General features: G+C 68.3%; 62 protein-coding genes and 1 pseudogene (2 of these 63 only partly in view). 31 read left to right on the forward strand and 32 right to left on the reverse strand.

What is annotated here, in order from left to right; translation table 11 throughout:
* From RYH79_RS12595 to RYH79_RS12610, 4 genes are all read right to left on the reverse strand, one after another.
* Positions 1-339 carry the start of an aldehyde dehydrogenase family protein gene (locus RYH79_RS12595; protein ID WP_370899648.1) on the reverse strand. The gene continues 1,149 nt to the left of window position 1, outside the view, so 339 of the gene's 1,488 nt are visible here — the first part of the coding sequence; the start codon lies at positions 337-339; its stop codon lies off the left edge, out of view.
* A 44-nt stretch (positions 340-383) separates the two neighbouring features.
* Complete coding sequence (locus RYH79_RS12600; protein WP_370899650.1) at positions 384-689, reverse strand: KEOPS complex subunit Pcc1; 306 nt, start codon at positions 687-689, stop codon at positions 384-386.
* Positions 690-756: 67 nt separating this feature from the next.
* The gene (locus RYH79_RS12605; protein WP_370899652.1) at positions 757-891 is read right to left on the reverse strand and encodes a DNA-directed RNA polymerase subunit P; all 135 of its coding nucleotides are present in this window, start codon (positions 889-891) and stop codon (positions 757-759) included.
* 55 nt (positions 892-946) lie between these two features.
* Positions 947-1,216, reverse strand: a complete 270-nt coding sequence (locus tag RYH79_RS12610) for an eL43 family ribosomal protein (RefSeq protein ID WP_370899654.1) — start codon at positions 1,214-1,216, stop codon at positions 947-949.
* Between the two features lie 131 nt (positions 1,217-1,347).
* On the opposite strand from RYH79_RS12610, the gene RYH79_RS12615 reads away from it, so the two are divergent.
* From RYH79_RS12615 to RYH79_RS12625, 3 genes are read left to right on the forward strand one after another with little or no spacing between them, the layout of a single operon-like run.
* Positions 1,348-1,779, forward strand: coding sequence for a histone (locus RYH79_RS12615; protein WP_370899656.1), 432 nt, complete (start codon positions 1,348-1,350; stop codon positions 1,777-1,779).
* 1 nt (position 1,780) lies between these two features.
* Complete coding sequence (locus RYH79_RS12620) at positions 1,781-2,815, forward strand: histone deacetylase family protein (RefSeq protein WP_370899658.1); 1,035 nt, start codon at positions 1,781-1,783, stop codon at positions 2,813-2,815.
* A 39-nt stretch (positions 2,816-2,854) separates the two neighbouring features.
* Positions 2,855-3,103 (forward strand): hypothetical protein, encoded by a 249-nt coding sequence (locus RYH79_RS12625; RefSeq protein ID WP_370899660.1) that lies wholly within the window; start codon positions 2,855-2,857, stop codon positions 3,101-3,103.
* Positions 3,104-3,311: 208 nt separating this feature from the next.
* Here RYH79_RS12625 and RYH79_RS12630 read toward each other — a convergent pair whose 3' ends face one another.
* Positions 3,312-4,556, reverse strand: a complete 1,245-nt coding sequence (locus RYH79_RS12630; RefSeq protein WP_370899662.1) for an MFS transporter — start codon at positions 4,554-4,556, stop codon at positions 3,312-3,314.
* Between the two features lie 568 nt (positions 4,557-5,124).
* On the opposite strand from RYH79_RS12630, the gene RYH79_RS12635 reads away from it, so the two are divergent.
* Positions 5,125-5,982 (forward strand): TatD family hydrolase, encoded by an 858-nt coding sequence (locus tag RYH79_RS12635; protein ID WP_370899664.1) that lies wholly within the window; start codon positions 5,125-5,127, stop codon positions 5,980-5,982.
* A 12-nt stretch (positions 5,983-5,994) separates the two neighbouring features.
* Here the strand turns inward: RYH79_RS12635 and RYH79_RS12640 are convergent, their stop codons facing one another.
* The gene (locus tag RYH79_RS12640) at positions 5,995-6,738 is read right to left on the reverse strand and encodes a class I SAM-dependent methyltransferase (protein ID WP_370899667.1); all 744 of its coding nucleotides are present in this window, start codon (positions 6,736-6,738) and stop codon (positions 5,995-5,997) included.
* A gap of 145 nt (positions 6,739-6,883) precedes the next feature.
* On the opposite strand from RYH79_RS12640, the gene RYH79_RS12645 reads away from it, so the two are divergent.
* The 4 genes from RYH79_RS12645 (at position 6,884) to RYH79_RS12660 (ending at position 11,854) form a co-directional block, all read left to right on the forward strand.
* The gene (locus RYH79_RS12645) at positions 6,884-7,465 is read left to right on the forward strand and encodes a DUF2150 family protein (protein ID WP_370899669.1); all 582 of its coding nucleotides are present in this window, start codon (positions 6,884-6,886) and stop codon (positions 7,463-7,465) included.
* A 75-nt stretch (positions 7,466-7,540) separates the two neighbouring features.
* Positions 7,541-10,024, forward strand: coding sequence for a hypothetical protein (locus RYH79_RS12650; protein WP_370899671.1), 2,484 nt, complete (start codon positions 7,541-7,543; stop codon positions 10,022-10,024).
* A 95-nt stretch (positions 10,025-10,119) separates the two neighbouring features.
* Positions 10,120-11,454 carry a hydroxymethylglutaryl-CoA synthase gene (gene hmgB / locus RYH79_RS12655; RefSeq protein WP_370899673.1) on the forward strand — a complete coding sequence of 445 codons (1,335 nt, stop codon included), beginning with the start codon at positions 10,120-10,122 and terminating at the stop codon, positions 11,452-11,454.
* 64 nt (positions 11,455-11,518) lie between these two features.
* Complete coding sequence (locus tag RYH79_RS12660; protein WP_370899675.1) at positions 11,519-11,854, forward strand: thioredoxin family protein; 336 nt, start codon at positions 11,519-11,521, stop codon at positions 11,852-11,854.
* Positions 11,855-11,858: 4 nt separating this feature from the next.
* Here RYH79_RS12660 and RYH79_RS12665 read toward each other — a convergent pair whose 3' ends face one another.
* From RYH79_RS12665 to larE, 5 genes are all read right to left on the reverse strand, one after another.
* Positions 11,859-12,587, reverse strand: coding sequence for a helix-turn-helix domain-containing protein (locus RYH79_RS12665; RefSeq protein ID WP_370899677.1), 729 nt, complete (start codon positions 12,585-12,587; stop codon positions 11,859-11,861).
* Between the two features lie 422 nt (positions 12,588-13,009).
* Entirely contained in the window at positions 13,010-13,483 is a 474-nt protein-coding gene (locus RYH79_RS12670) for an Ig-like domain-containing protein (RefSeq protein WP_370899679.1), read from the reverse strand.
* Positions 13,484-13,537: 54 nt separating this feature from the next.
* Positions 13,538-14,278 (reverse strand): Nmad3 family putative nucleotide modification protein, encoded by a 741-nt coding sequence (locus tag RYH79_RS12675; protein WP_370899680.1) that lies wholly within the window; start codon positions 14,276-14,278, stop codon positions 13,538-13,540.
* 70 nt (positions 14,279-14,348) lie between these two features.
* Entirely contained in the window at positions 14,349-14,897 is a 549-nt protein-coding gene (locus RYH79_RS12680; RefSeq protein ID WP_370899682.1) for a 2'-5' RNA ligase family protein, read from the reverse strand.
* Positions 14,890-15,786: an ATP-dependent sacrificial sulfur transferase LarE gene (larE, locus tag RYH79_RS12685; protein ID WP_370899684.1), complete on the reverse strand. Its 897-nt coding sequence runs from the start codon at positions 15,784-15,786 to the stop codon at positions 14,890-14,892. Before larE ends, RYH79_RS12680 begins: the two co-directional genes overlap by 8 nt.
* Positions 15,787-15,891: 105 nt before the next feature.
* On the opposite strand from larE, the gene RYH79_RS12690 reads away from it, so the two are divergent.
* The 5 genes from RYH79_RS12690 (at position 15,892) to RYH79_RS12710 (ending at position 19,037) form a co-directional block, all read left to right on the forward strand.
* Positions 15,892-16,050: a hypothetical protein gene (locus RYH79_RS12690; protein WP_370899686.1), complete on the forward strand. Its 159-nt coding sequence runs from the start codon at positions 15,892-15,894 to the stop codon at positions 16,048-16,050.
* Between the two features lie 125 nt (positions 16,051-16,175).
* On the forward strand, positions 16,176-17,453 hold the full coding sequence (locus tag RYH79_RS12695) for an aminotransferase class V-fold PLP-dependent enzyme (protein WP_370899688.1): 1,278 nt from the start codon (positions 16,176-16,178) through the stop codon (positions 17,451-17,453).
* A 54-nt stretch (positions 17,454-17,507) separates the two neighbouring features.
* Positions 17,508-17,930 (forward strand): Fe-S cluster assembly sulfur transfer protein SufU, encoded by a 423-nt coding sequence (gene sufU, locus RYH79_RS12700; protein ID WP_370900882.1) that lies wholly within the window; start codon positions 17,508-17,510, stop codon positions 17,928-17,930.
* A 140-nt stretch (positions 17,931-18,070) separates the two neighbouring features.
* Positions 18,071-18,748, forward strand: a complete 678-nt coding sequence (locus tag RYH79_RS12705) for a hypothetical protein (RefSeq protein WP_370899690.1) — start codon at positions 18,071-18,073, stop codon at positions 18,746-18,748.
* A 43-nt stretch (positions 18,749-18,791) separates the two neighbouring features.
* A complete protein-coding gene (locus RYH79_RS12710; RefSeq protein ID WP_370899692.1) occupies positions 18,792-19,037 on the forward strand; it encodes a hypothetical protein in 246 nt (81 codons plus the stop codon).
* A 12-nt stretch (positions 19,038-19,049) separates the two neighbouring features.
* On the opposite strand, the gene radA is transcribed toward RYH79_RS12710, so the two are convergent.
* On the reverse strand, positions 19,050-20,081 hold the full coding sequence (gene radA / locus RYH79_RS12715; protein ID WP_370899694.1) for a DNA repair and recombination protein RadA: 1,032 nt from the start codon (positions 20,079-20,081) through the stop codon (positions 19,050-19,052).
* Between the two features lie 170 nt (positions 20,082-20,251).
* Between radA and RYH79_RS12720 the strand changes: the two genes are divergently transcribed.
* Complete coding sequence (locus RYH79_RS12720) at positions 20,252-20,977, forward strand: DUF6663 family protein (RefSeq protein ID WP_370899696.1); 726 nt, start codon at positions 20,252-20,254, stop codon at positions 20,975-20,977.
* Positions 20,978-21,164: 187 nt separating this feature from the next.
* Here the strand turns inward: RYH79_RS12720 and RYH79_RS12725 are convergent, their stop codons facing one another.
* The 8 genes from RYH79_RS12725 to RYH79_RS12760 form a co-directional block, all read right to left on the reverse strand.
* Positions 21,165-21,347, reverse strand: a complete 183-nt coding sequence (locus RYH79_RS12725; protein ID WP_370899698.1) for a hypothetical protein — start codon at positions 21,345-21,347, stop codon at positions 21,165-21,167.
* A gap of 75 nt (positions 21,348-21,422) precedes the next feature.
* Complete coding sequence (locus tag RYH79_RS12730) at positions 21,423-21,875, reverse strand: DUF7313 family protein (RefSeq protein WP_370899700.1); 453 nt, start codon at positions 21,873-21,875, stop codon at positions 21,423-21,425.
* A 52-nt stretch (positions 21,876-21,927) separates the two neighbouring features.
* Positions 21,928-22,677, reverse strand: coding sequence for an NAD(+)/NADH kinase (locus RYH79_RS12735; RefSeq protein WP_370899702.1), 750 nt, complete (start codon positions 22,675-22,677; stop codon positions 21,928-21,930).
* A 51-nt stretch (positions 22,678-22,728) separates the two neighbouring features.
* A complete protein-coding gene (locus tag RYH79_RS12740) occupies positions 22,729-24,012 on the reverse strand; it encodes an amidohydrolase (protein WP_370899704.1) in 1,284 nt (427 codons plus the stop codon).
* A 54-nt stretch (positions 24,013-24,066) separates the two neighbouring features.
* Positions 24,067-25,566, reverse strand: a complete 1,500-nt coding sequence (locus tag RYH79_RS12745; RefSeq protein WP_370899706.1) for a sensor histidine kinase — start codon at positions 25,564-25,566, stop codon at positions 24,067-24,069.
* Between the two features lie 171 nt (positions 25,567-25,737).
* The gene (locus RYH79_RS12750; protein WP_370899708.1) at positions 25,738-26,940 is read right to left on the reverse strand and encodes an amidohydrolase family protein; all 1,203 of its coding nucleotides are present in this window, start codon (positions 26,938-26,940) and stop codon (positions 25,738-25,740) included.
* Between the two features lie 60 nt (positions 26,941-27,000).
* Positions 27,001-27,351: a helix-turn-helix transcriptional regulator gene (locus RYH79_RS12755; protein ID WP_370899710.1), complete on the reverse strand. Its 351-nt coding sequence runs from the start codon at positions 27,349-27,351 to the stop codon at positions 27,001-27,003.
* Between the two features lie 25 nt (positions 27,352-27,376).
* Positions 27,377-28,114, reverse strand: coding sequence for an NRDE family protein (locus tag RYH79_RS12760; protein ID WP_370899712.1), 738 nt, complete (start codon positions 28,112-28,114; stop codon positions 27,377-27,379).
* Between the two features lie 84 nt (positions 28,115-28,198).
* Between RYH79_RS12760 and RYH79_RS12765 the strand changes: the two genes are divergently transcribed.
* Complete coding sequence (locus RYH79_RS12765; protein WP_370899714.1) at positions 28,199-28,552, forward strand: DUF192 domain-containing protein; 354 nt, start codon at positions 28,199-28,201, stop codon at positions 28,550-28,552.
* A gap of 46 nt (positions 28,553-28,598) precedes the next feature.
* Here the strand turns inward: RYH79_RS12765 and RYH79_RS12770 are convergent, their stop codons facing one another.
* Positions 28,599-28,844, reverse strand: coding sequence for a type II toxin-antitoxin system HicA family toxin (locus tag RYH79_RS12770; RefSeq protein ID WP_370900884.1), 246 nt, complete (start codon positions 28,842-28,844; stop codon positions 28,599-28,601).
* Between the two features lie 2 nt (positions 28,845-28,846).
* Positions 28,847-29,050, reverse strand: coding sequence for a type II toxin-antitoxin system HicB family antitoxin (locus tag RYH79_RS12775; protein ID WP_370899716.1), 204 nt, complete (start codon positions 29,048-29,050; stop codon positions 28,847-28,849).
* Positions 29,051-29,141: 91 nt separating this feature from the next.
* Between RYH79_RS12775 and RYH79_RS12780 the strand changes: the two are divergent.
* Positions 29,142-29,440 (forward strand): annotated as a pseudogene (locus tag RYH79_RS12780) (hypothetical protein).
* A gap of 14 nt (positions 29,441-29,454) precedes the next feature.
* Here RYH79_RS12780 and RYH79_RS12785 read toward each other — a convergent pair.
* Positions 29,455-30,090 (reverse strand): DUF7437 domain-containing protein, encoded by a 636-nt coding sequence (locus RYH79_RS12785; protein ID WP_370899718.1) that lies wholly within the window; start codon positions 30,088-30,090, stop codon positions 29,455-29,457.
* A 261-nt stretch (positions 30,091-30,351) separates the two neighbouring features.
* Here RYH79_RS12785 and RYH79_RS12790 point away from each other — a divergent pair, with 261 nt between their 5' ends.
* The 7 genes from RYH79_RS12790 (at position 30,352) to RYH79_RS12820 (ending at position 39,696) form a co-directional block, all read left to right on the forward strand.
* Positions 30,352-32,133 carry a 2-oxoacid:acceptor oxidoreductase subunit alpha gene (locus RYH79_RS12790; RefSeq protein WP_370899720.1) on the forward strand — a complete coding sequence of 594 codons (1,782 nt, stop codon included), beginning with the start codon at positions 30,352-30,354 and terminating at the stop codon, positions 32,131-32,133.
* On the forward strand, positions 32,130-32,993 hold the full coding sequence (locus tag RYH79_RS12795; RefSeq protein ID WP_370899722.1) for a 2-oxoacid:ferredoxin oxidoreductase subunit beta: 864 nt from the start codon (positions 32,130-32,132) through the stop codon (positions 32,991-32,993). Before RYH79_RS12790 ends, RYH79_RS12795 begins: the two co-directional genes overlap by 4 nt.
* 74 nt (positions 32,994-33,067) lie before the next feature.
* Entirely contained in the window at positions 33,068-33,364 is a 297-nt protein-coding gene (locus RYH79_RS12800) for a hypothetical protein (RefSeq protein WP_370899724.1), read from the forward strand.
* Between the two features lie 205 nt (positions 33,365-33,569).
* Entirely contained in the window at positions 33,570-35,453 is a 1,884-nt protein-coding gene (locus RYH79_RS12805) for an ABC transporter ATP-binding protein (RefSeq protein ID WP_370899726.1), read from the forward strand.
* A 48-nt stretch (positions 35,454-35,501) separates the two neighbouring features.
* A complete protein-coding gene (locus tag RYH79_RS12810; protein ID WP_370899728.1) occupies positions 35,502-36,002 on the forward strand; it encodes a hypothetical protein in 501 nt (166 codons plus the stop codon).
* An 80-nt stretch (positions 36,003-36,082) separates the two neighbouring features.
* The gene (locus RYH79_RS12815) at positions 36,083-37,903 is read left to right on the forward strand and encodes an ATP-dependent DNA ligase (RefSeq protein WP_370900886.1); all 1,821 of its coding nucleotides are present in this window, start codon (positions 36,083-36,085) and stop codon (positions 37,901-37,903) included.
* A 725-nt stretch (positions 37,904-38,628) separates the two neighbouring features.
* Complete coding sequence (locus RYH79_RS12820) at positions 38,629-39,696, forward strand: aldo/keto reductase (protein ID WP_370899730.1); 1,068 nt, start codon at positions 38,629-38,631, stop codon at positions 39,694-39,696.
* Between the two features lie 37 nt (positions 39,697-39,733).
* Here RYH79_RS12820 and RYH79_RS12825 read toward each other — a convergent pair whose 3' ends face one another.
* Positions 39,734-41,341 (reverse strand): sensor histidine kinase, encoded by a 1,608-nt coding sequence (locus tag RYH79_RS12825; protein WP_370899732.1) that lies wholly within the window; start codon positions 41,339-41,341, stop codon positions 39,734-39,736.
* A gap of 68 nt (positions 41,342-41,409) precedes the next feature.
* Positions 41,410-42,882 carry a heme-binding protein gene (locus RYH79_RS12830; protein ID WP_370899734.1) on the reverse strand — a complete coding sequence of 491 codons (1,473 nt, stop codon included), beginning with the start codon at positions 42,880-42,882 and terminating at the stop codon, positions 41,410-41,412.
* Between the two features lie 244 nt (positions 42,883-43,126).
* On the opposite strand from RYH79_RS12830, the gene RYH79_RS12835 reads away from it, so the two are divergent.
* The gene (locus RYH79_RS12835) at positions 43,127-43,735 is read left to right on the forward strand and encodes a HalX domain-containing protein (protein WP_370899736.1); all 609 of its coding nucleotides are present in this window, start codon (positions 43,127-43,129) and stop codon (positions 43,733-43,735) included.
* Positions 43,736-43,804: 69 nt separating this feature from the next.
* Here the strand turns inward: RYH79_RS12835 and idsA3 are convergent, their stop codons facing one another.
* From idsA3 to RYH79_RS12855, 4 genes are all read right to left on the reverse strand, one after another.
* On the reverse strand, positions 43,805-44,851 hold the full coding sequence (gene idsA3 / locus RYH79_RS12840) for a geranylfarnesyl diphosphate synthase (protein WP_370899738.1): 1,047 nt from the start codon (positions 44,849-44,851) through the stop codon (positions 43,805-43,807).
* A gap of 10 nt (positions 44,852-44,861) precedes the next feature.
* A complete protein-coding gene (locus RYH79_RS12845) occupies positions 44,862-46,214 on the reverse strand; it encodes an RNase J family beta-CASP ribonuclease (protein WP_370899740.1) in 1,353 nt (450 codons plus the stop codon).
* A 286-nt stretch (positions 46,215-46,500) separates the two neighbouring features.
* On the reverse strand, positions 46,501-47,658 hold the full coding sequence (locus RYH79_RS12850; RefSeq protein WP_370899742.1) for a M24 family metallopeptidase: 1,158 nt from the start codon (positions 47,656-47,658) through the stop codon (positions 46,501-46,503).
* A gap of 70 nt (positions 47,659-47,728) precedes the next feature.
* On the reverse strand, positions 47,729-49,081 hold the full coding sequence (locus RYH79_RS12855; protein WP_370899744.1) for an isochorismate synthase: 1,353 nt from the start codon (positions 49,079-49,081) through the stop codon (positions 47,729-47,731).
* A gap of 90 nt (positions 49,082-49,171) precedes the next feature.
* Between RYH79_RS12855 and RYH79_RS12860 the strand changes: the two genes are divergently transcribed.
* The 5 genes from RYH79_RS12860 to mptA all read left to right on the forward strand — a co-directional run bounded on the left by RYH79_RS12860 (position 49,172) and on the right by mptA (position 52,913).
* On the forward strand, positions 49,172-49,855 hold the full coding sequence (locus tag RYH79_RS12860) for a pentapeptide repeat-containing protein (protein WP_370899746.1): 684 nt from the start codon (positions 49,172-49,174) through the stop codon (positions 49,853-49,855).
* A 60-nt stretch (positions 49,856-49,915) separates the two neighbouring features.
* Positions 49,916-50,647 carry an SDR family NAD(P)-dependent oxidoreductase gene (locus RYH79_RS12865; protein ID WP_370899748.1) on the forward strand — a complete coding sequence of 244 codons (732 nt, stop codon included), beginning with the start codon at positions 49,916-49,918 and terminating at the stop codon, positions 50,645-50,647.
* A gap of 62 nt (positions 50,648-50,709) precedes the next feature.
* Positions 50,710-51,270, forward strand: coding sequence for a hypothetical protein (locus RYH79_RS12870; RefSeq protein ID WP_370899749.1), 561 nt, complete (start codon positions 50,710-50,712; stop codon positions 51,268-51,270).
* 57 nt (positions 51,271-51,327) lie between these two features.
* Positions 51,328-51,867, forward strand: a complete 540-nt coding sequence (locus RYH79_RS12875) for an SRPBCC family protein (RefSeq protein ID WP_370899751.1) — start codon at positions 51,328-51,330, stop codon at positions 51,865-51,867.
* A 59-nt stretch (positions 51,868-51,926) separates the two neighbouring features.
* Positions 51,927-52,913, forward strand: coding sequence for a GTP cyclohydrolase MptA (mptA, locus tag RYH79_RS12880; protein WP_370899753.1), 987 nt, complete (start codon positions 51,927-51,929; stop codon positions 52,911-52,913).
* A gap of 12 nt (positions 52,914-52,925) precedes the next feature.
* On the opposite strand, the gene RYH79_RS12885 is transcribed toward mptA, so the two are convergent.
* Entirely contained in the window at positions 52,926-53,369 is a 444-nt protein-coding gene (locus tag RYH79_RS12885) for a hypothetical protein (RefSeq protein WP_370899755.1), read from the reverse strand.
* Between the two features lie 118 nt (positions 53,370-53,487).
* Here RYH79_RS12885 and RYH79_RS12890 point away from each other — a divergent pair, with 118 nt between their 5' ends.
* Entirely contained in the window at positions 53,488-53,694 is a 207-nt protein-coding gene (locus RYH79_RS12890; RefSeq protein ID WP_370899757.1) for a hypothetical protein, read from the forward strand.
* Here RYH79_RS12890 and RYH79_RS12895 read toward each other — a convergent pair whose 3' ends face one another.
* The gene (locus RYH79_RS12895; RefSeq protein ID WP_370899759.1) at positions 53,695-54,507 is read right to left on the reverse strand and encodes a TrmB family transcriptional regulator; all 813 of its coding nucleotides are present in this window, start codon (positions 54,505-54,507) and stop codon (positions 53,695-53,697) included.
* A gap of 93 nt (positions 54,508-54,600) precedes the next feature.
* A complete protein-coding gene (locus tag RYH79_RS12900) occupies positions 54,601-55,392 on the reverse strand; it encodes a hypothetical protein (protein ID WP_370899761.1) in 792 nt (263 codons plus the stop codon).
* A gap of 90 nt (positions 55,393-55,482) precedes the next feature.
* On the opposite strand from RYH79_RS12900, the gene RYH79_RS12905 reads away from it, so the two are divergent.
* Positions 55,483-55,999, forward strand: the 5' portion of a protein-coding gene (locus RYH79_RS12905; RefSeq protein WP_370899763.1) for a hypothetical protein. The gene runs 44 nt beyond the window's last position; the window shows 517 of its 561 coding nt (coding positions 1-517); it begins with the start codon at positions 55,483-55,485; its stop codon lies beyond the right edge, outside the window.

Here is a 55,999-nt window from a genome sequence, read left to right on the forward strand (position 1 = left end):
GGTGGGTTTGCCGTTGTCCAACGCCTCCAGCTTCAGGAACTCCGTCTTCCGTTCCTCGATCCGGTCGGCGATCTCGTGGAGCAGCTGCTGGCGCTCGCTCGCGCCGGTCGCCCCCCACTCGCCGTCTGCGGCCGCGCTCGCGGCCGCGACGGCGGCGTCGACGTCTTCGGCTCGGCCCGCCGGTACTTCTGCCAGCGTCTCGCCGGTCGTCGGGTCGGTCGTCTCGAAGGTGCCGCCGTCCGCGGCGTCGACGAACTCGCCGTCGACGTACAGCCCTCGCTGCTCGGGGAGCACCTCCGCTGCCGTCTCCGCGTGTCGGTCCGTTATCTCGTCGGACATCGTCCGGGCGTACTCCGGGTGGGTCCAAAAGTCCGACGAGTGGATTACGAAACGGAGTTGTCGCGGGCGGCGCCGACCTGCGACGCCACGTCCAGCAGCCGGGCCCAGGTGTTCAGCCCGGCCCGGAGCGCGGTGTGATCGCGTGCTCGGAGTTCGACGGTGACGGTCGCGTCCGCCCGCGAGACGCTGGCCCGCGAGCGGTCGTCGTCGATCGCGCCCGCCTCGACGGCGACGGCCGCGGCGAGTCGGCGAGCCGCGGGCTCGTCGGTACACGGGAGCGTGAGTGCCGCGGCGTGAGCGTACGCCGTGTCGGCGGCGCCGTCGCCGCGGGTCGAGCCACCGTCGGTCACGCCGTCGTCGGTGGAACCGTGGTGGGTTACGCCGTCGTCGGTGGAACCGTGGCGGGTCACGCCGTCGTCAGACCACGTCGACCGTCTTCACGTCGGCGGCACGCTCCTTCAGGAGGACGCGGTGTCCACAGTAGGGACACCGGACGCCGCCGTACTCGTCGAGCTGTACGTCGCGTTTGCACCGGGAACACTTGTAGGTCATCTGTCTGGGTCTGGGTGTGGTGGTCGCGCCGTCGAGAGACTGTCGGCCGAGATCGTCACTCGTCGTTCGTCTCCAGCGCCGCGCGGATCGACCGCTCGACGCCGCGTCCGCCCGGGGTCTCGGGGCGGTACGCGCCGCCGGTGAACGTCTCGCCCGTCTCCTCGTTGACCCAGATGCCCGTACCGATGCGCTTGACGGAGTCGCCGTCGACTGTCGCCGAGTTCATCTCTGCCTCGATCTCGGAGACGCGCTTGCGGGCGACTCGCCCGTAGCGCGCGCCGAACCGCCCGGCACTCCCGGTAGACTGCGCGTTGTCTTCGGCCATAGTACACGCGGGTTCGCCGTTCGTCGGTAAAAACACTGCGAGTCGGACGCGGCGTTCGACGCCGAGAGCGACGGAGACAGCGCGCGTGACGCGAGGAAAACGTTATACACGCAAGGTTCGGCAGTAGGAGTATGAGCGTCGAGTTGCCGTTCGCGCCGGTCGACGAGGTCATTCGGCGCAACGCCGGGAGCCTCCGGGTGAGCGCCGACGCGGCCGAGGAACTGGCACGCCGGGTGCAGTCACACGGAGCGGCGCTGGCGGTCGACGCCGCCGAGGTGGCGGCCGAAGACGGGCGCAAGACCCTGATGGCCGACGACTTCGGCGTCGGCCAGGTGGTCGGTCGGGAGACGCTGACGCTGCCGGTGGCACCCGTCGACCGGATCGCACGGCTCGACATCGACGACAGCTACCGGGTGTCGATGGACGCCCGCATCGCGCTTGCGGACGTGTTAGAGGGGTACGCCGACAACGTCGCCCGCGGCGCGGTGATCCTCGCACGCCACGCCGACCGCCGGACGGTACAGGCCGAGGACATCGAGACGTACTTCAGGCTGTTCGAGTGAGATGCGGTTCGGCTACAGCGACGACTGTCTGGCCCACGACACCGGCCTCCGCCACCCGGAGACGGCAGACCGACTCCGGGCGATCCGGGAGGGGCTGACTCGACGCCACGGCGTGGAGTACGTCGCCGCGTCGCCCGCCGACCGGGAGACGATCACCGCCGTCCACGACGCCGACTACGTCGACGAGGTGGCAGCGTTCGCCGACGGCGGCGGCGGCAACTGGGACCCGGACACGGTCGTCAGCGAGGAGACGTTCGCCGCCGCGTGCCGCTCGGCCGGGCTCGCAGAGTGGGCCGTCCGCGAGTCACTGACCGGCGAGATCGGCCGCGACACCCCGTTCTCCATCGGCCGGCCGCCGGGGCACCACGCGGTCGGCGACGACGCGATGGGGTTCTGTTTCTTCAACAACGCCGCCGTCGCGGTCCAGGCAGTGTTGGACGACCCGACGACAGACGCCGAGCGGGCGGCGGTGTTCGACTGGGACGTCCACCACGGCAACGGCACCCAGGATCTGTTCTACGACGCCGGCGACGTGTTCTACGCCTCCGTCCACGAGGACGGCATCTACCCCGGGACGGGCGCGGTGACGGAGACCGGCGAGGCCGACGGCGCCGGCACCACACTCAACGCGCCGCTCGCGGCCGGCGCCGACGACGGGGACTACCGCTACGTCGTGGAGGAGGCCGTCGTCCCGGCGCTGTCGGCGTTCGAGCCGGATCTGGTCGTCGTGAGCGCGGGGTTCGACGCCCACCGTCACGACCCCATCTCCCGGATGCGGCTGTCGACGGAGGGGTACGCCGTGTTGGCCGACCGGATGCGGTCGCTGGCCCGACGCCACGACGCCGGGCTCGCGTTCGTCTTGGAGGGAGGGTACGACCTCGACACGCTGTCGGACGGCGTCGGAGTCGTCCACGAGACGTTCGACGGCCGGCCGGTGACCCCCGGTGACGAGGAACCGACGGCGGCGACGCGCGACACCGTCCGGGAGCTGCGCGACCGACTCGACCTCGACGACGCCGACGAGCCGCCCGAGTGACCCGAAGGGATTTGTCGCCGCCCGCAGACAGTCGGGACGATGCCGACGAAAGCCGCCGGCTCGCACACCCTGTCTGCGTTGGTCGCGTTGTTCGCCAGTGCCACCCTCTCGAAGTACGTCTGGCAGGTGCTCCCGTCGCTGGGCGAGGTGTCACAGTCGAGTCTGACGCTGGTCGACCGACTCCCGGTCGTGTCCGTGCCGACGGACGCCGAGGCGGCCGGCGCGCTCCTGGTTATCGTCGTGGTGACGGTCGTGTGGGAGGTGGCGCACTACGCTCGGGGTGGGTAGCTCGGAACGGCACAGTCCGGAGCGACGAGGCCGCGAACGACAGTCACAGACTGACAGGGACGAGCCGGTCGGATCGGCTGTCACTGGCCACCGAGTCGGGTCGTGTCGCTCGAAGCACGCTCCGAGCGTCTCCAGCCGGTGACCGTCCGACTCGACGCGAACGGTCCCGGGGGTCGAGAGTTCGTAGTGTCGGTCGGCGCCGAGTGGGTCAGTCACTGGGTTCACCTCCGGCCCGACTCTGTGTTCGTTCCACGAACGGCTCGCGAGTCGCGTGTATCCCGCCCGCAACGAGCAGGACGACGACGCCGACGCCGGCGAACGTGACGAACACCGAGAACCCGTCACCGACGACGCCCCCGAGGACGCGCGCCGGGACGGTGACGACTCCGAACACCATCGAGACTGCCGAGAGGACCGTCGCACGCCCGACGGACGAGACTCTGTCGTTGATGTACTGTTTACGGAGGGTGCCCGAGAGCTTGTCGACGAACCGGACGCCCGCGATCGCCGGGAGGGCCGCCAACGGGGAGACAGCTGTCACCAGGAGCGGAACCCCGACCAGCAACGGCGCCAGCGTGAACCACCCCCGGACTCCGAGCCGTCGTTCGACCGTCCCGGAGAGCCAGCTCGCGACGGCCGACAACCCAGTGATGGCCGCGTACAGCGGCCCCAGTTGTGCGACCGAGAGCCCGGACGCCAGCGCAGCCGGCTGAATGAACGCACTCACGACCTGGTGTGCGACGTACAGCGCGCCAGTGTACGCGACGAACCATCGGAGCTCCCTCCCAGTCAGGTGCCGACGTGCGGTTCGGATCGCCTGGACGAACTCCAGCGTCTCGGCTCCGGTGCCGTCCGTCTCGTCTGACGCCGGGTGATCGTCGGCCGTCGGGAACGTCCAGAGGACGACCAACCCGAGGCCGGCGAGCGCGGCCGTGCAGACGAACGGGTACAGTGGGTCGATCTCGTACAGTGGAGCCCCGGCGAGCGACCCGGCGGCAGAGACCCCCAAGACGACGCTCCCGCCGCGACCGCGCACTCTGGCGAACTCGTCCGTACTCAGACGTGCTTCGAGGGTGTCGTAGAGCCAGGCGCCGAGACTCCCCGACCGGAAGGTGATACCCACGGACCACACGAGGTACACCACGCCGAACCCGACGACGCCGTCGGCGAACCAGAACCCGAGAATCGCCGCGCCGATCGTCGTCGTCGCGAAGAACAGACTCGTGCGGTGTCCGAACCGGTCGCTCACGTAGCCCGTCGGAACTTCTGCGAGGGTGAGCCCGACCCAGAACAACGCCTGGACGGCACCGACACCGGCGAGCCCGACGCCCTTCGACTGCATGTACACGACTGTTATTGGAGTGATGAACGCGTTCGAGAGGGTGGCCATGTACAGGTAGAACTTGACGACGACGGGGTCCGGGAGCCGTCCGCCGAGACCGTCACTCGGCATCGCTACGGGAGATCGGCGTGTACGTGTCTGCGACGCCGCCCAGCGTCCGGACGGGAGCGTTCGTGCGGTCCGGACGAGACGGCTCCCACAGTCGCTGCGTGTCGGCGAGTCTCACCGGCAGACAGCCAGTCGCCGACTCGGAACTCTGTCGAGTCTTCCGCAGAGAACGAATCAGTCGCCTCTGTTCACCCGTGTCGGGAGTTGGACGATCGTAGCACGGTCCGCTCACGGCAGACATTCGGTACAGCACATCCACTCGACGTTCTACTTTGTGTTTACGGTATCAAAGTATATTGTAGAAAGTTGGTGTGGTCTCCGCAGTGGCCGCGTGGTCCGTCGGAGCGGCCGACGACTGTGACGAGAGCGGACGGGTGCGCACGGATTGGCGAGAGGGGGTGTCTGGCTGGTGGTAGCCAGTGACCGAGGCGAACGTACCCCGGGGTCGACCGTGAGGCCTCACGCTCGGAACCGACAGGCGAACACTGCGAGTGTCTCGTGAGCGCACGGGACGCTCCGATTTTCGGCACACTCCGACACACACACCACTCCGGGGCACCTCCCGTCGCACATGAGCGAGCGACTCGACACCCCGGTGTTGGACGACCACCTCCACCTCGACCCGGAGCGGGGACGTGGGCTGGCGGCCGTCGACGACTTCGCCCGGCTGGGTGGGACACACCTCCTCGTCGTCAACAAGCCCTCGTGGCACCTGTTGGACGACCTGCCCGAGACTGCGGCGGAGTTCGAGCCGGTGTTCGAGACGACCGTCGACACCGTCGAGCGGGCGGGCGAGCGGCTGGCCGGTCGCGCGTGGCCGGTGCTCGGGGTCCACCCGGGACTGGTGTCGCAGTTGGTCGACGCCGGCCACGACCCGGAGACCGCGGGGGAGATCATGCGGGCGGGGCTGTCGCGGGCGGCCGACTACGTCGCCGACGGCGTGGCCCTGGCGCTGAAGTCCGGGCGCCCACACTACGACGTGTCCGACGCCGTCTGGGCGGCCTCGAACGAGACGACGCGACACGCCTTCGCGCTGGGGGCCGACCACGACTGTGCCGTCCAGCTCCACACGGAGGCGAGTCGGTCACAGCCGGAGGTGGCGGCGTGGGCGGAGGAACGCGGACTCGCCCCCCACCGCGTGGTGAAACACTACGCCTACGGGGAGTTGGAGGGCCCGACCCCGAGCGTGATGTGCGAGAAAGAGTACCTCCGGACGGCGGTCGACCGCGGGGAGCCGTTCCTGATGGAGACGGACTTCGTCGACGACCCGGACCGGCCGGGAGCGGTGATGGGGCCGAAGACGGTGCCGCGGCGGGTGCGGTGGCTGTTGGAGGCGGGCCACGACGACGCCGTCCGGCTGGCGCACGTCGAGACCCCGAAGGAGGTGTACGGAATCGACACGGAGGCGACGCTGGACCGGACGGACTGACGGCCGGCCGTCTCAGGCGGGCGTGGCGACGAACACGGTCCGAGCGCCCCCCTCGGGGCCGAAGCCGTCGTGCGTCTCGACGGCGAGTCCGGTCTCGCGGAGCGCGGCGATCACCGTCTCGTCGTCGAACGGAGTCATCGGGCGGCTGTTGACGAACGGCGTCCCCTCCGGCGGGACGACGACGCTGTTCCAGTCGAGCCGGCCGTCGTCGCGGGGCTGCATCTGGACGATCCGGGCGTACTGACCGGTCGGCGCCTCCCCGATGTCGAGGGCCGGGGCGTCGTGACCCGCGGGTGGGAGGTCGGAGGCGTCGAAGATCAGAACCCCGTCGTCTGTCAGCCGGTCGGCCAGCGCCGCGACCGCCGGCCGGAGCGCCTCGGGTGGGAGGTGGCTGACGACTCCGCGGAGCGCGGCGACGACGGGGAACTCGCCGTCGACCGGGAGCTCTGGGAGCCCGCCGACGGCCAGGGCGGCGTCCAGTTCGGGGTACTTCGCCGTGGCGCGGGCGAGCACCGGGCGGGCGGGGTCGACGCCGGTGACCTCGAACCCAGCGGCGGCGAGCCGTCGGGTGTGTTCGCCCGTGCCGCAGCCGACCTCCAAGAGTCGCGGGTCGTCGACGGCACGGCCGTCCACGACCCGGACGGCGTCGTGGCGGTCGGCGGCCGCCAGGAGGAACGACACGTCGCGGTCGTAGTCCCACGCCGACTGGATCGCGTCGTACAGTGCGGGAAACTCCGCGTACAGACGGTCAGTCACGCGGTGACACCCGGGCGGCGACGACCAGAGTCTTGTGGGGTGTCCCACCGGCTGGGACGGCCGGCACCGCCGGCGACACGGCTACACGGGCGCTCAGGCCGGTCGATACGGAGGGCTTATGCCGTCGGCACCGAACCGTGGGTGTATGAGCGACCCGGACGAGACGTTCTACACCGAAGAGCGGTGGCAGAACTGGTTGGACCGCGTGGCGGACCAGGAGTTGGACCCGGAGGAGGAAGACTCCGCGCGACTCCTCCTCAACCTCCAAGACGACGCCGCCATCGCCGTGGCGAAGATCGTCCGCGCGTTCGAGGATGGTCGATTAGACGAAGGAGAGGCGGGCGAGGAGATCGCCAGCGTCCGAGACGTGGTGTTGGCCGAGGTGGACATGGACGACGAGGAGACGGAGATGCTGATCGACGGCGTCCAGACGAGTCTCGTGCCGGTGTTCTACGCGGTCGAGGAGTACGTCGTCGGCGGCACCCCGGAGGAGGGGACCGTGGCGGAGTACGTCCGCGCGGCCGCAGAGGCGGAAGGCGAGGAGGACATCGACGCCGCGCTGGGTTACCTGGTCCAGGCGGGGACGCTGGTGGTCGACGGCGAAGAGCTCCCGATAGAGGTCGCCGAGGAGCTGGAGTACGGCCTCGTCTCGGAGTGGGTCAACGGGCTAGACTCGCTCCAGACGGCGATGGCAGACCCAGAGGTCGTCGAGGAAGACGAGGACTGACGGCCGTCTCGCCGGGTCGTCGGCTCTCCGGGTCGCCCCAGCATCCTTTTCAGTCACCGCCGGGTACGACGTGTCATGTCCTGGGGGGGAGACGACAGAGGCCAGTCCGTCGTCATCGGCGCCGTCATTCTGTTCGGGTTCCTCGTGATCGCGATGTCGACCTACCAGGCGACCGTCGTCCCCCAGCAGAACAGTCAGGCGGAGTTCACCCACGAGCAGACGGTGCGGAACGACCTCGTCGGCGTGCGCGACGCCGTCGTCACGACCGGGACGACCGGCGAGACGATCCCGGCGTCGGTGAAGCTGGGGACGCGGTTCCCCGACCGGACGTTGTTCGTCAACCCGCCGCCGGCGGTCGGCCGGCTGGAGACCCGCGACGGCGGGAACGTGACGCTGAACGTCAGTAGGGCGGACTTCTCCGCCAACGTCCCGGAGCCGAACGAGACGGAGGACGGGTGGCCGACGGCGGCAGCCGAGCGGTTCGGCGAGAACGACACGTTCGGCAACTACACCACGAAGACGCTCGTCTACACCCCGCAGTACCGGGCGTACGGCGGCGGGCCGGCCAACATCACCCTGGAGTCGTCACGCGTCCTCGCCCGGTACGACGACGGGACGACGGTGAACCTCACGCAGAGTCCGTTGCTCGTCTCCGGCGATCAGGTGACGCTGTTCCTGTTGAAGGGGAACCTGAGTGAGGCCGGGGTCGACGACGTGACCCTGGAGCCGACGGCGGTGAGTTCGGTGTCGGACCGCGTGCGAGTCTCGAACTTCGAAGTCACCGTCCCGACGGCGCTGTCGGCCGGGGGGTTCGAGACCGTACTGACGCGCGGCAACCAGGTCGACGACGACGACGTAGTCGTGACGGAGAACACGACCCGCCGGGCGGTCGACGTGCGGTTCCCCGGTGAGTACGAGTTGGCCGTCGCGGCGGTGTCGGTCGGCCGCCACGACGAGGAGCGCACGGCGTCGAGTGTCGAGTTCACCGCCGTCGAACGGAACGTCACGGAGGGGGAGTCGGCACGAGTGGTCGTCAGAGTCCGGGACCAGTACGGTAACGCGATGCCCAGCGCGACCGTCACGGCCAACGCGAGTGCGTTCGACGGCGACGTCCAGCAGACCGACAGCACCGGACGGACGGCCTTCGAGTTCAACACCAGTGGGGTGAGCAGCGAGGTGAGGGTGAACGTCACCGTGAACGAGAGCGTCGCGCCGGCGACCGGGACGGGGCCGTTCGACCAGTCGACCGCCGAGAACGCGACCGCGAACGTGACAGTGGTCTCACCCGAGCCGGGGCCGGGGCCTTCGCCGGGGAACCCAGGCGCGTGGCCACTCAACTGGGACGCGCCGGACGAACTCACGGCCAACTCCGGCGTTGGCTTCTCCGACTGCAGTGACGAGAGTTGTACCGTCGACGCGTGGAACGTCAGTGAACTCGTCGTCGAAGTCGGGACCGGAGGTGAGACCAACGGTGCGGCGGTGACGTTTGCGACGAACAACTCCACCGTTGCGACGATCGACCCGACGACGACGACCACCGACACCGACGGGAACGCAACTGGGACGGTCACGCTGCGGAGGAACGGGACGGCTCAGTTGGTCGCAATCAGCGGAGGGAGGACCGACAACCTCACGCTCCAGGTCACGAATCAGTCGATACGGTACAGACAGGACGCGGTGACGGCCAGGGACGGCGGTGTGCGGTTCAACGTCACGAACTACGGAGGTGCCGATCGGACAGTCACCGACATCCGGCTGGCCCCGGTGGACGACGCCGTCGCCCGGCTCGACGACCCGAGTGGGAACGAAGGGGAGTTCGAGAGTGAGTTCTACGTCGAGGTGGGCGGGCGAGCGAGGACAGCCGACTTCGGCGGTGGTAAGTCGCTGCCGACGACGTTCGACCTGAGTGAAGCCAGTGTACAGGACGACGAGCACACGATCAGAGGCGGCGAGACCGCCGAGTACAGCCTGTACCAGTTCCAAGACAGTGACGGCAACCCGATCGGGATGGACGGCCGACGGACCGTCGTGGAGCTGTTCTTCGAAGACGGGGGGAGTAGGGAGTTCGTCATCGTGCCAGAGCCCGGAGCGAGCGGTGATCGGATTCGGTACAACCGTGATGCGACGACGGTGGGGGATGGGCCGGGGAACTCGGACAAGTCCGGCGTCGAGTTCAGTGTCGAGAACGTCGGGTCGGAGAGTGCCACTGTGACTGACATCCGTATCGAACCGGAAAACAGTGATATCGACGAATTCGGTGACTCGTCCGTCGACGAAGGGAAGTTCGAGAGTGAGTTCTACGTCGAGGTGGGTGGGCGGACGAACACGACCGACTTCGGTGGCACGGCACCACTACCGGGCGACTTCGACCTGAGTGAGGCGAGTAACCAGGACGAGGAACACCTGATTCGGGGCGGGGAAACTGCGACGTACACGCTGTACCAGTTCCGAGAGAGTGGTGGTTTCGGGTCCAGTGAAGCGAATATGCAGAACGAGGACGTCACCGTAACACTGCGCTTCGCAGACGGGAGTAGCGTCACGTTCACCCTGACCCCGTAGTGAGTCGGGGTCGTCGTCTGCCGTCCCGCAGCTATCGACACCCGTCGAACACAGTATCGACAGGTCAATAAGACAGTTTCACCAACACCCCGGCTATGACAAGCGTCGGCATCGACGCGGTCGAGATCTGGACCGGGAAGCTGAAGCTGGACCTCCCGGAGACGTTCGCGCCGGCACAGGGTGACGACCCGGAGAAGTACACGAAGGGACTGGGACTGGAGGCGTCGTCGTTCCCGGACACGTACGAGGACATCGTGACGATGGGCGCGAACGCGGCCAAGCGGCTCATGGATCGGAAGGGGCTCGCGCCCGACGACGTCGGGCGGATCGACGTGGCGACGGAGTCGGCGTTCGACAACTCCAAGCCGGTGTCGACGTACGTCGCCGGCTGTCTGGAGCAGGTGTACGACGGCGACTTCCACCACGCCAACAAGGGCGAACGAAAGTTCGCGTGTATCTCCGGGACACAGGCGTTGGACGACGCCTACAACTGGATCGCGGCCGGGCGGAATCGGGGGCGAGCGGCGCTCGTGATCGCCACGGACACGGCGTTGTACGCCCGCGACTCCAGCGGCGAGGCGACGCAGGGCGCCGGCGCGGTGGCGATGCTGATCGACGAGGACCCGAGCGTGGTCGCCTTGTCCCACGAACAGGGGTACGGCAGCGCCGACGAGACGGACTTCCTGAAGCCACAACAACAGTTCCCCAGCGTCGACGGGAAGCGGTCGATGCAGGTGTACCTCGCGCGGATGCGGGAGGCGCTGGAGGACTTCGAGAGCCAGGCGAGCACCCACCCGGAGGACTTCGCGTACGTTCCGTTCCACACCCCGTTCCCGGGGATGGTGCGGAAGGCCGGGCTCCTGGGCTACCGTCACATCGCCCGGAACACGGATCTGGAGACGGAGATCGCCGAGGAGATCGGTCGCCAGCCCCGCGAAGAGGACTTCGACGACCGCGAGGGGTACGAGGAGGCGATCCAGTCGTACATGGACGACCTGAAGCGGACGGAGCAGTACCAGGACTGGTACGACGCCGCCATCGAGCCGACGCTGTCCATCTCCCGACAGGTCGGCAACTGGTACACCGGCTCCGTCCACATCGCCCGGGTGAGTGCGTTGCTGTCGGCCGCCGAGACCGGTCGTGGGCTGACGGGCGACCGGCTGCTCGTCGCCTCCTACGGCTCCGGCGCGCAGGCGGAGATTCACGCCGAGACCGTCCGGGAGGGGTGGCGCGAGGAGGTCGAGGCGCTGACCGTCGACGAGCAGCTCCGCCGGCGCTACGACCTGACGTTCGAGGAGTACGAGCGCGTCCACGACGCCCACAACCACGACCTCGACACGGAGGTCGAGGAGTTCACCCAGCCGTCCGGGGAGTTCGTCCACGCCGGCTGGGGTCGGATGAACGAGCGCAAGTACGAGTACGTCGAGTGAGCGGTCTGTCGCGGCTCGCACACGGCTCCGACGGGGTGGAGTCACCTCGGGCCGTACCGCGGCCGTGACCGACACCCAGCCCAGCCCGCGGTCGATTCCGGCCGCGGAGTTGGCCGAGACGCTGTCGACGACGGAGACCCTCCTGGTGGTGTTCCAGACGAACGGCTGTTCGATCTGTGCGTCGATGGAGCCGGTGGTGTCGAACGTCGCCCGCGAGACTGGCGTCGAGACCGTGTTCGTCAATCCGCGTGACCCGCCGGGGCTCGTCACGGACTACGAGATTCGGAGCGTCCCGACGCTCGCGGTGTTCCGTGACGGCCGAGAGGTCGGCCGGCTCGCGGAGGGGTTCGTCCCCGGCGAGGAGCTGACGGCGTTCGTCCGCGAGCACGCCCCGTCGTGAGCCGTCAGATCCCGCGGAGTCGGTCGAGCGCCTCCTCCAACGGCGCCGTCGACACCGCGAGCGCGAAGCCGTCGGCCCGCGCCATCTTCGGGGCGTGTGTCCACAGATCGTCCGGCGAGACGCCGTGGAGGATCACCGCGTTCGGCGTCGGCGTCACCACCCGGAGCGCGACCAACGGTGACTCCCCGCGTGTCACCTCCGTGAACACCAGCGCGCGGTCCGTCGACTGGCCGTACAGCCGGTAGAACTCCTCGCTGGACAACGACGTGATCGCCTCGATGCTGTCGATCACCGTGTGGCCGTTCACCGTGTCCTGGCTCCCCGCCGCCACCTCCGTCGCGTCCAACGCCTCGTACACCCGTCGTGTCGGGCGCGCGGCGGGGTACTCCCGGATGTCCCGGACGATCTCCGAGTCGAACCCCGCCGAGACGACCCGGGCGTACTGTCTGATCCGGTCGCCTCCGCGTGCCTCGTCGATGTCGAGCAACGCGTCCACCACCCGCGACACCAGCCCGATCCCCGGCGACGCCCGTCTGCCGCTCTCGTAGTCCGACACTACCGACGACGAGACGTCCATCCGGTCTGCCAGTTCCGTCTGTGACACCCCGAAGTCCGTCCGCCACTTCCGGAGCGTCGCGCCCGGGTCGTCCGACAGCGTGATCTCGCCCGCGATCCGCCGCGCGAGCTGTCCCCGCGGCGTGTCGCCGTCCGTCTCCCCAGTCGGGCTGTTCATACCCCCGGTCACTGTCCCTCGTCCTAAAAACCGACCTTTTTCACTCCTCGTGGTAGTTTCCTTCCACCCCGTCGGCCGGAGGGAGAACCTCGAAGCCACTAGATTTCGGAGTGACCTGGCTGTCGGTCCGATCGCTCCGTGGTCCGGTGACGAGAACGGCGCTCGCTCGGTCGCCCGGTTCGCTCGCTCGCGTACTGCACCCTGGTGTCCTGCTCCAATCGCTCCGCGCTGCTCTGCACCGCACGGGAGTGGCCGCCGGCTCCGCTCTCACCCGAGCCCAGGTGTGCTGCGTCCGTCACCGCGGGTGGTCCCGTCGGCCTCGCGCGAGGGGGGCCACACGAGGTGACCGCCGCACGCGCCGACAGTCACGGGTGGGTGTCGCTGTCGTCGCCGTGGTCACGGGGAGTCGTCGTCGCAGTGCGTCACCCACTCGCGTCTGTCGTCGTCGCCCCGTCCTCACACCCCGGCGCGTCCTGGCGGAACCACAGCGACACCTCGCCGTCGGCGGATATTCGGGCCTCCACGCCGTAACACGCCGTCTCCCGCCGTCCGACCCGGAACGTCTCCCAGTCGTCTGCGCCGTCCAGCCTGACGTGCAGGGTGAACTGCCCGGGTGAGTCACCCCACCCGCCCGCCAGCCGTCTGCTCGCCGTCCCCGTCCCCCCGGCGCCGAGCTCGTGACTCGACCAGTGGACCACCTCGCCGCCCCGCTCGACCAGGACGTGAACCTCGTGAGCCGTCGCCGCCTCGTTGAGCACGCGCACGGACGACAACACCGATCCGCCGCCGTCGCCGTCGCCGGTGCCGCCGACGCTCCCGACGCCGGCACACCCCGCGAGTCCCGCGACGCCGCCCGCCGCGACCGTGGCCACCACACGTCGTCGTGTCGGCTCCATACGCGGACGCTGGAGCCACAGCCGGGAAGCCTCTTCCCCACCGTCGGACGCACGTCAGACGCCGTCGAGCCACTCGGCTGGCTCCGTCGACAGCCGGCCCTGGAGCCGCCGGCTCGCCGTGTCGTCGAACCGCAACACCCGTCGCCACCACGGCCCCTCTCCCGAGTCGTTCGACAGTGCCGTCACGAGCGCGTTCGCGTCTGCGCCCCCGGTCGGGCGCGACAACGGCACCGCACGCGACAACAGCCGGGACTCGTCGCTCCCCCGGACGAACACCTCCGCGTCCACCGTCTCCCGTCGGACGTGCGCGTTGCTCGCCGTCCACGCCGGGAGTTCCGCGGGGTCGTCGTAGTCGTCCCCGGCCACCACGTCCGCCACGACGAACTCGCCGACGACGTACGCCCCCCACTCCGGCGGCCGCCAGTTCACCCGTGGCCCGTTCCAGTCGTCCGGGTCGTGCGTCGACAGGGTCGCGTAGAACAGGAGTCGGTCGCCGGGCTCCAGCGTCGACAACGGCCGCGCCTTCACTCCGTGTTCGTCGCCGTACGTGTACCGCTCCCGCCCGCGGTAGCCCGCGAACTCCGGGTCGACGTGGACCCGCCGGTCACCCAACTCCGGGTCCGTCTCGAACGGCAGGTCGTCCAACACCCCCAGGTCGTCGTACGTCGGCACCGGGTCGTCGGTCGGCTCTCGCTCCGGAATCGGGACGTACAGGAACGACCCGTCCGGAGAGACGGGCGCACGGAAGCCGGGGAGGTTCGTGTTGGCGGCGACGTTGACGGCGACGGTCTGCACGGGTCGACTCCGTCCGCGGGCGACAAGTCTCCGTCGGCCGTCCCGGGGGGGTCGCCGCCGCCCGCGCCGCTCACGGCGGCAACGAGAACCGGGTGACGAACTCCCGGTACTCCTTGCTCCACAGCCCCAGTTCGTCGACGGTCCATGTGAGTTCCGGCAGTTCGCGCTCCTGGAGCGCAGCGACGGGGTCGTCGCTGCCCATCGACCCGACGGCCGTCTCCGTGTCCGGCGGGAGGTCCCGCGCGAGCGTGACGTGAGGGGTGTAGTCGTCACCTTCCAAGCCGGGCACGCGGCCGAACTCCTCGACGAGCCGGCGGTGGAGCGCCCAGATCCCCGGGCTCTCGACGGAGAGGTAGACGACCGGGGAACTGCCAGCGGGTGGGTTCCAGAACGCCTCGACCCCGGTGATTCGGGCGTCGACCGGCTCCGCGCCGGCCAGACAGTCGACCACCCGTTCGCGGAGCCGGTGGTGCGACCGCTCGCCTTCGAACCGCTTGAGCAACAACGTGTGACGGTCACGAATGTGATCGAACGGCGCCAGCGCCGGCTCCAGCTCCGCCGCGAGCCCGCGGACGCCGTTGGGCACGACCACGTTCAGCCCGTAGGCCGCGTCAGTCACTGCCGGGGTACTCCCGTTCGAACACGTCCGCGACGACCGGCTCGTCGTCGTCCGCCGAGGCGTCGTCTCCGTCCTCCTCTTCGTCCGGGCTCACGCTCCCGGTCTGGTAGCCCGCCAGGTCGAGCGTGACGTGGTCGAACCCCAGGTCCGAGAGGTGTTCGCGGGCCGCGGCGGCGAACTCCGGGTCCAGCGCGCGTTCGAGTTCTGCCTCTCCCACCTCGATCCGGGCGAGCCCGTCGTGGTCGCGCACCCGGAACTGCTCGAACCCCCAGGTGCGCAACAGTCGTTCGGCACGCTCGATCCGCGAGAGACGTTCTTCGGTCACGTCGAGTCCGGTCGGAATCCGCGAGGAGAGACACGCCATCGACGGCTTGTCCGCGACCGAGAGCCCGCGGGCGTCGGCGACGGCCCGCACGTCCGCCTTGTCGAGGCCGTGGTCCAACAACGGTGAGTAGACGTCCAGCTCCTCGACGGCCTGGAGTCCGGGGCGGTGGCCCTCGCCGGGGTCGCCGGCGTTCGTCCCGTCACACACCGTCTCGATCCCCAGTTCCTGGGCGGTCTCGTACATCTTCGACAGCCGCATGCTCCGACAGTGGTAACACCGGTCGTCGTCGTTGGCGACGAACGCGGGGTCGTCGAGCTCGGAGAAGGCGACGGTCTCGTGTCGGATCCCGATCTCGTCGGCGACACGCCGGGCGTCGTCCAGTTCCGCGGCCGGCAGCGTCTCGCTGCGGGCGGTACAGGCCACGGCGTCGTCGCCGAGGGCGTCGTGTGCGAGCGCGGCGACGACTGCGGAGTCGACGCCGCCGGAGAAGGCGACGAGGACGCCGTCGCAGGCCGCGAGCGACTCACGGGCCGCGCCGACGGCCGCCGCGAGTTCGTCGTCCATGCTCCCACGACGGAGCCTCGCGGTGAAAAGCGTCGCGTTCGGTCGGGCGAACGGGGAGCTTGACCGAAACAGACAAGATGTGAGCGGCTCGGGGGACACTCGGACGTGATCCAGACAGTCGCACGGCTGGCGGCCGTCGTCGGCCTGTTCGGGACGATTGTCCTGTTTGCGGTGGGGGAGACGGGCGGAGCCGTCTTCGGTGCCGTGGGCTGGGGGACCGCGCTGTGGTACCTCCGGCGGGAACGGGCAGACGAGACGGAGTGAGGCCGACCGCGGGCCCCCGACTGCCCGTCTCTGTGCGGGTCGTCCGCCTCCGTGTGGGCCGTCCGCCTCCGCGCGAGGTGCCCGTCCCGAAGCCTGTTTACCCCTGTAGTCCCTCTGTCCGGGTAATGGGAACGACAGAAACACACCCGCTCGACGTGGAGTCTCTCCGGGCGGACTTCCCGGTCCTGGAGCGCCAGGTCGGCGGTGATCCGACGACGCCCGGCCCCGACGAGGCGGACGACACGCCGTTGGTGTACCTCGACAACGCGGCGACGAGCCACACGCCGGAGCCGGTCGTGGACGCCATCGCCGACTTCTACCGGACGTACAACGCGAACGTCCACCGCGGCATCCACCACCTCAGCCAGGAGGCGTCGGTCGCCTACGAGGAGGCCCACGACAGTGTCGCGGAGTTCATCGGCGCGGACGGCCGCGAGGAAGTGATCTTCACGAAGAACACGACGGAGTCGGAGAACCTCGTCGCGTACGCCTGGGGACTGACCGAACTCGGCCCCGGGGACAACGTCGTCATGACGCAGATGGAACACCACGCCTCGCTCGTGACGTGGCAGCAGATCTGCAAGAAGACGGGCGCGGAGGCGCGGTACGTCCGGCTCACGGACGGCGGCTACCTCGACATGGACCACGCCGCCGAGCTGATCGACGAGGACACACAGATGGTGAGTGCGTTGCACGTCTCCAACACGCTCGGGACGGTCAACCCCGTCGCCGAGCTGACGGAGATGGCACACGACCACGACGCGTACGCCTTCGTCGACGGCGCGCAGGCCGTCCCACACATGCCGGTGGACGTGAAGGAAATCGGCTGTGACTTCTACGCCTTCTCCGGCCACAAGATGTGTGGCCCGACCGGGATCGGCGTGCTGTACGGCCGCCAGTCCGTGTTAGAGGAGATGCAGCCGTACCTGTACGGCGGGGAGATGATCCGCTCGGTGACGTTCGAAGACTCCGACTGGGAGGACCTCCCCTGGAAGTTCGAGGCCGGCACGCCGGTAATCGCACAGGGAGTCGGCCTGGGTGCCGCCGTCGACTACCTGGAGGAGATCGGGATGGACCGGATCCACGACCACGAGTCCGAGCTCGCGTCGTACGCCTACGACCGGCTGACCGAGGAGGACGACGTGACGGTGTACGGCCCGCCGGGCGACGACCGTGCGGGGCTCGTCGCGTTCAACGTGGACGGGGTCCACGCCCACGACCTCTCCAGTATCGTCAACGACTACGGCGTCGCCATCAGGGCGGGCGACCACTGCACCCAGCCGCTCCACGACGAACTGGGCGCCGCCGCGTCTGCGCGCGCCTCCTTCTACATCTACAACACCCGCGAGGAGGTGGACGCCCTCGTGGACGCCGTCGACCAGGCGCGTCAGCTGTTCGCCTGACCGCCTCCCCGGAATCCTTTTGCGTCAGACGCGGCAATTACCGATACTATGGGTATCGGTGGCGGCTCCGACATGTACCGGCAACAGATACTCGACCACTACAAGAACCCACGCAACTACGGGGAGCTGGAGGACCCGGACATCTCACACACGGGCGAGAACCCCTCGTGTGGCGACACGATCACGGTGGACATCCACCTCGCGGACGACGACGAGACGATCGAACGCGCCGTCTTCTCGGGTGACGGCTGTGCAATCTCGCAGGCCTCGGCGTCGATGCTGTCGGAACGACTCCACGGAATGACCCTCTCCGAGCTCGCGGAGATGGATCGAGACGACATCACGGAGATGCTCGGGGTGGACATCTCGCCGATGCGGATCAAGTGTGCGGTGCTGGCCCGACAGGTCGCCCAAGACGGCGCGAAACTGCGGGACGGCAGCCTGGAGGACCTGGATGTGACGCAGATCGAGGAGTAGGCTGTAGTTAGCGTTCGTCGTTGTTTCTGTACCCACCGGAGTCGTGAGTCTCTGCCCGACTATAATTTCTAGTCATTTGAGTTGGGCACATTCTAAATAGAAGGAATTATGTTCTAATAGACTCTACCAAGCAGCTCAGTATGCAAGACCAAGACAGAAGAAGTGTATTAAGAGCCGTCGGTGCAATCGGCGGTCTCGGAGTCGTTCCGGCTGTCTCGTCGGCAGACACCTCAACCGAGGAGTTCCAGGTCGAGTCGCTGGAACGGGAGGAACTGGTCAGTGCTGACAGCTACGCCGTCTACCGGTACAGGGTGAACGAGGAGGTCATCTACCTCAAGCAACTGGACGAAGAGAAGGGCATGAAGACGCTTCGGCCGGCCGACGTTTCAGAGGCTGAGCGTCAGGACGTGTCGAAGCTGGTCCAGTCAGAGGGGTGGACTGACAAGGTCACCAAGTACAAGATCGAGACAGGCACACAGCTTGAGAGGTGCTCTGCCATCGACGGGTACGGCCAACACTGGTGGGGAACCGCGACTGTGGAGTTCAGTGTTCCACTTAAGACTCTTGAGCTCGGGACTATCGCTACAGTCGTCAATGAGCTGTTTAGAGAACTCGGCCTCCCCGAGGTGGGGGACATCGTCGGACCGATAGTTTCGTTCATAGGAACGAAGCTGACACCGGACGCAACCATCGGAGCCGAAGACACTGACCTGCCGTTCAGCACACCCGGAATCCAGTCGAAGTACGGCTTGGGCTGGGACAAGGATATCAGTGAACTCACTGGAGGCCCCACGGCTCCAGGACTTCACCGGCGTTAACCCGTCCAGTGTCCTTTTCCACTCATATTTCTCACCTACAATCATGGGTGAATCCCCGAGCAGAAGGCGAAACTATATTATTGGGTTCGCAGGCGTGACAATTTCACTTCTGTTCATACTCGATGATCCGAACCTATTTACCCGGGCTGCTATTCGGTACCTCGTCGTTGCAATCACGGCAGAGCTTGTGTTCAGAGCAGAGGTAGCAGTCTACGAGATACGGGAGCTACAGAACGAAGTAGCGGAGATCAAAGAGAGAGTTTCGGCGTTGAACGAAAGGCTGCGGTGACGGCAGCCGGCTCTACTCCGGCTTGAGCCCGCCGTCTTCCACCCGCATCACGGCCTCGCCGTCGGCGAGGTTCGGCGCGTCCACGAGCCGGACGATCCGCTTGTCACCCTTCGACTTCCGGAGGTAGATCCGGAACGTCGACTTGTGGCCCAGGATGTTGCCGCCGATGGGCTGGGTCGGGTCGCCGAAGTACGAATCCGGGTTGGACGCGACCTGGTTCGTGACGAGCACGGCCGCGTTGTGGAGGTTCCCCACCTGGTCGAGGTCGTGGAGGTGTTTGTTGAGCTTCTGTTGACGCTCCGCGAGCTCGCCACGACCGACGTACTCCGCGCGGAAGTGGGCGGTCAGCGAGTCGACACAGAGGATCTTCACCGGGTACTCCGTCCCCTCGGCGTCGGCCGCCAGCTCCTCGGCCTTCTCGGCCAACAGCATCTGGTGGTTGGCGTTGAACGCCTTGGCGACGTGGATCTTGTCGAGGAAGTCCTCCAGCAGCGCCTGCATCGCCTCCTCCTCGCCGGGTGCGCCCTCAATCTCCCGGCGCTCCATCTCGGACGCGATCAGGTCGTCGTCCAGCCCGCGGATCATGTCGTCGATCCGCTCCGGCCGGAACGTGTCCTCGGAGTCGACGAACACGGCGCTGCCGCCCAGCCCGCCGTCCTCCGGCGGGAGTTGGACGTTGACACACATCTGGTGGGTCACCTGCGACTTCCCGGAGCCGAACTCACCGTACACCTCGGTGATCGACTGTGTCTCCAACCCGCCGTCCAGGAGGTCGTCCACCTCGTCGATCTGCCAGGAGAGCTTGCCGATCTGTTGGCGGCGCTCCAACACCTGCGAGCCGGACTCGAACCCACCCACGTCGGCCGCGTCGCGTGCGGCCTGGATGATGTCGCCGGCCGTCGAGTCGCCGATGTCCGCCGTGTTCGCCATGTCGCCCGCGCTGGCGACCGCGATGCTCTGGTACGTCTCGAACCCCGCGTCGGTCAGCTTGTCTGCCGTCGCCGGTCCGACCCCCGGGAGTGCCTCGAGATCATCGTCTGCCATCGTACCTCCACCTTGGCCGCGCCGGTACATAAACCTCCGTTAACAGCACAGTGAAAGTGAAACTGCCGGGCAGCGAGATGTCACCACGGAGACGGGCCCGAGGTTGAAGTCGGAGGGGGAGACGGCTGGGAGCGACAGCAGTTTGTCCACGCGCCGCCGAGTGGGCGACCGTGACCACCGACGCACGTCGCTACCGCGTCCACACGCGTATCCTCCGGGACGGCGCGCCCGCGCTCGTCCTGTTGGACCTGACGACGGTAGACGACCCGGCAGACGCCTACGAGCCCGTCGTCGCGCGGGGAGAGGGGTACGACGACGAACTCGCGGAGACGGTCGCCGGCTTGGAGGCCGGGAACGTCGTGACCGCACGCCTCGACTGGACCGGGCCGGACGCTGTCGCCGCGTTCGAGACCGTCGCCGTCGAGCGCCGGACTCGTTACCGCTTCGCCGCCGACGTGGAGGGGCTGTTCGAGGCCGCCCAGGAGACGTGGCAGGTCGCACGCGCCGACGGGGAGTCGGTCGGCTCTCGGGTGACACGGGACACGGACGGCGACCCCAACGGGGCGCTGTACGTGTTCGCCGACCCGGCCGGCCGCGACGTGTACGACGAGTTCCGGAGCGGCCGTCGACCCGTCGACCCGCTCGTCGAACGGGTGAACGAGGCCGGCCCGGACGCCGACGGCGACACTCCGGGCGACGGCGACGGGTTCGGCAGCCTCGCCTCGCGGCTGGAGTCGGTCGACGGTGACGACGAGGATCACGGCGGCGAGACGGCCAGAGAGGTGTTCGTGTTGTCGCCCGCGGACGGCGCGTTCGTCGTCGTCTACGTCGTGTTCAGACGGGACGGGCTGTTGGCCGAGACCGTCCGTGACACCTACGAGGAACTGTCGGAGTGAGGGAGGCAGTGGTGTGGGGTGCCAGCCCAACCATGTGTGCTGTGGCAGTGGTGTGGGGTGCCAGCCCGACCATGTGCTAGCTGCCCGGCGCGTGGCCGGGGACCGCGCCTCACGGCGCGCAAGCGGGAGTCAGCGGCTTGCGTATAAGTATCTTTTGGGACTCCGGTGTTCTGTCCTCGCGCGCCGGTCAGTAACGCACTTCGCTGACGGCGTCCGGCGGGAACAGCCGACGTAGCTCCGGCACCTCGAGCCAGCCGCTGTCGTGGAGTCGTGCGTCACCGTTGTACTCGGAGAACTCCGCGTCGGCGGCGAACGTCACCGTCACACCTCGCAACGGTGTCGCGTCCGGCGTCGCGGGTGTGTCCGTCACCGGCGCCACCCCGTGGTCGGTCCTGTCACGGCCGACGAGACGCGCGCCGCCGAGAAAGTCGTTTCGGGCGGGGGTTCAGACGATGGAGTTCCAGATTGGCTGGACCAGGAAGAACAACGACTGGAAGCCGGCGTACAGGAACACGAGCACCGACGCGACGAGCGATCCCTTCGGCTGTTCGACGGTCATGTCGTTCCGGGCCTCGACGCACCGTGCCTCGTACTCGAAGAAGTCCGTCAGGAACAACCCGAGGACGAGCGCGGACATCACCATCCCGCCGTGGGGGGCGACCACCATGAACGCGAACGCCGACAACAACAGCGCGACGTTGGTCGCCTCGTGGGGGAGGTACCGCGACAGTTCCTCGTCGCCGTCACCCGCCTCCGCCTGCCGGACGTGGCTCCGGTGGGCGAGGAACCGGGTGACGAGGTTCGCCACCACGAGCCCCATCACGACGTACGGGAGCGCCCCGGAGACGCTCTCTAGGGCCCCGACGGGGAACGGGAACGCCAGTGGAACCGGTTGCATACTCCCGTCTCTGTCGAGGACTCGTTTGAAGGTTTCCGTTCGACACCGGCGGCTACGCCCGCGTCGGGTGGAGCACTCGAACGGTCGCGTCCGGCACACACTCCACCGTCGCCCCGGCGGGCACCTCTCGGACGCGCTCGTCGTCGACGAGCAACGACACGTCACCCTCGTCGCGTTCCACCCGGAGCGCCACCGGACCGGCCAACACGAGCGGCGAGGCCGCAGTGGCGAACGGCGCGACGGGTGTGACCGCCAGTCCCGTCTCCGGCGCCAACACTGGCCCGCCGGCCGCGCGGCCGTAGCCGCCCGACCCCAACGGCGTCGACACGACGATTCCGTCCGACCGGACGGTCTCGACCGGCCGGCCGTCGTCTCGCACCGTGTACTCGGAGATCCGGGCCGGCTCGGTCGTCATCAGGCCGGCGTCCAACACCGCCGTTCCCGCGGGCTCGTCGTCGACGGAGACACGCAGGAGAGTCCGGTCGACCGCCCGGACCGCGTCGTCGGCCAGCGCCGCGACCGCGGTCGGGGCGTCACGGGCGAGCCCGTCGAGTCGGTGGACGTCGCCGCCGACCCCGCGGGTCGGGGGGCCCGTCGCGTCGACGACGGGCAGCAACGGCAGCGAGGGCGCTTCCCGGGCGGTGCGGGTGAACGCACGTTCGCCCAAGGTGAGTACGGCGTCGTGACCGGACGCCTCGGCGGCTGCCGCCGGCGACAGTCGGTCGAGACTCGCGGCACCGACGGCGTCGGCCGTCTGCTCGTCTGCCCGGTCGCCGACGACCGCCAGCCGAGGTCGGCTCATCACCGACAGTTCTCCCGGCCCACTCAAAGCCTCCGTGGTTCCGGCGGGATCTCAGTCCGACGCCGTCGGCTCGTCGCGGGCGACCGCCTCGACTGCCCCCGTGAGCACGTCGACGCCGATGTCCAGCGACGCCTCCTCCACGTCGAACGTCCCGGTGTGGTGGCCGCCGGGGTGGCTCGTCCCGACACCGACGTACGTCGCCAGGCCGCCGTTGTCCTGGACCGCCTGCATCATGAACGTCGCGTCCTCGCTGCCGCCCAGTTCGTCCCGGCGGACGACGGAGTCGACGGCCTCGTTCTCACCCGCCACGTCCGTCACCACGTCGACCAACGCCTCGTCACTCTCGGCAGACGGCGCCCGTCCGAGCCGTGTCGTCTCCACGTCCACGTCGTGCATGTCGGCGGCCGACTGGAACACCCGCTCTGCTCTCTCGTCGGTGTACTCCATCAGTTCCGTCGTCTCGCCGCGCACCTCACCCTCGACGAACGCGTCCTCGGGGACGATGTTCGTCGCCGTCCCGCCGCCGACGATGCCGGCGTTCACCCGCGTCGCGCCGTCCGCGTGCCGCGGGATCGCGTACAGGTTCTGGATCGCCGTCGCGGCCGCCTGGACCGCGTTGCGTCCCTGCTCGGGGTGGCCGCCGGCGTGTGACGGCTCCCCGGTGAAGTCACCCCGGAGGTGTGAGACGGCGAGGAACCCGCCCATCCCGCCGATCACCTCGCCCGTGGGGTGATCCAGTCCGACGTGGGCCGCGAACAGGTACTCCACGTCGTCCAACAGTCCGGACGCGACCATCGGCTCTGCACCGACGATCCGTTCCTCGCCGGGCTGGAAGAACACCTTCAGCGTCCCGTCGAACTCACCGTCCAGCACTCGGTCGATCACGCCGAGCCCGAACGTCGCGTGGGCGTCGTGGCCGCAGGCGTGCATGTAGCCCTCGTTGTCCGACCGGAACCCCTCGGCGGCCGGCGCGTGGTCGCCGTCGTCGGACTCCGTGATCGGCAGTCCGTCGATGTCCACCCGGAGACCGACGACCGGGCCGTCGCCGCGCTCCACGACGGCGACGGCACCGGTGTACGCGTCGCCGATCTCGTCGATCACGTCCGGGTCGGCGCCCGCGTCCAGCGCCCGCTCGCGCCACTCCGTCTGTGTCTCCTCGTTCGGGACGTTCCGCCGGTCGCCGCCGTGGATCGACTCGCCGACGTGGAGCGCGTCCAGGTCGCGGTCGCGCAGTTCCGTCACGATCCGTGCCGTCGTGTAGAACTCACACCACGCGGGCTCCGGATGACGGTGGAGATCGCGCCGAAAGTCGACGAGATCCGTCCGTGTACTCATACTGCACACCTCGCCCGGACGGGGTATAAGTCACACCCATCCGGCCGTTGCCGACTACGGCTCCGCGACCGTCTCCGGGTCCGGGTCCGTGTGGAACACGAACCGAGCGCCCCCGTCCTGGCTGTCCTCGACCGTGACGCGCCAACCGTGTGCGCGCGTCAGCTCTGCGACGATAGCCAGCCCCAACCCCGTCCCGTCGTCGAAGCTCGTCCCGTACTCGAACACGTCCTCGCGGTGGGCCGCCGGGATACCCGGCCCGTCGTCGGCGACGTAGAAGCCCGGCTCGTCGTCCAGCCGACCGATCCGGACCGTCACCGCCGGCCCGCAGTGTTCCGCCGCGTTCCGTAGGAGGTTGTCCAGAATCCGTTCCAACCGGCCGCGGTCCGCCTGGACCGTCCACTCCGACTCCCCTCCGCCGTCGAACGTGACGTTCGGCCCCTCGCCGGTCGTCGCGTCCGCCAGCCGCCCGGCCAGCTCCGGCACGACGACCGGCTCCGTCTCGTCCACTCGGGCGCCCTCGCGGGCGAGGGTGAGCGTCTGGTCGACCAGCGTCGACATCCGTTCGACCGCCGCCTGCACCTCCGCGACGGCGTCGTCGACCGCCTCCGACTCCGTCTCCGCCCTGGCGACCTCCGCGTAGCCGCTCGCGATGCTGAGCGGGTTCCGGAGGTCGTGGCTCAACACGCTGGCGAACCGGTCGAGACGCTCGTTCTGTCGCTCCAGCTCTCGTTCCCGTTCCCGGAGCGTGCGTTCCTGCTCGACCCGGTCCATCGCTACCTCCACGTTGGCCGCGAACACCCGCGCCAGCTCCACGTCCGTCTCCGAGATAGCCCTCTCCTGTTCCGTCCCCATCGTGAGCACGCCGTGGTCGCCGACTGGCGCGACGAGCATACTCCCCGACCCGGTCCGGTCGACGTCGTCGTCGATCACCCGGATGTCCTGGTAGACGAGGAACTCGCCGTCGTCGAACGCGTCCCACTGGGTCGTCTCTCCGCGCTCGTACGGCGGCCGGGTGCCGGGGGTCGCCGCCTCCGCGGCCGCCGACACCGCCGTCGGGAGGAGCCGTTCCGTCTCCGGGTCGTACAGCCGGAGCGTCGTCAGCGGGAACCCCAAGACGTTCTCCACCGCGTTGGCCGCGGTCGCCGCGACCGCCTCGCGCGTGTCCGCGGTGAGCATCCGACGGGTGGTGCCGTGGAGCTCCACGAACCGTTCCCGACCGCGCCCGTCTGCGGCCGGCGGCGTCCAGACCAGATAGCCGACCTCGCTGTCCCGGGTCGACTCCAACTGCGCGTCGTCGACCGAGAGGAACGTCACCTGGTACTCCCGGTCGCCGTGAGCGGTCGGGAGCGTCGTCGGGCCGGCGCCGTCGGCCGTCACTGTCTCGTAGGAGCGCTCGACCACGGCCGCCGGCTCCGAGAACGTCTCCCGGAACGCCTCGTTCCGGCGACTGACCGACGGCTCGCCGCCCACGACCTCCACGACCGCCACCGGCTCCGGAAACGACACCAGAGCACGGGCCGCGGCCGGAAACTCGGTTACGCCGTCCGGCGACATACTCGACACCGTCGCTCGAACTGTCGGGCCACCCCGTCGACCACGAGACACTTCGGGTCACACCCGACACCTACCCGTATCGCTGTCATGAGCGGTGTGTACGACTCTCTCGGCTTATAGCTTCTCTTTCCTATTACCGTGTCACGAGTGTGTAGAATTCTGTCGAACCTCTCACCAGTCGTACGCCTCGCGAGGGTCGACCTCGTCACGCTCCCGGTCGAACACGTGGTTCCCGTCGACCAGGACGTGCTGGCTCCGAGTGTCGACCCGGAAGAACTCCCCGTCCCAGGCGACCAAGTCCGCGTCCGTGCCGGGCGCGAGCGTGCCGACACGGTCCGTGACGCCGAGGATCTCCGCGGGGTTCGTCGTCACCGTGTCCAGGGCCGCCTCCGTCGGCAGGCCCTCCCGGACGGCCAGCCCGACGCACACGTCTAGGTGTTGCTGTGGGAGCACCGGCGCGTCCGTCTGGATGGCGACGGTGACGCCCGCGTCGTGGAGGATACCCGGCGTCTCGAAGGTGATGTTCCGGAGCTCGTACTTCGTCGCCGACGAGATCGACGGCCCGACCACCGCGGGCACGTCACGTTCGACGAACTCCTCGGCGATCAGGTGACCCTCCGTCGCGTGCTCGATAGAGAGATCGTCGATGCCGAACTCGTCTGCGATCCGGAACACGGTGGCGATGTCGTCCGCGCGGTGAGCGTGAACCCGCAGTGGGAGCTCGCCGTCCAACACCCGGACGAGGTTCTCCAGCCCGCGGTCCCGTTCGAACGGCTCGTCGTCGTCGGCCGCGGCGGCCTTCCGGTCGCGGTAGTCCTCGGCGGCGGTGAACTCCTCGCGGAGCGTCGCCGCCACGCCCGGCCGCGTCGACGGCTGGCGCCCCTCCTGGTCGCCGTGGAAGCGCTTGGGGTTCTCCCCCATCGCCGCCTTCATGCCGTCCTCGCGGATCAGCATCCTGTCGGCGACTTTTCCGTGCGTCTTCACCGTCACGATGACGCCGCCGATCACGTTGCCCGACCCCATCCGCGCGGAGACGGTCGTCACGCCGTTCTGGAAGGCGTGTTTCAGCTCCTCGTCGCGGGGGTGGAAGCCGTCCAAGGCGTTGACGTGCGGCGTCGTCGCCGACGTACCCTCGTTCACGTCGGCGTCCTCGGGCTCGCCCCACTCTGCCATCCCGGCGTGACTGTGGGCGTCGACGAGCCCGGGCGTGATCTCCAGCCCGCGGGCGTCGACCTCCGTCGCCCCCGCCGGCGCGTCGACGTCGCCGACGGCCGCGATCTCCGACCCCTCGATCAGTACGTCACCCTCGACGACGCCTCGCTCCGTCTGGGTGTGGACGCGACCGCCACGCACGACGACTGTGTCGTCTGTCACGCCCGTCCGCACGGCACCGGGGGAGAAAGCTCCTCGGGCGACCCCGGCGCGTTGCCGCGACTACTCCTCGTACGCCAGGTTCATCAGCCACTGCGTGAACGAGTCGCTGTTCGGGTCCACCTCCTCTTCCCCGATGAACGGCGACAGCATGTCGCCGGCCATCAGTAGGGAGAAGTCCAGGTCCTTGGCGGTCGGGAGCAGGAGGTAGGTGTTGTGGCCGTCGTACACCGTCTCCTCGCGTTGGATCAGCTCCCGGTCCAACAGCTTCTCTGCGATCCGGCTCCCCTTCCGGGAGGAGACGTCCAACTCCTTCCAGAAGTCACTCTGGTGGATTCCGCCCGTCTCGCGGATCAGGTCCAGCGCCTCCTGCTCCACCTCAGAGAGGTCTGACTCCGCGTCGGCGACGCTCATACGGTGTAGTCGGCCGGTCCGAGGCTTAAATCCTGTCGTCGGCAGGAACGACCCGCTCGAACGCCGTCTCACACGGCGGGCCGTCGGCGAAGTCGTACGTGACGCCGTCGCCGACGGTCACGAGCGACGCCGACACCGTTCCGTAGCCGTCTGCGTGGACGCACGCCCCGAACTCGTGGTTCGCCAGCGCGGTCGCGGCGCGGTCGCGCCACGCCGCGGCGTCTTCGCCCGGCTCCGGTCGGAGGTGGTCTCGCAGCCGCCAGACCGCTTCCCCGCGCTCGGCGCCGGCTCCCGGCCGCTCTGGCGGCTCGTAGAACGCCCCGTCCAAGCCGACGTTGCCCAGGACATGGACACCAGGGTCGAGCGTCTGGACGGAGAGGTGGCCGTCCCACTCCAACAGGATCGCCGCCGTCTCGTCCGCGACGAGGAGGTTGAACCCGTCGTAGCCCGTCTCCCGGACGGCTCGCTCGACGGCCCGAGCGGCTGCCTCCGCCGAGTCGGCGTCCAGGCAGTCCCGGACCAACAGCCCGCGGGAGCGGTCGGCCGTCAGCCCGTCGACCCAGCGGTTGGTGAGCCCGACGAACAACCCGTCGTCGGTCGCGCCGATCCAGGTGCCGCCCGCCTCCGCGTCCCGCGGGGCGAACACGCCCGGCTGGATCTCCGCGGGCGGCTCGGACGGCCGGTCGCGGACCTCGTCGCGGTTCGCGGCCGCGACGACCGGCGCCCCGTCGAACACCCGCCAGGCCAGCGTGAGTGTACACACGCTGTCAGTTTCGTCGCCGGACGGCTTAGGCGTCGCGGTGGGGGAGAGCGGAACGCACAAGTCGTCGGCTCGTCGTCTCCCGGTGTGCGAGTCGTCCACGACCCAGACGGCGCCGGGACGACGCTGGCCAGCGAGGTGGACGTGGCCGAAGGGTTCCTGGCGCAGGCCTGCGGGCTGATGTTCCGGCGGTCGATCCCCGACGACTACGCGCTCGTGTTCCCGTTCGGCGGTGTCGGCCAGCGGGACACCCACATGGTGTTCGTCCCGTTCGACATCGACGCCGTCTGGCTCGTCGACGGCGAGGTGACTGCCTGTCGCCGGCTCGCCGCCTGGCGCGGGCTCGCCGTCGAGGAGGCCGACACGCTGATCGAACTGCCCGCCGGCGCCGCCGATGGCGTCGCCGTCGGTGATCGGGTTCGGGTCGAAGGGCTGGAGTGATTAGTCGGGCGCGGACGGCAGTGGAGAGTCTGCCGACAGTATCGGACTATTGGTGTTCGTCGATCCACGCACACCAAGCGTGGAAGTCGTCTGCGCCACACTGCTCTGCGATCTGCTGGAGCGTCCCGATTCGGACGCGGTCGTGGAGCGGCACGGTGACAGTTCGCGTCTCCTGCGTCTCCGGGTGTGTGTACTTCAGAATCGCGTGGTCCCCGGTGGTGCGGTCGTGGCGGTAGCCGGACTTCCGGAGGACGGTGACGATCTCCCGGCCGGAGAAGTCACGCGACGGCACGTTCAGCCGTCGAACCACGGCGCGTCCGGCTCGGGCGCGTCGCCGTCAGCCGCCTGGGCCGCTCGAGTCGCCTCCAACGCCTCGTCGAGGTTCGCCAGCGCCGCCTCCCGCGTCTCTCCCTGGCTGGCGACGCCGGTCGCCTCGTCGACTGCCGACCACCAACCGTCGTCTTCCTCGATCAGCCGAACCTCGCGCCGCTCGCTCATACTCCCGAGTTGGCCGTTCTGATTGATAAACCTCCGCCCCGCCGCTTCGCCACCAGAACCGCCAAGTGAGTTGGCTCACGGATTGCACACGATGAGCAGCGACAGACGACGTGTCCAGTTCCGTGCTCCGGAGCGGTCCGTCGACCGGGCGGACGCGCTCGCGGCAGTCACGGGCGTCGGACGGACGTGCTCGCCACGGCGCTGCGCGAGTACCTCCAGAACGCAGCACACGACGATACGCACACCCGAGAGACCGCCGCGGCGTACTACGACGACGTGATCGACCTCGATCAACTCGCGTCGCTCGTCGGCGCCGAGGAGGCGGCCAACTTCCGGGTGTCGAAGCGGCAACTCGATCCGGGGTTCGTCGGCGAAGTCGCAGGCTCGTAAACCGCGGTCGCCACTCACTCCGAGAGTTCGTCACGGAGACTCCCGGCCTCGAACTCCAGATCGGCCGGTTCGAGCGTTTCGTTGCCGTCTGCTGTGCCGGTCAACTCCAGTGTCTCGTAGGTAACTGTCAGGAGATCGTACGCGACGCCGACCGAGAGATCGAGCCGCGCAGCAATCTCGCGGGTCGTCACCGCGCCGTCGGCGTGCTCGCGCGCCAGTTCTACGAACGCCGTGAGCGTCCCTAGCCCGTGTCTGTCGAGTGTGGACGCGATTGCGTCCACGTCGTCGCGTCGTGCCACGATCTCGACGAGTTCCGGCGTCACCGTCGTCGTCTCGCCGCCGAGTTCGACGGTCAGCCGGAACGGCTCGGCCTCGTACGCGGTCGCCGTGCCGGCCGTGTCGTCCGTCTCCGCGAACAGCCCGGCGCGACGGAGTCGGTCGACGTAGCTGTACGCCGTCTTCTTCGACACCCCCGTCGCCGTCCGGATCTCCGGCGCCGTCGTCGCCTCGCCGGATCGTACGGCGAGGTACGTCTCTGCCAGCGCCGGGTTCTCTAACAGTGCCGTGAACGCGCCGATGTCCGCGACGGCGTGGTCCGTCGTGTCTCCGGGGCCACACTGTCTCGTGTGTAGAAGCTCGAAACTGTTCACTCCTGTTCCGTGTACGGTGGACCGCTCGAATCGGAGCAGCCCTCGCCACCCCACCGACACCTACTCGCTCACAGTCGCCACAACCCTACACACGCTCACCCGCAGCGCTAGACCCCGAACGACCGTCCAGTTCACGGCGTGTGTGCCAACCCAGAGTCGACGGCTGCCGAAGAATCGCCCGCCGGAGCGGCCACGACGCCGGTCGTCGGCGGGTCCCCGTTCAGAAGGCTTTTCGTCGCCCCACGGGAAGGTCTCGGTAGCATGCCAGCGGACTTCAACTGGGCCATCGGCGGCGAGGCCGGCGATGGCATCGCCTCTACCGGGAAGATCTTCGCACAAGCGCTCTCCCGGGCGGGGCGGCACGTCTTCACGTCGAAGGACTTCGCGTCCAGGATCCGAGGCGGCTACACCGCCTACAAGGTGCGGACGAGCACCGACGAGGTGAAGTCGGTCGTCGACCGGCTCGACGTGTTGATCGCGCTCACACCACGGACAATCGAGGAGAACCTGGACGAACTCCACGACGGCTCCGTCATCATCTACGACGGCGAGCGGACGACGATGGCCGACGTGGAGATCCCCGACGGGATGATCGGACTGGACGTGCCCCTCCAGGCGTTGGCGGAGGAGGCCGGGGGGGCGATCATGGCGAACGTCGTCGCCTTGGGGGCGGCGTGTGAGGCCACACAGTTCCCGATCGAGAACCTGGACTCCGCGCTGAAGAAGCGGTTCGGCGACAAGGGACAGGCGATCGTCGAGAACAACCAACAGGCCGCCCGAGAGGGACGGGAGTACGTCCGTGAGGAGTACGCCGACACGGAGTTCGACTACGACCTAGAGGGGACGGACGAGGACTACGTCCTGCTCAACGGGGACCAGGCGATCGGGATGGGTGCCATCGCGGCCGGCTGTCGCTTCTACGCCGGCTACCCGATCACGCCGGCGACGGACGTGATGGAGTACCTCACGGGTCGAATCGAGCAGTTCGGCGGTCACGTCGTCCAGGCGGAAGACGAGCTGTCGGCCATCAACCTCGCCTTGGGTGCGGCCCGTGCCGGCGCACGGTCGATGACGGCCACCTCCGGGCCGGGGATCGACCTGATGTCGGAGACGTTCGGACTCGTCGCCACCTCGGAGACGCCGTTGGTGATCTGTGACGTGATGCGCTCGGGCCCGTCGACGGGGATGCCGACGAAACAGGAACAGGGGGACCTGAACATGACCTTGTTCGGCGGCCACGGTGAGGTGCCGCGGTTCGTCGTCGCGCCCACCACCATCTCGGAGTGTTTCTGGAAGACGGTGGAGGCGTTCAACCTCGCCGAGAAGTACCAGGTGCCGGTGTACCTGGTCGCGGACCTGTCGCTGGCGGTGACGGAACGCACGTTCGAGCCGGACGCGTTCGACATGGACGACGTCGAGATCGAGCGTGGCAACGTCGTCGACGCCGAGGGGGCCGCAGAGCACGCGACGGAGAAGGGCCAGTTCAAGCCCCACGAGCTGACCGACGACGGGATCAGCCCCCGAGCGCTCCCCGGGACGACCGGCGGCGCACACATGACGACCGGGTTGGAACACGACGAACTCGGGCGTCGGACGGAGGAGACGGACATGCGGGTCAAACAGGTGGACAAGCGCGACCGGAAGGTCGAGACTGCACGCGAGCGCGAGGCGTTCGACTACCGGGAGTTCGGCGATCCGGAGGCGGACACGCTGGTCGTCACCTGGGGCTCGAACGAGGGGGCGCTCGTGGAGGCGTTGGAGATGGTGGACGAGGCCGTCCACGTGATCGCGGTGCCGTACATCTTCCCACGGCCGGACCTCACCGAGGAGTTCGCGGCCGCAGACGACGTGATCGTCGTCGAGTGTAACGCCACCGGCCAGTTCGCGGACGTGCTGGAACACGACACGCTCGAACGGGTCAAGCGCATCAACAAGTACAACGGCGTCCGGTACAAGGCGGACGAACTCGCCGACCGGATCGAACAGACGATGGCGGAGCCGGCGCCGACCGCCGGCGACTCCCCGGAGGTGGAGGCAGAATGAGCTCAGACGTTCGATTCACAGACTTCAAATCCGACAAGCAACCGACCTGGTGTCCCGGCTGCGGCGACTTCGGGACGATGAACGGCATGATGAAGGCGCTGGCGGAGACGGGCAACGACCCGGACAACACCTTCGTCGTCGCCGGCATCGGTTGTTCCGGCAAGATCGGGACGTACATGCACAGCTACGCGCTCCACGGCGTCCACGGCCGGGCGCTCCCCGTGGGCACGGGCGTGAAGCTCGCCAACCCGGACCTGGAGGTGATGGTCGCCGGCGGTGACGGCGACGGCTACTCCATCGGTGCCGGCCACTTCGTCCACACCGTCCGCCGCAACGTGGACATGAGCTACATCGTGATGGACAACCGGATCTACGGGCTGACGAAGGGCCAGGCGTCTCCGACCAGCCGCGAGGACTTCGAGACGGCGACGACACCCGACGGCCCGAAGCAACCGCCGGTCAACCCGCTCGCGCTGGCGCTGGCCAGCGGCGCGACGTTCATCGCGCAGTCGTTCTCCTCGGACGCCCTCCGCCACCAGGAGATCGTCCAGAAGGCCATCGAACACGACGGGTTCGGCTTCGTCAACGTGTTCTCGCCGTGTGTGACGTTCAACGACGTCGACACCTACGACTACTTCCGCGACTCGTTGGTGGACCTGAAGGAGGCGGGCCACGACCCGACCGACCGCGAGGCCGCGAAGGAGAAGGTGCTCGACGCCGACAAGGAGTACATGGGCGTGATCTGGGAGGACGAAGACAGCGTGCCGTACCACGAGGCGCACGGCGTCGACGAGAACATGGCGGAGATTCCAGACGGCGCTCCGGACGGAGCGACGGACCTGGTCCGCGAGTTCTACTGAGACGGTCGCGGAGTGGGCGGTCGTTCGGCCACGCGACCGCAACCCACACCCGTCTCGCGGCGCTCGGGTCGTCCGTGTTGGAGGACACCGGGCCGTTGCGCGAGGAGTACCGCGAACTCACGGAGCGGCGGCTCCCCGCGGCCGCGGACGACGACTGGCCCGTCACGGAAGACCACTGTTTCCAACGGATCGTCCTGGACACGTTGTTCGAGGACGCGTGGTACGACCACGTGGACGGTCGGCCGGCCGTGCGTTCGCTGACGGCCGACCAACTGCGCGAGGCGATTCGGATCGCCGAGTCGCTGCTGGAGGACCCGGAACGGGTCGCGGTGCTGAACCGACGGAGTCTGCGGTACCGTGGGGAGCACTGACCTGGCAACGGCGACGGTACCGCGGGGAGCACTGACCTGGAACGGCGACGGTCCCGCCGGGAGCACTGACCTGGCAACGGCGACGGTCCCGCCGGGGGCGCTGGCTCGGTGCTAACGGAGGGCCTCGGACCCACCTCGGTGGTGCGTCCACGGGGCGGTTCCGCACGGCACAAAGGGTGAAGTGGCCGCACCCGCTTGTAACCTTATGTCGAACGAAGAGGGGTCCCTCGACGGACTCCGCGACCACGCCGACCGGCCGATGCTGTACCTCGTCCGGGAGTACGGCCGCGACCACCTCCCGGAACTCGCGGTCGGCGGGCTGACGACGGTGTTGAGTGCGGCGTTGTTCTCCGTGCCGGCGTTCGTGCTCGGGATCGCACTGGACTCGTTCTTCGTCGAGAGCCGACCGTTCTCGCTGCCGCTCGTGCCGAGCGCCTGGCTGCCGGGGACACTCCGCGGGCAGTTCGCGCTCGTGATCGGCGTCGTCACCGCCTCGTTCGGACTGGCGGCGCTGGCGGCGTACGTCCGCGGGTGGACGCTCAACCGCGTCGCCCAGGATGTCCAACACGAGGTGCGAACGGACACGTACGACACGATGCAGGCCCAACGGCTCGGGTTCTTCGACGACCACAAGACCGGCGAGGTGATGTCCGTGTTGAACAACGACGTGAACCAACTGGAGTCGTTCCTCTCGCAGGACCTCCAGGGCGGGGTCCGGATCGTCGTGAGCTCGCTCACCATCGCGGCGATCACGCTGTGGCTCAACTGGCGGCTGGCGCTCGTCACGCTGGCGATGGTACCGATGCTGGGGTACGTCTCGTACCGTTTCCAACAACAGATCGAGCCACAGTACGGCGACGTTCGGTCGTCCGTCGGGCGGCTGAACGCCCGCCTGGAGAACAACATCGGCGGGATCACCGTCATCAAGGCGTTCGGGCGGGAGTCGTTCGAGACGGAGCGGGTGGAGGCCGCCTCCGACGACTACCGGTCGGCAAACTGGGGGGCGATCCGCACCCGGATCAAGTTCTTCCCGACGCTGACGGCGGTGACGGCGCTCGGCTACGGCACGACGTTCGCGCTCGGGGGTTACGCCTACCTGTTCGGCGGGCCGTTGGCACTGGGGCTGACCGCCGGGACGCTCGTCACGTTCCTGGCGTACGCCCGGCGGCTGATGTACCCGATGCAGCAGTTCGGTCAGGTGTTGAACAACTACCAGTACGCCTACGCCGCGACGGAACGGATCGTCGGACTCCTGCGAGAGCCGGACCAGATCCCGAACCGTGACGACGGAGTCGAACTGGAGCGTGTCGACGGCGCCGTCTCCTACGACGACGTGACGTTCTCGTACGAAGACGGCGGCGAGCCGACGGTGTCGGACGTGGACTTGGACGTGGAACCGGGTGAGACGATCGGCCTCGTCGGACCGACCGGCGCCGGCAAGACGACGCTGACGAAGCTGTTGATGCGGCTGTACGACCCCGACCAGGGGGCGGTGCGGCTGGACGGTCACGACGTACGGGACCTGAAGCTGTCGAGTCTCCGCAGCCACCTGGGGTACGTCAGCCAGGAGCCGTTCCTGTTCGGGGGCACCGTCCGCGAGAACGTCGCGTACGGGCAGACGGACGTGGCCGACGCGGAGTTGGAAGACGCGCTCCGGCAGGCCGGAGCCTGGGAGTTCGTCGCCGAGATGGACGACGGCGTGGAGACGGTCGTGGGTGAACGGGGCGTGAAGCTGTCGGGAGGACAGCGGCAACGCCTCGCCATCGCCCGAGCGATCCTCGAGGACCCGTCTTTGCTCGTGTTGGACGAGGCGACGAGTCACGTCGACAACGAGACGGAGTTGGTCGTCCAACGGAACGTCTCGGAGATGGTCGCGGACCGTACGACGTTCGTCGTCGCACACCGGCTGTCGACGGTCCGGGACGCCGACCGGATCGTCGTGTTGGACGACGGCGAGGTGCAGGCGGTCGGCAGCCACGAGGAACTGTTGGCCCGTGACGGGCTGTACGCCGACCTCTGGCGCGTCCAAGTGGGGGAACTGGAGGCGCTTCCGGAACGGTTCCTCGACGGACAGCCGGCCGACGACTGATCGACTCGAGGAGGAAGCTACTTGTCGCTCCGCCGTCACCGGCCGGTCGTGCAACGGAGACGGGTCCTCGCGGGCGCCGCGGCGCTCGTGGGGCTGACTGGTTGTCTGGGTGGGTCGCGCCCGGAGTTGGGAATCCACACCGGTGTCGGACGACTCCACCCCGCAGACGAACGTTACCTCACCGACGGGTTGGAGCCCGGCGGCGTCAGGTCGGAGTACGCCGCCGCCGTGCCGGACGCTGCGGGCGACGCCGTCGGCTCGGCGGCACCCGACAGCCTGGCCGAACGGCTCGACGGTCGACGAGACGCAGAGCAGTTCCACGTTCTCACGGAGCTCCGGTCGACACCGACGGAGCCGCTGCGATTCGGCACCGGCCAGGCGGTCGGCTGGGAGAACGGCGCGATCCGATTCACCACGAGCGTCACCCCGGTGGAGAGCCTGGAGGGCGAGCTCACCACCGCCGACGAGCTCGTCTACACCGCCGTCTGGACCGTCAGACCCGGGATAGAGGAGCTACCCGACGAGGTCGAGCTCGTCGTGGAGACCTGATCGGCGGGTCGCGGCCGGGGCGGCGCGCCGCTCGGTCGGTCACGGTGGTGGTAAGTGACCGGCCGGCGTACCGTGTGACGATGGAGTACGCAGCGCTCGCGGACTACTGCCGGCAGTTAGAGGAGACGGACGCCGACGAGCGGCTCGTCGCCACGCTCGCGGAGCTGTTCCAGACGGCCGACGACGACCACCTCCCCCTGGTCGTGACGATGGTGCGGGGGAAGGTCGCGCCGCGGTGGGAGAGCCTGGAGCTGGGCGTCTCGTCGTCGCTGACGCAGGCGGCGGTCGTCCGCGCGACCGGTGTCGACCCGGACGCGCTTGAGGACGCCTGGCGCGACCGAGGTGACCTGGGGGCCGCCGCGGAGTGGGCCGTCGCCAACAGCCGTCAGACCACGTTGTTCGCGGAGTCGCTGACCGTCGCCGGCGTCCACGAGACGCTACGAGAACTGGCCGGCTACGAGGGAGACGGCTCCCACGACCGCAAGGTGGAGACCGTGGCCGGACTCGTGTCGAACGCCGACGCCGCGGCGGCGCGGTACCTCGTTCGGACCGTGCTCGGCTACATGCGCGTCGGCGTCGGCGACGGCACCGTCCGGGACGCGATCGCGGAGGCGTTCCTCGACGTGCCGGGCGAGCCCGCGCCGGGCACCCCCTCCGCGACCGCTCCGGCCGTCGCCGCCGTCGAGCGCGCCTTCCAGGTGACGAACGACTACCGGGTCGTCGCCGAGACCGCCCGCGCGGACGGCGCCGACGGCCTGGCGGAGCTCGACGTGGAGTTGGGCCGACCGGTGGAGTCGATGCTGGCACGCAAAGCAGAGGGTCTGGCGTCCGGGCTGTCGAGCGTCGCGCGCGTCGGAGCGGAAGACGGCGTCGAGGGTGACGACGGACGGGACCCGGCGGACCTGGGGGGCCCGGCGGGCGAGACGGAGACAGCGGACGCGACGGACGAACCGGACTGGCGCGGGCGTGTCCTCGCCGAGGTGAAGTACGACGGTATCCGGGCGCAGGCGCACGTCGACGGGGAGACGGTCCGGCTGTTCACCCGACGGCTCGTCGAGGTGACCGAGCAGTTCCCCGAGGTGGTCGACACCCTCCGCGAGCGCGTGACCGCCGAGACGGCGCTGCTGGACGGCGAGCTCGTCGGCTACGACGGCGAGACGGGCGAGCCCGTCGCGTTCCAGGAGTTCTCCCGACGGATTCGCCAGGAGGAGAACGTCGCCGGTCTCGCCGAGTCCGTGCCCGCCCGTTTCCACCTGTTCGACTGTCTCTACCACGACGGCGAGAGTCTGTTCGAGTCGTCGCTGTCCGACCGTCTGGGCGTGCTCGGCGAGACTGTCGCGTTCGACGACACCGTCTGTCGGGCCGGGTCCACCGTCCCCGACTCCGTCGCCGACGCCCGCGGCTTCTACCGCGGGGCCGTCGACGACGGCCACGAGGGGGTCGTCCTCAAGAACCGCGCCGCGACGTACCAGCCCGGCCGGCGTGTCGGCCAGATGCTCAAACACAAACCCGTGATGGAGCCGCTGGATCTGGTCGTCACCCGCGCCCACTACAGCGAGGGCCGCCGCTCCGAGCTGCTGGGGCGGCTGTACCTGGCGGCGTACGACCCCGACGCCGACGCCTTCCGCGAGGTCGGCCGGCTGTCGACCGGCTACACGGACGAGGAACTGGCCGCGCTCACCGAGCGACTAGAGGAGTTGGTCGTGGCGCGGGACGGCCGCGATGTCGACCTCCGGCCGGAGATCGTGTTGGAGGTGGAGTACGAGGAGTTACAGTCCAGCTCCGAGTACGACTCCGGGTTCGCGCTGCGGTTCCCGCGGTTCCTGGGGGTGCGAGAGGACCTCGGGCCGACTGACGCTGATTCTGTCTCTCGGGTCTCGGAGTTGTACGAGTCGCAGTAGATCTGTGTCGGATGAGGTTCATTCGGTGACTCGTTCGGGCGTGGGACTACGAACAGGCTGGAAGCCCCGGCGGGGTCCACTCGCGCGGCTCGCTGCGCGCTTCGCCTCGCTCCTTCCAGTCGCTCGGCTCCAGTGCTTGCGGCGCCGTGCTTCGCGGACCGCGCCGCCCCTTCCAGTCCCACCCAGCACGGCACCGCGGCCACACCCTCCCCAACCGACTCACTCCGCTCGTCTTACGTCGGAGCAAGCTCCGACGAAGTCTCGTTCGCTTCGCTCACGAGACCCTCGCGCGTGTCGTCGGGCGGCTGTGCCGCCCGACTGCAAGCGGGACCTCCGGTCCCGCTCTGCTCGCGCTCGCAGAACCGCGAGCGCTGCGCGCGCCCGAGGGGACTGTTGATTCGAGCGCACGCCCGGTGACAGTCTACAGGACGCGTGCGGCGGCCCACGCGGGCCGCCGTGCGGGGAGGGGTGGGGATGTACTGGGCCCCGACTGTCCGACACGGCTCGTCGGTCGACAGTCGGGCCAGCGAACGTCCGTAGCAACCGTCCACAGGGTGGGAACGGAAGGGGCGCGGGGCTTCCATCCTGTTGGCACACACCGTAGAAACACAGAATCTGACGACTCGTGGGGCTTCCACCCTGTTCGCACACACCGTCCAAACGGAAGGAGATTGTAATCAGCATAGAACCGACCGGCTAAGTAGCCACACGTCCAACAGCCGGCTATGCAACACCGCGAACTCGGAGACTCCGGCGTCGAGGCCAGCGAGGTCGCCTTCGGTGCGTGGGTCGTCGGCACGGACTGGTGGGGGGACCGCTCGGAGACGGAGGCCGTCGAGATGGTCCAGTACGCCCTAGACCAGGGGGTGAACTTCTTCGACACGGGCGACGTGTACGGCCACGGCCGCTCGGAGGAACTGATCGGCGAGGCGCTGGGCGAGCACCGCGAGGAGGTGACCGTCGCCACGAAGGTGGGGTACGACTTCTACAACAACCCACAGGCGGGTCACGGTGAGCTCCCGAAGGAGCTGGACCCGGAGTACATCCGCGAGGCCGTCGAGAAGAGTCTCGATCGGTTGGACATGGAGTACGTCGACGTGTTGTACCTCCACAACGCGAACGTCGACGAGGTGACGGACGAACTGTTGGAGACGCTGTACGACATGCGCGAGGACGGCTACTTCGACGCGCTCGGCTGGGCACTGGGACCGTCCATCGGTTGGCTGGCCGAGGGTGACCGCGCGGTGGAACTGGACTTCGACGTCGTCCAGACCGTGTTCAACATGTTCGAGCAGACGCCGGGCCAGCACTTCGTCGACACTATCCGCGAGGAGGGCGCCGACACGAGTCTGATCGCCCGTGTCCCGCACTCCTCGGGGCTGCTCAACGAACAGGTCACCCCGGAGACGGAGCTCGGCAAGGGTGACCACCGCGCACACCGTCCGAACGAGTGGTTCGAGACCGGCTGGGAGAAGCTGGAGGAGGTCCGATTCCTGGAACGCGACGGCGCCCGGACGATGGGGCAGGCGACGATCCAGTGGCTGTTGGGTCACGACGAAGTGGCGTCGGTCACGCCGACGTTCCGGGCACGTGCAGACGTCGACGAGTGGGCGGCAGCGCCGGAGACGCCGGCCCTGACGGACGAGGAGATGCGACGGGTCGGACGCCTGTACGCCGACAACTTCGGAATCGAGCGCGACGACGGGATGAGCGCGGAACAGTTCCGGTCGTCCGTCGACGGCGCGGACCTGCGCGATGCGGGCGTGCTGCCGGCCGAGGCCGCGGGGGACTGAACGCCACCGCGTCGTTTCGACGGGGCGAACCGCTCCGTCACCCGCCGCCGAGGCGGGAGGGTGACGCCGTCTCCGGGTCCGTCAACACCTCGAAGCGCGCCCCACCCCACTCGCTGTCTCCGACCGTCACCCGCCAGCCGTGGGCGGCGGCCACGTCCGCGACGATGGCGAGCCCGTAGCCCGTCCCCTCCTCTGCGGTGGTGTAGCCCCGCTCGAACACGGTCTCGCGCTCGTCGGGCGCCACGCCGGGGCCGTCGTCGGCGACGTAGAACCCCGGCTCCGACAGCGGCCCGACGACGACCCGGCTGCCGCCGTGATCGACGGCGTTGCGCAGGAGATTACCGAGCAGTTCACGCAGTCGGGACGGATCCGCAGAGACGGCCCCGACGCCGTCTCGAACGGTCAGCTCCTCTTCGGTGGTACTGGGCCACTCGGCGCGGGCGACGCCTGCAAGCTCCACCCGTTCCGTCTCGCCGACCGACCGGCCGTGACGCGCCAGCGACAGCAGGTCCTCGATCAGCGACTCCATCTGTTCGTGGGCGTCTAACGCCTGGTCCAGCCGGTCGGCGACGGAGTCCGTGGCGGCGTCTGCGGCCGCGAGCTCCACCTGGCCGGTGGCGACGTTCAACGGGTTCCGGAGGTCGTGGCTGACGACGGAGGCGAACTCCTCCAACCGCTCGTTCTGGCGTTGGAGCTGTGACTCGCGCCGGCGGAGCCGCGCCTGGCGGTCGGCAGCGTCCAGCGCCGCCTCGACGTTGGCGGCGAACACGCGCGCCAGCGACAGGTCCGACTCGTCGAACACGTTCTGCTCCGTCGCCGCGGCGACGAACACGCCGTGGTCGCCGAGCGGCAAGACGAGTTGACTCCGGATGGGGGTGGTCGCGATCGGCTCGGCGCCGTCACCGCCGCGGGTCGGCTCGCCGGCGGCGTACGCCTGCCACGCGAGACTCTCCGGACCCAGGTCCGGGACGGAGTCGTCGAAGACGGACCGCGCCTCGGCGGTGACGCCGACCGGGACGAGCCGCTCGGCGTCCGATGCGCGCAGGAACACGGCGTTGACCGTCATCCCGAGCACCTCGTGGGCGGTGTCCGTCGCAGTCGCCGCCACCGACGCCGTGTCGGTCGCCGTCATCAGCTCGCGGGCCGCCTCGTGGAGGCGGTCGAGCCGACGCTCTCGTTGGAGCCGGTCGAGGGCGACCGCGGCGTTCGTCCCGAGCAACCGGACCAGTTCGACGCCCGCCTCCTCGACGGTCGTCGCCTCCCGGGTGCCGGCCTGGAGGACGCCGTGGCCGCCGACGGGGACGGCGACCCCCGTCTCGACCGACCGGCGCCAGTCGCTCGCCTCTTGTGCCCGGATCGTCTCTTCGTCCGTGTACACGTCCCACAACGGGTGCGTCTGGCCGTACACCGGGAGGTCGTCGAACCGTTCTTCGACGGCGTCCGTCGTCGCTACGGGGACGAGCCGTCCCTCCTCCGCGAGGTGGACGCCGACGTGTGGGAGATCCAACACACTCTCGGCAGTGTCCACGACCGCCTCGCACAGCCCCGCACGGGTTCGCGCCGCCATCAGCGCCCGTGTCGCGGCGTACAGCGACTGGAGACGGTCGGGGTCTGCCGTCGCCGCGCCCGCACTGCCGGAGGTCACTGTCGGTGGTAGTGAGTCCCCCTGCTAAAAACTTCGCACACCGTCACCGGAACCTACACCCCGGTCGGTTACGCCAAGAAGACGTGGCGGGGTTGGTCGGCGAGGATCTCGCGGCCCCAGTCGACCGTGTCTCGGAAGTCGTCAGACCGGAAGAAGTTCATCGCGTCCTCGCGGGCGCGCCACTGGCTGGCGATGAACATGTCGTTCTCGTCTTCGTGGTTGACCAGCAGGTCCGTCTCGAAGTGACCGTCCATCTCGGCGAGCCGGTCGCCGACCGTGTCGAACCGGTCGACGAAGTCGCCACGGTGCTCCGGCTTCACCGTGTAGAACATCCCCATCGTGCCGAAGCCGGACTCCTCGCCCGCGCGGGCGACGACCCCCGGCAGGTCCGAGAGGAACCCCGCGGCCGTCTCGGCCGCGCTCGCGGTGTCCCAGATCGACACGACCGCAGATCGCGCCGTCTCCGTGCCGGCGTACACTGCCGTCTTGACGTGGGTGCCGTAGTGCTCGAAGTTGCCGCGCAGTCCCTCCACCTCGTCGAACAGCTCCTGGGTGTCCGCCTCCGAGTACAACACCGTAGCGAACACGTCCTCGCCGTGGGGTTTGCCGGCGTAGATGTCCAGGTCGTCTAACGCCTCGCGGATGTCGTCGCTGTCTGCGGTGTCGTCGCCGCCGCCGTCGCCGCCGGTGACACCCGGCGGCGGGCCGCCGCCGGTCTCCTCGGTCGCCGTCTCGTCCGTTTCGGCGTCCGCCTGCTCGTCTGCCGTCGGGACGGGCTCGCCGTCGAGGAACGCCCGCAGGTCACGCGGCGGGAACCGTCGTCCGAGGTAGAACTCGTCGAACTCGCCGTAGACGGCCGACGCCTCGTCGAACCGCATCTCGTAGACGATGTCTTTGATGTCCGTCGGGTCGTCGCCGAACAGGGTCACCCCCCACTCGTGCTCCTCGAAGCCGACGGAGGAGGCGATCACCTGTTGGATCTTCCCGGCGTACTCCCGACCCACGTCGCCGTGGTCGCTCATCAGCTCGGCCCGTTCCTCGAACGGGAGCTGGTACCAGTTCTGCTCCGGCTGTCGGCGCTTGCTCATCGGGTAGAAGGAGACGTAGCCGTCGTCTGGCACCTCCGGCTCCATCTTCGACTCGATGTACCGGGCCAGCCCCTCGTCGACCTCCGCGTCGTCGTCGAAGTAGCTGTCGTCGACGTAGCCGGACACCTCCGAGACGGAGACGTACGAGTCGGCCCGCTCCGTGTACTCGGCGAACGCCGTCTGCTCGAACCGGCGCTCGGCGGTGTTCAGCGCGTCCAGCGTCGGCCGGAAGTGGACGATCAGCAGGTCCGCCCCGTCACCGAGCACGCTGAACACGCCGGAGTCACCCGCCGGCGCGTCCGTCACCTGTTCGTGGCGTTCGAGGTACGCGACCCCCTCCTCGACCGCCTGTCCTCGTTCGCGCTCGGGTGCCCGTCGCCAGGCGTCCCAGTCCACGGTGCGGAAGTCGTGGAGGGCGAACCAGCCCTCCTCCGTCGGTGGCGCCTCGACCATACGTGCCCGTTGGGTGGTGAACCTCTTTCCCCTTTCCCTTCCGTCGCTGCCGTGTCCACGGTAAGTTCCCCTCGGCTGTCGTTGGAACCGAAAGCGGTATCTGACAGGCAGTGTAGGTTCCGAACGATGCAAGGAGTGGGTGCTCGGGCTTGGGGGGCCGTCACCGGGAGAACGCTGTCGGTCGAAGGGTATTTTGATGTAGCCACGAACACGATACACACACGGAACACGGAGTTGTTGGACTATGAGTGAAGACCCCCCGTCTGTGCTGGTCGTCGAGGACGAGGCCGACCTGGCGGATCTGTACGCGGCGTGGCTCGGCGGCGAGTACGACGTACAGACCGCCTACGGCGGCCACGAGGCCATCGAGCAGCTGAGCGAGGACATCGACGTGGTCCTGCTCGACCGACGGATGCCCGGCCTCTCGGGCGACGAGGTGTTGGTCGCCGTCCGCGACCGCGGGATCGACGCCCGGGTGGGGATGGTGACTGCGGTGGAACCGGACTTCGACATCGTCGAGATGGGGTTCGACGACTACCTCGTCAAGCCGGTCACGCGAGAGAACCTGATGGACACGGTCGACTCGTTGCTGCGTCGGTCGGAGTACGACACCGGTGTCCAGGAGCTGTACGCCGTCGCCTCGAAGAAGGCCGTCTTAGAGTCCGAGAAGGGCCAAGCCGCCCTAGAGGAGTCCGAGGAGTACACCGAGCTCCAGGCCCGCTACGACGAGCTCCAGGCGGAGTTGGACGAACAGATGGAGGAGTTCTCCGAACACGACGAGTTCGAACAGGCGTTCCGACAGTTCGACACGGACGACGACGGAGACGGCGACGACTTGGACTTCGGTCTGTAGCCGACCACACTCACTCTCGCGCCGCTCGGTGGCTGCGCGTTCGAGAGAGTTCGTTCGAGGGCCGCCCGCTCAGTAGTTGCGCGCGATCAGGTACTCCGCCAGGTCGTCCAACAACGCCCGCGGCTCGTTGTCCGGGAGCACCTCCAGCCCCGACCGGCCCTGTTCTGCCAGCTCCTGGGCGCGCGAGCGAGCGAACTCGATGCTGCCGACCTCCTCCAACACGCCGACGGCCTCCTCGATGGCGGTCTCCGTCACCTCCTCGGGCGTGTCCGCGTCCACGAGGTTGTCCACGTCGACGCCCTGTTGACGCGCGTGGAGCGTCACCATCGTCTCTTTCCCCTCGACGAGGTCGGAGCCGCGTTGTTTGCCGAGCTGTTCGGAGGGGGTGGTGAGGTCCAACAGGTCGTCCTGGATCTGGAACGCACGCCCCACGTCCGTGCCGTACTGGTGGAGCCCCTCGACGACCTCGTCGTCGGCGCCCATCAGGTTCGCGGGGATCGCCGCGCTGGCGCCGAACAACACCGCCGTCTTCAGTCGTACCATCTCCAGATACTCCTCCGGGCCGACGTCCGTCCGGTTCTCGTAGGCCACGTCCAACGACTGGCCCTCACAGATCCGGGTACACGTCGACGCCAGGAGGTGCATCGCGTCTACCTCGTTCGCCGGGTTCGCCCCCGTGTCCGAGATCATCTCGAACGCCTTCGAGTAGAGGGTGTCGCCCGCCAGGATCGCGGTCTCCGTGTCGTACTCCACGTGGACCGCCGGGACGCCGCGACGGAGGTCGTCCTGATCCATGATGTCGTCGTGGATCAGCGTGAACGACTGGATTACCTCGACGCTGACGGCCGCCCGCAGGAGGTCGAACTCCCAGTCGTCCAACGACGGGAACGACCGGTAGTCGACGCTGAACGGCTCCAGATCCGCGAGCGACTCGGCGACGAGCAGGGCGATCGTCGGCCTGAGCCGTTTGCCGCCCGCCTCGATGATGTATCGAGTCGCCTCGTAGAGCCGGTCCGGCTCCGCCATCGGGAGGTCCTCGTCGACGGCCTCGTTGACGAGTTGGCGCCGCTGCCGGACCGCGTCGAGCACCCGCTTCTCCATCGCGTCCTGGCTCATCGTCTCGTGGTCACTCGACCAGCGTGATCATATTACCGTTTCGCGTCACGTGCAGGTCTCGCCCCAGGGTGTACCCCTCGTTGCTGGCGAGATCGACGTACGGTGCGAATCCTTCCATGCTCTGGTGGGCCGGGACGACGTGGCGCGGCTGCAGCGCGTTCAACATCTCGTAGTGGCCCTCCTCGCGGAGGTGGCCGGAGACGTGGATGTCGTCGTAGATCCGGGCGCCCTGCATCTTCAGGAGGCGCTCGGACTGGTAGCGCTGGCCCTCGTTCGTCGGCTCCGGAATCACCCGTGCCGAGAACATCACCTTGTCCCCGTTGTCGAACTCGTAGGGCGTCTCGCCGCGACCCATCCGAGTGAGCATCGCGCGTGGCTCACCCTGGTGGCCGGTGACGATCGGGAGGTAGTCCTCCTTCCCCTCCTTCATGATTCGCTTGAACGTCCGGTCGACGGACTTCCGGTGGCCGTACATCCCGAGGTCGTCCGGGAACTCCACGAAGTCCAGCCGTTCTGCGGTGCCGCTGTACTTCTCCATCGACCGCCCCAGCAGGACCGGCTGGCGGCCGATGTCGTTGGCGAACTCCACGAGACTCCGCACCCGCGCGATGTGGCTGGAGAACGTCGTGGCGACGATTCCGCCGTCGTAGTCCTCCACCGAGTGGATCACGTCCTTCAGGTGGCTGCGCGCGACGGACTCGCTGGGTGTGCGTCCCTTCTTCCCCGCGTTCGTACAGTCCTCGATGTAACAGAGGACGCCCTCACCCTCGCGGCCGATCTCGCGGAACCGCTCCATGTCGATCGGGTCGCCGATCACCGGGTCGTGGTCCATCCGCTTGTCCAGCCCGTAGACGATCGACCCCTCCGGCGTGTGGACGACGGGGTTGATCGCGTCGATGATCGAGTGGGTGACGTTGACGAACTCCAGTTCCACCTGCTCGGAGTCGCCGAGCGCCATCGTGCCGCCCGCGCGCATCTTCACCAGGTCGTTGTCGACGTTGAACTTGTTCTCCGACTGGACCCGTTGTTTCACCAGTTCGATGGTGTACGGCGTGGCGACGATGGGTGCGTCGTAGCGGTGGGCCAGCTTCGAGATGGCGCCGATGTGGTCGAGGTGACCGTGCGTCGGCACGATGGCCTTCACGTTCCCCTCCAGCTCCGACATCACTCTGTCGTCCGGGATGGCCCCCATGTCGATGAGGTCCAGACTGTGCATCTTCTCGGTCTCGACGTTGTCGTGGATCAGGACCTGTGAGAGGTTGAGGCCCATGTCGAACACGACCACGTCTTCGCCTGCTCTGACCGCCGTCATCTGTCGACCGACAGCTTCGTAGCCGCCGATCGTCGCAATTTCGATCTCCATAGTGGTTGCGTTTGCGTCGTTGCGAGCGTCCGAATCCCCGCCGTCGGGGTCTGCTCGTACTGAAACCGCCCGGGAACACGGGCGACTGGAGACCCCGGCGTCTTGCAGCGCGTCGGCCCCGTCCCCGCTGTACGCGACCGGCCACACTACACCGGCCCGTAGTGTCCCGCGGGCTGTGTCGTCTCAACCTCTGTCGGCCAGGGTCAAAATACTGCGGGTTCCGTCGCCGATCGGTCACACCCCCTCGGCCACCCGCCTCACCGTTCGTCCGTGCCGTCGAGGTGGGCTACAGCCGGTTCAGCGCCGTCTGTGGCGGCACGATCCACTCCGGTCCCGACTCCGTCACCCGGACCATCTCCTCTTGCCCGACGTACCCCCACTCCGTCTCGACGCCCAGCTCCAGCGTGTAGATCTCCCCCGCCCGCACCTCGCCACGAGGAGCGTCGCCGTACCGCTCCCACTCCGGACCCAGCAGCGTCCCGCCGTCGTGAGCGACCCGGCCGACCTGGTGACCGAAGGCGTGTTGGAACGCCGGGTGGCCACGGTCGATCAGCGTCTCGCGGGCCGCCGCGTCCACCTCGTGGCCGGGGACGCCGGCCGCCAGCCGCTCGTGGCCGGCGTCGATCGCTGCCCGCACGTCCTCGAAGACGGACTCCAGCCCCGGTGACGGCTCGCCGCGCACCCACAGCCGTTGGAGGTCCGCCGCGTAGCCGTCCTGTCGGACGCCGAAGTCGACGTGAAACAGCTCCCCCTGGCCCAGCGTGTGGTCGCCCGGCAGCGTGTGCCCCACGTCGCTTTCACCCCCGAGGTGGACCGTCGGGCAGTAGTCCCACGCCCAAGCCGTCCCGAGGTCGCGGGCGCGGAGTCGGTCGTGGAGGTCGGCGACGATCTCGCGTTCCGTCGTCTCGGGCGTCCACGCCGTCGCGGCCGTCCCGAGCAGATCGACGGTCGTCTCGGCGGCCGCACGGATCCGGTCGAGCTCCGTCGCCGACTTGAGCCCCCGCACCCGGCGGACGACCTCGCCGGCGGAGACGAACTCTCGCTCGGGGAGCAGGTCCTGGAGCCGGCGGTACAGCCCCACGGTCAGCCCGTCTGCGGCGCTGTCGTCGCGGTCGTAGTTCACCGCGACCGTCTCCGCACCGATCTCGGCCAGCGTCTCCCGCAGCGCCGTCTCCATCGACTCGTCGTACGGCCGCACCTCGTGGACGTCCAGCCGCTCGGCGTTCGGAGCGTCGTGACGGCCCAAGACGACCGTCGACTCGTCCGGGCCGACGACGACCGCCGTCGGCCACACTACGTCGAACCCCAAGACGTACGGCAGCGTCGGCTCGGCCGTCTCGTCCGTCTCCCGACAGAAGACGAGCCAGGCGTCACAGTCCCCCTCGGCGACGGCCCGTCGAGCCTGCTCGACCTTCTCTCCGATCAGCGCCGTGTCCAGTGTCACGCTCGCCGCGACGGCCGGTGGCGACAAAGGCGTTCGGTCGGTCGTGACCGGGGGCGACGGGACTGTCTGGTCACTCGCCGCCGTCGTCCACCAGTTCGTCCAGAATCGGCCGGACCTTCGGCTGGAGCTCCGCCCACTCGTCGTCCGGGTCGCTGTCGGCGACGATGCCGTTGCCGGCGAACAACGTCGCCGCGGTGCCGTCGGCCAGCCCCGACCGGATTCCGACCGCGAACTCCCCGTCGCCGTCGGCGTCGAACCACCCGACCGGGGAGGCATACCACCCGCGGTCGAACGTCTCCGTCTCCCGGATCGTCGCCAGCGCACGGGCCAACGGGAGCCCGCCGACGGCCGGCGTCGGGTGGAGCGCCTCGACCAACTCCAGAACGTGCGTGTCGCCGTCCAACGTCGCCGTTATCGGTGTTTGGAGGTGTTGGATATTCGTCAGCTTCCGCACCCCGCGGTCGCCGACGGTCACGTCGCCGTACGCCGACAGCTGGTCGTGGATCGTGTCGGCGACGAGCCCCTGTTCGTGTCTGATCTTCTCGCTGTCCAACAGGGCCCGGGCGTGGTCGGCGTCCTCCTCGGGCGTCTCCCCGCGGGGCATCGACCCCGCGAGCGCCTCCGTCCGGACCCGTCTGCCGTGGCGTTCGACGAGTCGCTCCGGCGGCGGACCGAAGAAGGCGCCGCCGTCGGCCGGCTGGACCAGGAACCGGTAGCAGTCCGGGTAGGTGCGCCGGAGTCGCTCCAACACGGCCGGCACGGACACCCGATCGTCCAACTCCAGCGACAGCGCCGTCGCCAACACGACCTTCAGGAGGTCGCCGTCGGCGATGCGGTCGGTGGCGTCACGCACCTGCCGTACCCAGTTCTCGCGGTCGGTGAGCCACCGCCGAGCGGCCACGCCCGGCGGGCCACCGCTGGACTGCATCATCGGCAGCGTCGACAGTCGCCTCTCCGCCTCGTCTAACCGGCGCTCGACGGTCGTCGCCGAGGCGTCCGGGCCGCAGGCGGTGGCAGTCAGGTGTGTCGTGTCGTCACCGCGCGTCAACTGGACGGCCGGCAGGACGAACCGGGCGGCGGGGAACCCCTCCCACGGCGGCACCGGCTCGTGGTCGCCGTCGAACGACAGCCCACCGACCGCCCGCGGCCGGGTGACCGCCGGACCCTCGTGGTCGAACTCGTCGAACAGCCGTCGGGCGGCCGCCCGGAGGTCGTCGAACCGGTTCGAGCCCGTCGCCGTCAGCGTCGCCGTCGCACCGCTGCCGGCCAGCTCCAGTCCCGTGGGAGAAGCCCAGTGCACCCGTGGCGGCTCGTTGTCCGCCAGAAACGCCGGGAACGACACGTCCGCCACCGGCCGGCTACGGCTCACGAGTCGGCCCACCTGGGACGACTCCTCTGCCGACTCGCCTTCCGGCGTGTTCATCGAGCGTTCTTGGGGAGGGTCCGTCTTGAGACTGTCCTTCCCGACGAGCAGTCGACAGGACACTTGCCTCTCGGGCGCCTACGGGGGTGCGTGGCAGACGAGACACTCGAACCCGGCGTGGACCTGTCCGGACGCGACCTCCGGGACCGACGGCTGACCGGCGCACCACTACGAGACGCCGACCTCTCGGAGGCCACCCTCGCGGACGCGACGCTGGGTGACGCCGACCTCCGGGGCGCCGACCTCTCGGGGGCGGACCTGACCCGTGTCGACTGTGCCGGGTTCCTCGCGGACGCCGACCTCTCCCGGGCGACGCTCGTCGGCGCCGACCTCCGTGGGGCCGACCTGTCGGACGCCGACCTCGCCGAGGCCGACCTCCGGCGGGCGGACCTCCGAGAGACGGACCTCTCCCGGGTGAACGCCGCCGGTGCCGACCTCACGGACGCTCGACTCGACGGCGCGACCGGCAGAGAGGCGTCGTTCGCAGACGCCGACCTGACGGGCGCGAGCGCCGTCGACGCCGGGCTCGTGTACACCGTGTTCGCGGACGCGACACTCCGAGAGGCGGACCTGTCGGGGGCAGACCTGCTGGCGGCGACGCTGCCGGGGGCGGACGCGACTCGGGCGTCGTTCGTGGACGCCGACTGCTCGGAGCTTCTGGCCGGCGACGCCGACCTCACACACGCCGACCTGACGGACGCCACGCTCACCGGGGTCGACCTCTCGGCCGCGACCACCCGTGGCGCGACGCTCCCGCCCGGCGTCGACGAGTGACCCGGGTCGGGTCGCGTCACAGTCCGAAAGACCGTCGTCACTCCGGTCCGTAGCCCGGGCGTGCCACCGACACGACCGACGCCCGGGAGCGACCCCGACCCGGCGCTGTACGACAGTCTCGACGGCCAGGTCGCGCTCGTCACGGGCGCGAACCGTGGAATCGGCGCCGAGATCGCCGGCCAACTGCGCGATCTCGGCGCGACCGTGTACGCCGGCGCCCGGAGCGTCACCGCCGACGTGCCCGACGGCTGTGAGTCCGTCCCGCTCGACGTGACCCAGGAGGGAGACGTCGAGGCGGCGATCACGACCGTCGGCGAGGAGGCCGGCCGGCTGGACGTGCTCGTCAACAACGCCGGCGTCGGCCAGTTCGACGACCAGCTCCACGAGGAACCGACCCCGACGATCGACCGGACGCTGTCGGTCAACCTCCGCGGGCCGACGCTGCTGTCGAAGTACGCGCTGCCGCCGTTGCTGGAGCGTGACGGCGGTCGGATCGTCAACGTCTCGTCGGGAATGGGCGCCATCGGAGAAGACCAGTCCGGCGGCTCACCCAGCTACCGCATCTCGAAGACCGGTCTCAACGGGCTCACGGCGTACCTCCACGGGGAGTACGCGGCCGACGGCCTCCTCGCCAACGCCGCCTGTCCGGGCTGGGTCGCCACGGAGATGGGCGGCGAGGACGCCCCGCGAAGCCCCGCAGCGGGCGCCGAGACCCCCGTCTGGCTGGCGCGGCTCCGGCCGGAGACGGTCGGTGGCGGGCTCTGGCGCGACCGCCAGCCGGTGGAGTGGTGACTCGTGTCTGATCTAAATACCGACACACTCATTTTATCATGCGCAATTAGGATTCTAGAGCCGTGACCTCCCCCACTGTCCCCCCGGTCCGGCGGTTCTCCGACGACGCGGAGGTGGCCGGCTTCGTCGTCGTCGGCTACCTCGCGGGTGCCCGAGAGGCGAGCCAGACGTTCGCCGACCGCCTCGAACGCCAGTTGGCGACGGTCGGAATCGAACAGCCGACGGCCGACGACTGGTACCCGGCGACGCCGCTCCAGACCGCGATGTTCGAGACCGCAGACGCCGTCGGCGCGGAGACGCTGTCGCGTGCCGGCCGCCAGACGGTCGCGCTCGTCGACCTCCCGCCGGACGTGCGGAGGCCACGGGACGTGTTGTTCGAGTTGGACGACGTGTACGACCGCGCCCACCGCGGCGACGGGTCGGAACTAGACGAGTACGACGTTCCGCACGTCGCCGACGGGGAGGCCGTCGTCGACTGCGTGCAGATGCCGTACCCCGCGTCGCTCGTCTGTGGCGCGCTGTCCGGCGCCGTCGACCGCGTCAGCTCCGGCGAGACGACCGTCGGTGTCGAGCAGTCGGAGCCCGAGCCGGGCCGACTCCGGTTCGAACTGTCGTGGGACTGATTGTCGGCCCAGACGGCTCCACAACGCTTAGGCTCGCGGGGGGTGGAGACTGTGGGCGTGGACACACTGTTCGTCGCCACCGACGTGTACGCACCCCCGGCGGACGTGTACGAGTTCCTCCTGGAGTTCCCTCGGTACGACCAGTACACGGAGTACTTAGACGAGGTGACGAGGACGGCCGGCGACGGTGGCCCGGAGAGCCACTACTCGCTGGCGTTCTCCTGGTGGAAACTGTCGTACACCGCCCACTCGAAGGTGACCGACACGACGCCGCCGAACCGGATCGACTGGGCCGTCACCGAGGACATCGACGCCGAGGGGTGTTGGCGGATCGAACGGCGAGAGCTCCCGTCGGACGCACCACCCGACGCGGAACACGCCTGTCGCGTGTTCATGGAGGTCCGGTTCGACCCGAACTCCGCGAGCCCGGACGCCGTGTCGCTCCCGTTGACCGTCTCGTTCAGCTGGGTGTTGGACCGGCTGACGGGGCTCGTCGAAGAGGAGGCGACGCGGGTCGTCCGGCGGGCCGTGACGGACCTGGAGGGCCGCGAACGCGACGTATCACTGGACGTCGAGGTCGACTCCGAAGCGATCTGAGCCGTGCGGACTGTGGGTTTCGAAAGCACTAATCCCTCGCAGAGCCTGGTACGCCTATTGTGAGTCACCAGCTGCCCGACGTACAGGCCACACGGCCGGACGTGGCCGTCGGTCTGAGTCAGGTTGGGGTCACCGACGTGGAGAAGCTCGTGAAGATCGACCGCGAGGACGAGCGCCCGTGGATCTTTATGGCCGAGTTCTCCGTCTTCGTGGACCTGCCGAGCGGTCGGAAGGGAATCGACATGAGCCGCAACATGGAGGTGATCGACGAGGTGTTGGAGGCTGCCGTCTCCGGCGAGACCGACCGGATCGAGGACGTGTGTGGTGACGCCGCGGAGCGGCTGATCGCCAAGCACGACTACACCACCGTCGCGGAAGTGGAGATGACGGCCGACTTCGTCACCCACGAGGACACCCCTGCGAGCGAACGGCCGACACAGAGCACCGCGACCGTGATCGCCTCCGCCACCGCAACCGAGGAGGGGACCCGCGAGGAGATCGGCGCCGAGGTCACCGGCATGACCGTCTGTCCGTGCTCACAGGGGATGTCCGAGGCCCGCGCCCGCGAACAGCTCCGCCAGCTCGGTGTCGACGACGACACCGTCGAGGCGTTCTTGGACGAGGTGCCCCAGCCGGGCCACTCCCAGCGGGGGCACGCCACCCTCACCGTCGAGGACGACGGCTCACCGGAGGTGGACCTGTTCGACGTGATCGACATCGCCCGGGACTCGATGAGCGCGCGGATCTACAACTACGCCAAACGTCCGGACGAGGACTACATGACGTACAACGCACACGCCGACGCGAAGTTCGTCGAGGACTGTGTGCGCTCGCTGGCCGAGCAGACTGTCGCGGAGTTCGACCACCTGGGCGACGACGCCGTCGTCCACATGCGCCAGTCCAACGACGAGTCGATCCACCAACACAACGCCCACGCCGAGCGCGAGGTCCAGATGGGCCGGCTCCGCGAGGAGATGAACGGGGAACACCCGGGCGAGAACCCACAGCGCAACGCCGCGAGTGACCCGCGAACGAACGGGGAGTAGTCGCCCAGCGTTCTACGGGGTCGTGTTGGCTGTCGTCGGGTCGCCGTCCTCAATCCGCTCGGCTTCGTACAGCGTCAGAAAGTCGCTAACGAGGTACTGAACGTAGTACCGCTGGTGTCGGTGCTTGGCGTCGCGGAACACACGGTACGAGAAGAGACCGACAGACGTCGCCACTGCCATGATGATCTCTGGAGGGAATCCCGCAGAGCTGATGTACGTCTGGTAGGCGACGGTCTTCTGCGTGACCTCTAACACCCGAAGAAAGGAGTAGCCGTAGTACAGGCCACCGAGCAGGAGCGAGACGAGCCACATACTTCTGTGAACCGCCTCGGGGTCAAGTGATTCGAGACGCCGGAGGCGTCTCGTCATCCCGGAAATCGGAGATTTCCGGAGACCCCGAGGCACTCGCCTTGAGCCTCTGTAGACATCAAACCTCCTGATTCCGCTTCGAATCATCGTCGGCTAGTGATTATCTCACACTCTTGTATTTTGCTGAATAGCTATTTTCCGGTCAAAAACGTAGCTTTTTATACTGGAGAGGCAAATGGTCACACGAGATGGAGGGAACCGGTTCGTGACGGGGCTCAAGAACGAGGCGAGCATCGTGCTCGGGAAGACACTCGACTACATGCCGTTCCTCCTGTTGGCTGCGGTCGGTATCGCCCTGTTCACCGACCAGACAGACAAGGCGGCTACGTTCTGGGTTCTGTTCGCCCCGGCAGTGTTAGCGTTCCTCTTTGCCGTCGTGGTGTACGTTAAGCGAGAGTTCGTGCAGGAGTAGCTACCCCAGTCCGAAGGAGAACGCCTCCGCCTCCGACCACCGTTCCTCGAACCGTTCGCGCACGTCCGCCGCGAACTCCCTGTCTTTCAGGTCGATCGTGGCGAAGGTGCTGTTCGTCTCGACGGGGTTGGGCACCTCCAGACAGGTCTCGTCGTCGTCGATCAGGGTGACGGTCCCCTGGACCTCCGGGTGGGTCCGCACCTCGAAGCGGTCGTGATCCGCGAGCCCGTCGGCGTAGCGCTGGCCCACCTTCGGCGACAGCTGCGGCGGGACGGAGTCGGCCAACAACACGGACACCGTCACGCCGCGGTCGGCCGCGGCCGCGAGTTCCTCCGTGATCGCCGTCCCGATGTCACCCAGTTCGAGCCCGGAGGTGGTGGTCGACGAGATCACGACGATCCGGTCTTCGGCGGCCGACAGCCGTTCCAGGAGGAGCTCCGCCGTCTCCGACGGACCGACGGCCGCGGTCCAGAACTGCTCGTCTGTCGGCTCGCCCGACTCCAACTCCGTCGCCAGCTCCTCGACGGCCGCCTCGTACTGGCGTTCCCGTTGTTGGAGGTCCCGGCGTTTCTCCTCCAACAGTCGGTCCAGCGCCGTCTCCGGCTCGACGGCGACGTACTTCTTCGGACGACTGGCCGCCTGGCTCCGAGCGAGCCGGTGTTGCTCCAAGCTATTGAGCACGTCGTAGATCCGGCCCATCGGGACCCCGCTTTCTTCCGACAGCTCCTTGGCCGTCGTCGGGCCCGACTCCAACAGGCTCCGGTAGGCCCGCGCCTCGTACTTCGACAGTCCGACGTCGCGCAGGTCGGCCATACCCCGAGGGTGTCTGTGCAGGGACAAAAACGAACCGTGTGCGGGCGGGGTTCGTTGATCGACGGGTGTCTGGTTTGGCCTGATGCCCTCCGATCAAATCGGACCGCAGATGCCTTCGTCTGCCTCGTTGCCTTCGGTAATAGTCGTGTCGAGAACCTCACCGTAGTCTGTCGGAGCGAAAGACCAGGAGACGGCTCCAGAGCTTTTCACACTGAAGCCCTTGTACTCAAGACCGTTCCAAGTGTGGTGGTAACGGCTCTGGACTGCCCTCTCTTGACTGGTGTCCAAGAGTTGCATCTTCGTCCCGACCGAATTGCCCGTGATGTCACACCCGTTCAGGCAGGCAGCCTCGTCGTCAAACTTGAAGTCGACACCAGAGAGGGTGAAAGAGCTGAACGAGATGTTCGGAGCGTTGTCGACATACTGCGTGTCTTCCTCCGTTCGATAGTGGCTGTCATTCCACGACAGTGTGATTCGGTCCTCCTTGTCGGACCCCACCGTAATAAAGGACGACGGGTCGAGGTCGAACGTGTAGTCGATGTAGGCGTAGCTCTGTCCGTCGTTACAGTCCAGTTGATACGTTAGCGTTGTATCAATTGTGAGTGCGTCAGCGTAGAATCGCTGCGCTCCTGCCTCGTCAGACGAAGTGTTGGGACTGTATCCGAGTGACTCGGAACGAGTCTTCACCGAGGTCGTGTGTCTTCGGAGGTAGTCGACGAACTTCTCACGACTGCTCGTCTTCGAACGGATTCGCCGAGCCTGTGCGTAGATCTCGTCGAACGTCCGCTCTGCCGAGCCGAGCACTGCTGTTCCACTGAGGTCGAACGCTGCTGCGCCAGTCTGCAGCAGTCGTCTCCTCCCGTTTGTATTTTTCTGCTGTGACACAGTGCTCCACTCTTATTTTGTCTATTTTCAACTGTATCGATTCTAGACGACCAAAAGATTAGTACGCTATCAGAAGAAAACCCGCTCAACATGGTAACCAGAAGAGAGCTGTTGGCTGGATTGGGACTCAGCGGACTGGGCACCGCGTGGCTCGGGATGAACCACGCCAGCCCCAAGTACGACTCACGCCACAACGGGAACTACCCGTTCGAGGAGCCTATTCTCGACCTGGAGTTTCCCGCCGTCGAACTCGGGTATCCGAAGTACTACCAACAGGTGCTAGAGACGAGAGCGGAACTGGACCGGCTGTTCAGACGAGAGTACGTCCGTTCCGAGTTCACCAGCCTTGTCGAGGCGTTCGATGGCTTCGACATGCCGAGCGGATTCGTCACCGTCTTCGGGCTCGTGATGCCGCGGACACGGACGCTCACCTTGACGGATCGACACGTCGAGGTCGACTGGCTCGCCGGTCCGGGTGTCCAGAGTCCGCGGACGCTCACTTTGGAGTACAGAGTAATCGAGAACACCTCTGCGACCGACGACGAGCGTTTCTACACAGTCGTCAGATACTTCGAGACGGACGGGAGCCGCCCGCCCGACGAACTCG

The sequence above is a fragment of the Halobaculum sp. MBLA0143 genome (assembly GCF_041361465.1).
GTDB lineage: Archaea > Halobacteriota > Halobacteria > Halobacteriales > Haloferacaceae > JAHENP01.

Excerpts from the sequence above, each read along its gene's own strand:
- RYH79_RS12815 (WP_370900886.1), top strand. The coding sequence starts at position 36,083 with ATGGAGTACGCAGCGCTCGCGGACTACTGCCGGCAGTTAGAGGAGACG.
- RYH79_RS12695 (WP_370899688.1), top strand. The coding sequence starts at position 16,176 with ATGGGAACGACAGAAACACACCCGCTCGACGTGGAGTCTCTCCGGGCG.
- RYH79_RS12705 (WP_370899690.1), top strand. The coding sequence starts at position 18,071 with ATGCAAGACCAAGACAGAAGAAGTGTATTAAGAGCCGTCGGTGCAATC.
- larE (WP_370899684.1), bottom strand. The coding sequence starts at position 15,786 with ATGGACGACGAACTCGCGGCGGCCGTCGGCGCGGCCCGTGAGTCGCTC.
- RYH79_RS12885 (WP_370899755.1), bottom strand. The coding sequence starts at position 53,369 with ATGATTCGAAGCGGAATCAGGAGGTTTGATGTCTACAGAGGCTCAAGG.
- RYH79_RS12630 (WP_370899662.1), bottom strand. The coding sequence starts at position 4,556 with ATGCCGAGTGACGGTCTCGGCGGACGGCTCCCGGACCCCGTCGTCGTC.
- RYH79_RS12755 (WP_370899710.1), bottom strand. The coding sequence starts at position 27,351 with ATGAGCGTCGCCGACGCGGAGTCAGACCTCTCTGAGGTGGAGCAGGAG.
- RYH79_RS12620 (WP_370899658.1), top strand. The coding sequence starts at position 1,781 with ATGCGGTTCGGCTACAGCGACGACTGTCTGGCCCACGACACCGGCCTC.
- RYH79_RS12740 (WP_370899704.1), bottom strand. The coding sequence starts at position 24,012 with ATGAGTACACGGACGGATCTCGTCGACTTTCGGCGCGATCTCCACCGT.
- RYH79_RS12805 (WP_370899726.1), top strand. The coding sequence starts at position 33,570 with ATGTCGAACGAAGAGGGGTCCCTCGACGGACTCCGCGACCACGCCGAC.
- RYH79_RS12735 (WP_370899702.1), bottom strand. The coding sequence starts at position 22,677 with ATGAGCCGACCTCGGCTGGCGGTCGTCGGCGACCGGGCAGACGAGCAG.
- RYH79_RS12895 (WP_370899759.1), bottom strand. The coding sequence starts at position 54,507 with ATGGCCGACCTGCGCGACGTCGGACTGTCGAAGTACGAGGCGCGGGCC.
- RYH79_RS12670 (WP_370899679.1), bottom strand. The coding sequence starts at position 13,483 with ATGGAGCCGACACGACGACGTGTGGTGGCCACGGTCGCGGCGGGCGGC.
- RYH79_RS12635 (WP_370899664.1), top strand. The coding sequence starts at position 5,125 with ATGAGCGAGCGACTCGACACCCCGGTGTTGGACGACCACCTCCACCTC.
- RYH79_RS12665 (WP_370899677.1), bottom strand. The coding sequence starts at position 12,587 with ATGAACAGCCCGACTGGGGAGACGGACGGCGACACGCCGCGGGGACAG.
- RYH79_RS12610 (WP_370899654.1), bottom strand. The coding sequence starts at position 1,216 with ATGGCCGAAGACAACGCGCAGTCTACCGGGAGTGCCGGGCGGTTCGGC.
- hmgB (WP_370899673.1), top strand. The coding sequence starts at position 10,120 with ATGACAAGCGTCGGCATCGACGCGGTCGAGATCTGGACCGGGAAGCTG.
- RYH79_RS12650 (WP_370899671.1), top strand. The coding sequence starts at position 7,541 with ATGTCCTGGGGGGGAGACGACAGAGGCCAGTCCGTCGTCATCGGCGCC.
- RYH79_RS12645 (WP_370899669.1), top strand. The coding sequence starts at position 6,884 with ATGAGCGACCCGGACGAGACGTTCTACACCGAAGAGCGGTGGCAGAAC.
- radA (WP_370899694.1), bottom strand. The coding sequence starts at position 20,081 with ATGGCAGACGATGATCTCGAGGCACTCCCGGGGGTCGGACCGGCGACG.
- RYH79_RS12615 (WP_370899656.1), top strand. The coding sequence starts at position 1,348 with ATGAGCGTCGAGTTGCCGTTCGCGCCGGTCGACGAGGTCATTCGGCGC.
- RYH79_RS12775 (WP_370899716.1), bottom strand. The coding sequence starts at position 29,050 with ATGAGCGAGCGGCGCGAGGTTCGGCTGATCGAGGAAGACGACGGTTGG.
- RYH79_RS12790 (WP_370899720.1), top strand. The coding sequence starts at position 30,352 with ATGCCAGCGGACTTCAACTGGGCCATCGGCGGCGAGGCCGGCGATGGC.
- RYH79_RS12625 (WP_370899660.1), top strand. The coding sequence starts at position 2,855 with ATGCCGACGAAAGCCGCCGGCTCGCACACCCTGTCTGCGTTGGTCGCG.
- RYH79_RS12845 (WP_370899740.1), bottom strand. The coding sequence starts at position 46,214 with ATGGAGATCGAAATTGCGACGATCGGCGGCTACGAAGCTGTCGGTCGA.
- RYH79_RS12710 (WP_370899692.1), top strand. The coding sequence starts at position 18,792 with ATGGGTGAATCCCCGAGCAGAAGGCGAAACTATATTATTGGGTTCGCA.
- RYH79_RS12730 (WP_370899700.1), bottom strand. The coding sequence starts at position 21,875 with ATGCAACCGGTTCCACTGGCGTTCCCGTTCCCCGTCGGGGCCCTAGAG.
- RYH79_RS12820 (WP_370899730.1), top strand. The coding sequence starts at position 38,629 with ATGCAACACCGCGAACTCGGAGACTCCGGCGTCGAGGCCAGCGAGGTC.
- RYH79_RS12795 (WP_370899722.1), top strand. The coding sequence starts at position 32,130 with ATGAGCTCAGACGTTCGATTCACAGACTTCAAATCCGACAAGCAACCG.
- RYH79_RS12605 (WP_370899652.1), bottom strand. The coding sequence starts at position 891 with ATGACCTACAAGTGTTCCCGGTGCAAACGCGACGTACAGCTCGACGAG.
- RYH79_RS12835 (WP_370899736.1), top strand. The coding sequence starts at position 43,127 with ATGAGTGAAGACCCCCCGTCTGTGCTGGTCGTCGAGGACGAGGCCGAC.
- RYH79_RS12830 (WP_370899734.1), bottom strand. The coding sequence starts at position 42,882 with ATGGTCGAGGCGCCACCGACGGAGGAGGGCTGGTTCGCCCTCCACGAC.
- RYH79_RS12745 (WP_370899706.1), bottom strand. The coding sequence starts at position 25,566 with ATGTCGCCGGACGGCGTAACCGAGTTTCCGGCCGCGGCCCGTGCTCTG.
- RYH79_RS12855 (WP_370899744.1), bottom strand. The coding sequence starts at position 49,081 with ATGAACACGCCGGAAGGCGAGTCGGCAGAGGAGTCGTCCCAGGTGGGC.
- idsA3 (WP_370899738.1), bottom strand. The coding sequence starts at position 44,851 with ATGAGCCAGGACGCGATGGAGAAGCGGGTGCTCGACGCGGTCCGGCAG.